Annotated in this window: 52 protein-coding genes (1 of these 52 running past the window's edge); 25 read left to right on the forward strand and 27 right to left on the reverse strand. The window is 34.0% G+C overall.

Going from position 1 to position 56203, the window contains the following annotated elements; all coding sequences use genetic code 11:
- Both J7E44_RS00245 and hisS read left to right on the forward strand, forming a co-directional pair.
- Positions 1 to 304: the 3' portion of an HRDC domain-containing protein gene (locus J7E44_RS00245; protein ID WP_251040434.1), read on the forward strand. The gene continues 152 nt to the left of window position 1, outside the view; 304 of the gene's 456 nt are visible here — the last part of the coding sequence; the start codon falls outside the window, past its left edge; its stop codon occupies positions 302 to 304.
- Between the two features lie 164 nt (positions 305 to 468).
- Entirely contained in the window at positions 469 to 1836 is a 1368-nt protein-coding gene (hisS, locus tag J7E44_RS00250) for a histidine--tRNA ligase (RefSeq protein WP_214824196.1), read from the forward strand.
- A 49-nt stretch (positions 1837 to 1885) separates the two neighbouring features.
- Here the strand turns inward: hisS and J7E44_RS00255 are convergent, their stop codons facing one another.
- Positions 1886 to 2827, reverse strand: a complete 942-nt coding sequence (locus tag J7E44_RS00255) for a ketopantoate reductase family protein (RefSeq protein ID WP_214824199.1) — start codon at positions 2825 to 2827, stop codon at positions 1886 to 1888.
- A gap of 157 nt (positions 2828 to 2984) precedes the next feature.
- Here J7E44_RS00255 and J7E44_RS00260 point away from each other — a divergent pair, with 157 nt between their 5' ends.
- Together J7E44_RS00260 and J7E44_RS00265 are read left to right on the forward strand one after the other, a co-directional pair.
- Complete coding sequence (locus J7E44_RS00260) at positions 2985 to 3647, forward strand: GNAT family N-acetyltransferase (protein ID WP_214824202.1); 663 nt, start codon at positions 2985 to 2987, stop codon at positions 3645 to 3647.
- A gap of 59 nt (positions 3648 to 3706) precedes the next feature.
- Positions 3707 to 4504, forward strand: coding sequence for a class I SAM-dependent methyltransferase (locus J7E44_RS00265; RefSeq protein ID WP_214824205.1), 798 nt, complete (start codon positions 3707 to 3709; stop codon positions 4502 to 4504).
- Positions 4505 to 4553: 49 nt separating this feature from the next.
- Here the strand turns inward: J7E44_RS00265 and J7E44_RS00270 are convergent, their stop codons facing one another.
- The 3 genes from J7E44_RS00270 to J7E44_RS00280 all read right to left on the reverse strand — a co-directional run bounded on the left by J7E44_RS00270 (position 4554) and on the right by J7E44_RS00280 (position 6721).
- Positions 4554 to 4790 carry a YtxH domain-containing protein gene (locus J7E44_RS00270; protein ID WP_214824208.1) on the reverse strand — a complete coding sequence of 79 codons (237 nt, stop codon included), beginning with the start codon at positions 4788 to 4790 and terminating at the stop codon, positions 4554 to 4556.
- Positions 4791 to 4886: 96 nt separating this feature from the next.
- Positions 4887 to 5729: an isoaspartyl peptidase/L-asparaginase gene (locus tag J7E44_RS00275; RefSeq protein WP_214824211.1), complete on the reverse strand. Its 843-nt coding sequence runs from the start codon at positions 5727 to 5729 to the stop codon at positions 4887 to 4889.
- Positions 5730 to 5833: 104 nt separating this feature from the next.
- A complete protein-coding gene (locus J7E44_RS00280; RefSeq protein ID WP_214826164.1) occupies positions 5834 to 6721 on the reverse strand; it encodes a cyanophycinase in 888 nt (295 codons plus the stop codon).
- A 202-nt stretch (positions 6722 to 6923) separates the two neighbouring features.
- Here J7E44_RS00280 and cphA point away from each other — a divergent pair, with 202 nt between their 5' ends.
- Positions 6924 to 9551: a cyanophycin synthetase gene (gene cphA, locus J7E44_RS00285; protein WP_214824215.1), complete on the forward strand. Its 2628-nt coding sequence runs from the start codon at positions 6924 to 6926 to the stop codon at positions 9549 to 9551.
- Positions 9552 to 9595: 44 nt separating this feature from the next.
- On the opposite strand, the gene J7E44_RS00290 is transcribed toward cphA, so the two are convergent.
- The 9 genes from J7E44_RS00290 to J7E44_RS00330 all read right to left on the reverse strand — a co-directional run bounded on the left by J7E44_RS00290 (position 9596) and on the right by J7E44_RS00330 (position 18996).
- Positions 9596 to 10054 (reverse strand): hypothetical protein, encoded by a 459-nt coding sequence (locus tag J7E44_RS00290; protein ID WP_214824219.1) that lies wholly within the window; start codon positions 10052 to 10054, stop codon positions 9596 to 9598.
- A 22-nt stretch (positions 10055 to 10076) separates the two neighbouring features.
- Entirely contained in the window at positions 10077 to 11261 is a 1185-nt protein-coding gene (locus J7E44_RS00295; protein ID WP_214824222.1) for a hypothetical protein, read from the reverse strand.
- Between the two features lie 73 nt (positions 11262 to 11334).
- Positions 11335 to 12168, reverse strand: coding sequence for a type 1 glutamine amidotransferase (locus tag J7E44_RS00300; RefSeq protein WP_214824225.1), 834 nt, complete (start codon positions 12166 to 12168; stop codon positions 11335 to 11337).
- A 31-nt stretch (positions 12169 to 12199) separates the two neighbouring features.
- Positions 12200 to 13318: a carboxylate-amine ligase gene (locus J7E44_RS00305; protein WP_214824227.1), complete on the reverse strand. Its 1119-nt coding sequence runs from the start codon at positions 13316 to 13318 to the stop codon at positions 12200 to 12202.
- A gap of 33 nt (positions 13319 to 13351) precedes the next feature.
- Positions 13352 to 14305, reverse strand: coding sequence for an ATP-grasp domain-containing protein (locus J7E44_RS00310; protein ID WP_214824231.1), 954 nt, complete (start codon positions 14303 to 14305; stop codon positions 13352 to 13354).
- Between the two features lie 50 nt (positions 14306 to 14355).
- Complete coding sequence (locus J7E44_RS00315; protein WP_214824234.1) at positions 14356 to 15069, reverse strand: alpha/beta hydrolase-fold protein; 714 nt, start codon at positions 15067 to 15069, stop codon at positions 14356 to 14358.
- A 32-nt stretch (positions 15070 to 15101) separates the two neighbouring features.
- Positions 15102 to 16313, reverse strand: coding sequence for an ATP-grasp domain-containing protein (locus J7E44_RS00320; RefSeq protein WP_214824237.1), 1212 nt, complete (start codon positions 16311 to 16313; stop codon positions 15102 to 15104).
- A gap of 140 nt (positions 16314 to 16453) precedes the next feature.
- On the reverse strand, positions 16454 to 17869 hold the full coding sequence (locus tag J7E44_RS00325) for a leucyl aminopeptidase family protein (RefSeq protein ID WP_214824239.1): 1416 nt from the start codon (positions 17867 to 17869) through the stop codon (positions 16454 to 16456).
- Positions 17870 to 17874: 5 nt separating this feature from the next.
- A complete protein-coding gene (locus J7E44_RS00330) occupies positions 17875 to 18996 on the reverse strand; it encodes an alpha/beta hydrolase (RefSeq protein WP_214824241.1) in 1122 nt (373 codons plus the stop codon).
- Between the two features lie 214 nt (positions 18997 to 19210).
- Between J7E44_RS00330 and glgB the strand changes: the two genes are divergently transcribed.
- The 8 genes from glgB (at position 19211) to apaG (ending at position 30200) form a co-directional block, all read left to right on the forward strand.
- Positions 19211 to 21160, forward strand: coding sequence for a 1,4-alpha-glucan branching protein GlgB (gene glgB / locus J7E44_RS00335; protein ID WP_214824243.1), 1950 nt, complete (start codon positions 19211 to 19213; stop codon positions 21158 to 21160).
- Position 21161: 1 nt separating this feature from the next.
- The gene (locus J7E44_RS00340; protein ID WP_214824245.1) at positions 21162 to 22568 is read left to right on the forward strand and encodes a glycogen synthase; all 1407 of its coding nucleotides are present in this window, start codon (positions 21162 to 21164) and stop codon (positions 22566 to 22568) included.
- A 37-nt stretch (positions 22569 to 22605) separates the two neighbouring features.
- The gene (locus J7E44_RS00345) at positions 22606 to 23100 is read left to right on the forward strand and encodes an FEKKY domain-containing protein (protein ID WP_214824247.1); all 495 of its coding nucleotides are present in this window, start codon (positions 22606 to 22608) and stop codon (positions 23098 to 23100) included.
- Between the two features lie 15 nt (positions 23101 to 23115).
- A complete protein-coding gene (locus J7E44_RS00350; RefSeq protein WP_214824250.1) occupies positions 23116 to 24384 on the forward strand; it encodes a glucose-1-phosphate adenylyltransferase in 1269 nt (422 codons plus the stop codon).
- Positions 24385 to 24453: 69 nt separating this feature from the next.
- Complete coding sequence (locus tag J7E44_RS00355) at positions 24454 to 25494, forward strand: SRPBCC domain-containing protein (protein ID WP_214824253.1); 1041 nt, start codon at positions 24454 to 24456, stop codon at positions 25492 to 25494.
- A 123-nt stretch (positions 25495 to 25617) separates the two neighbouring features.
- Positions 25618 to 28434: a 2-oxoglutarate dehydrogenase E1 component gene (locus tag J7E44_RS00360; RefSeq protein WP_214824256.1), complete on the forward strand. Its 2817-nt coding sequence runs from the start codon at positions 25618 to 25620 to the stop codon at positions 28432 to 28434.
- A 36-nt stretch (positions 28435 to 28470) separates the two neighbouring features.
- Positions 28471 to 29730, forward strand: a complete 1260-nt coding sequence (gene odhB, locus J7E44_RS00365) for a 2-oxoglutarate dehydrogenase complex dihydrolipoyllysine-residue succinyltransferase (RefSeq protein ID WP_214824259.1) — start codon at positions 28471 to 28473, stop codon at positions 29728 to 29730.
- Between the two features lie 83 nt (positions 29731 to 29813).
- Positions 29814 to 30200, forward strand: coding sequence for a Co2+/Mg2+ efflux facilitator ApaG/CorD (gene apaG / locus J7E44_RS00370; protein ID WP_251040435.1), 387 nt, complete (start codon positions 29814 to 29816; stop codon positions 30198 to 30200).
- On the opposite strand, the gene J7E44_RS00375 is transcribed toward apaG, so the two are convergent.
- From J7E44_RS00375 to J7E44_RS00385, 3 genes are all read right to left on the reverse strand, one after another.
- A complete protein-coding gene (locus tag J7E44_RS00375; protein ID WP_214824273.1) occupies positions 30197 to 30751 on the reverse strand; it encodes a 3'-5' exonuclease in 555 nt (184 codons plus the stop codon). The two genes, apaG and J7E44_RS00375, sit on opposite strands and share 4 nt — an antisense overlap.
- 68 nt (positions 30752 to 30819) lie before the next feature.
- Positions 30820 to 31788 (reverse strand): glycosyltransferase family 2 protein, encoded by a 969-nt coding sequence (locus tag J7E44_RS00380; RefSeq protein ID WP_214824275.1) that lies wholly within the window; start codon positions 31786 to 31788, stop codon positions 30820 to 30822.
- Between the two features lie 5 nt (positions 31789 to 31793).
- The gene (locus tag J7E44_RS00385) at positions 31794 to 32678 is read right to left on the reverse strand and encodes a lysophospholipid acyltransferase family protein (RefSeq protein WP_214824277.1); all 885 of its coding nucleotides are present in this window, start codon (positions 32676 to 32678) and stop codon (positions 31794 to 31796) included.
- A gap of 79 nt (positions 32679 to 32757) precedes the next feature.
- Here J7E44_RS00385 and J7E44_RS00390 point away from each other — a divergent pair, with 79 nt between their 5' ends.
- Positions 32758 to 33330 carry a thioredoxin family protein gene (locus J7E44_RS00390; protein ID WP_214824280.1) on the forward strand — a complete coding sequence of 191 codons (573 nt, stop codon included), beginning with the start codon at positions 32758 to 32760 and terminating at the stop codon, positions 33328 to 33330.
- A gap of 33 nt (positions 33331 to 33363) precedes the next feature.
- Here the strand turns inward: J7E44_RS00390 and J7E44_RS00395 are convergent, their stop codons facing one another.
- The 4 genes from J7E44_RS00395 to J7E44_RS00410 all read right to left on the reverse strand — a co-directional run bounded on the left by J7E44_RS00395 (position 33364) and on the right by J7E44_RS00410 (position 38906).
- A complete protein-coding gene (locus tag J7E44_RS00395) occupies positions 33364 to 34725 on the reverse strand; it encodes an aldehyde dehydrogenase (protein ID WP_214824283.1) in 1362 nt (453 codons plus the stop codon).
- A 43-nt stretch (positions 34726 to 34768) separates the two neighbouring features.
- The gene (locus J7E44_RS00400; RefSeq protein ID WP_214824286.1) at positions 34769 to 36331 is read right to left on the reverse strand and encodes an MFS transporter; all 1563 of its coding nucleotides are present in this window, start codon (positions 36329 to 36331) and stop codon (positions 34769 to 34771) included.
- Between the two features lie 185 nt (positions 36332 to 36516).
- Complete coding sequence (locus J7E44_RS00405) at positions 36517 to 37563, reverse strand: HlyD family secretion protein (protein ID WP_214824289.1); 1047 nt, start codon at positions 37561 to 37563, stop codon at positions 36517 to 36519.
- Between the two features lie 5 nt (positions 37564 to 37568).
- A complete protein-coding gene (locus J7E44_RS00410; protein ID WP_251040436.1) occupies positions 37569 to 38906 on the reverse strand; it encodes a TolC family protein in 1338 nt (445 codons plus the stop codon).
- Between the two features lie 137 nt (positions 38907 to 39043).
- Between J7E44_RS00410 and J7E44_RS00415 the strand changes: the two genes are divergently transcribed.
- On the forward strand, positions 39044 to 39856 hold the full coding sequence (locus J7E44_RS00415) for a helix-turn-helix domain-containing protein (RefSeq protein ID WP_214824291.1): 813 nt from the start codon (positions 39044 to 39046) through the stop codon (positions 39854 to 39856).
- Positions 39857 to 39959: 103 nt separating this feature from the next.
- Here J7E44_RS00415 and rplI read toward each other — a convergent pair whose 3' ends face one another.
- The 6 genes from rplI to J7E44_RS00445 form a co-directional block, all read right to left on the reverse strand.
- Positions 39960 to 40478: a 50S ribosomal protein L9 gene (gene rplI, locus J7E44_RS00420; RefSeq protein ID WP_214824294.1), complete on the reverse strand. Its 519-nt coding sequence runs from the start codon at positions 40476 to 40478 to the stop codon at positions 39960 to 39962.
- A 136-nt stretch (positions 40479 to 40614) separates the two neighbouring features.
- Entirely contained in the window at positions 40615 to 40917 is a 303-nt protein-coding gene (rpsR, locus tag J7E44_RS00425; RefSeq protein WP_007844708.1) for a 30S ribosomal protein S18, read from the reverse strand.
- A 30-nt stretch (positions 40918 to 40947) separates the two neighbouring features.
- Entirely contained in the window at positions 40948 to 41289 is a 342-nt protein-coding gene (gene rpsF, locus J7E44_RS00430; protein WP_172278518.1) for a 30S ribosomal protein S6, read from the reverse strand.
- A gap of 143 nt (positions 41290 to 41432) precedes the next feature.
- Positions 41433 to 42788, reverse strand: a complete 1356-nt coding sequence (locus J7E44_RS00435; protein ID WP_214824298.1) for a chloride channel protein — start codon at positions 42786 to 42788, stop codon at positions 41433 to 41435.
- A 616-nt stretch (positions 42789 to 43404) separates the two neighbouring features.
- Positions 43405 to 44712 carry a dihydrolipoamide acetyltransferase family protein gene (locus J7E44_RS00440; RefSeq protein WP_214824301.1) on the reverse strand — a complete coding sequence of 436 codons (1308 nt, stop codon included), beginning with the start codon at positions 44710 to 44712 and terminating at the stop codon, positions 43405 to 43407.
- 63 nt (positions 44713 to 44775) lie between these two features.
- The gene (locus J7E44_RS00445) at positions 44776 to 45603 is read right to left on the reverse strand and encodes an SAM hydrolase/SAM-dependent halogenase family protein (protein ID WP_214824303.1); all 828 of its coding nucleotides are present in this window, start codon (positions 45601 to 45603) and stop codon (positions 44776 to 44778) included.
- A 380-nt stretch (positions 45604 to 45983) separates the two neighbouring features.
- Here J7E44_RS00445 and J7E44_RS00450 point away from each other — a divergent pair, with 380 nt between their 5' ends.
- From J7E44_RS00450 to J7E44_RS00465, 4 genes are all read left to right on the forward strand, one after another.
- Positions 45984 to 46940: a PhoH family protein gene (locus J7E44_RS00450; protein ID WP_214824307.1), complete on the forward strand. Its 957-nt coding sequence runs from the start codon at positions 45984 to 45986 to the stop codon at positions 46938 to 46940.
- A 182-nt stretch (positions 46941 to 47122) separates the two neighbouring features.
- Positions 47123 to 47620: a hypothetical protein gene (locus J7E44_RS00455; RefSeq protein WP_214824309.1), complete on the forward strand. Its 498-nt coding sequence runs from the start codon at positions 47123 to 47125 to the stop codon at positions 47618 to 47620.
- Positions 47621 to 47831: 211 nt separating this feature from the next.
- On the forward strand, positions 47832 to 48488 hold the full coding sequence (locus tag J7E44_RS00460) for an outer membrane protein (protein ID WP_214824312.1): 657 nt from the start codon (positions 47832 to 47834) through the stop codon (positions 48486 to 48488).
- An 88-nt stretch (positions 48489 to 48576) separates the two neighbouring features.
- Positions 48577 to 49233, forward strand: a complete 657-nt coding sequence (locus tag J7E44_RS00465) for a porin family protein (RefSeq protein WP_214824315.1) — start codon at positions 48577 to 48579, stop codon at positions 49231 to 49233.
- Positions 49234 to 49290: 57 nt separating this feature from the next.
- Here J7E44_RS00465 and ffh read toward each other — a convergent pair whose 3' ends face one another.
- The gene (gene ffh, locus J7E44_RS00470) at positions 49291 to 50652 is read right to left on the reverse strand and encodes a signal recognition particle protein (RefSeq protein WP_214824318.1); all 1362 of its coding nucleotides are present in this window, start codon (positions 50650 to 50652) and stop codon (positions 49291 to 49293) included.
- Between the two features lie 460 nt (positions 50653 to 51112).
- Between ffh and atpB the strand changes: the two genes are divergently transcribed.
- The 6 genes from atpB (at position 51113) to atpG (ending at position 56172) form a co-directional block, all read left to right on the forward strand.
- A complete protein-coding gene (gene atpB / locus J7E44_RS00475) occupies positions 51113 to 52240 on the forward strand; it encodes a F0F1 ATP synthase subunit A (RefSeq protein WP_214824320.1) in 1128 nt (375 codons plus the stop codon).
- 47 nt (positions 52241 to 52287) lie between these two features.
- On the forward strand, positions 52288 to 52506 hold the full coding sequence (locus tag J7E44_RS00480; RefSeq protein WP_007844726.1) for an ATP synthase F0 subunit C: 219 nt from the start codon (positions 52288 to 52290) through the stop codon (positions 52504 to 52506).
- Positions 52507 to 52609: 103 nt separating this feature from the next.
- Complete coding sequence (locus J7E44_RS00485) at positions 52610 to 53104, forward strand: F0F1 ATP synthase subunit B (protein WP_214824322.1); 495 nt, start codon at positions 52610 to 52612, stop codon at positions 53102 to 53104.
- Positions 53105 to 53106: 2 nt separating this feature from the next.
- The gene (gene atpH / locus J7E44_RS00490) at positions 53107 to 53646 is read left to right on the forward strand and encodes an ATP synthase F1 subunit delta (protein WP_214824325.1); all 540 of its coding nucleotides are present in this window, start codon (positions 53107 to 53109) and stop codon (positions 53644 to 53646) included.
- Positions 53647 to 53664: 18 nt separating this feature from the next.
- On the forward strand, positions 53665 to 55242 hold the full coding sequence (gene atpA, locus J7E44_RS00495) for a F0F1 ATP synthase subunit alpha (protein WP_214824326.1): 1578 nt from the start codon (positions 53665 to 53667) through the stop codon (positions 55240 to 55242).
- A 66-nt stretch (positions 55243 to 55308) separates the two neighbouring features.
- Positions 55309 to 56172 carry an ATP synthase F1 subunit gamma gene (gene atpG / locus J7E44_RS00500; protein ID WP_214824328.1) on the forward strand — a complete coding sequence of 288 codons (864 nt, stop codon included), beginning with the start codon at positions 55309 to 55311 and terminating at the stop codon, positions 56170 to 56172.
- Positions 56173 to 56203 lie beyond the last annotated feature (31 nt).

Below are 56203 nucleotides of genomic sequence, written 5' to 3' on the forward strand. Positions count from 1 at the left end.
TTTTGAAGAATCGAAAGTTGTTTTATCCGCTGTTAAAGAACCGAAAATTGTAAAATATGCAGCCGAAAGTGATGTGTTGAATCCAGATGAAGAAAAGATATTAGATGCATTAAAACTGTGGAGATCTGAGAAAGCCAGAGAACAAAATCTCCCGATCTATTTTATAGCCAGTAATAAGGAGTTGGTATCAGTAGCTAAATATAAACCTGCCAAAAAAGCTGAGCTATTGGATATTAAGGGTTTTGGAAAACACAAGATAGAAAACTATGGTGAAGAAATTTTAGAAATCCTGGAAAGTATTTGATTTTTCGATTGATTGTTGAACACAAATGATGAAGTAATATGGAAGAAGCTGAAGAAAATTATTTTCTTCAGCTTCTGTGATGTATTGTCTTATAGTAAAAGTCTTTTCATTTTCTTATTTTTGTATGACTTATCAATTATTACACATCATTTATCAATTATAAAATGAAGCCAAGCTTAGCAAAAGGAACGAGAGATTTTACCGCACAGGAAGTTTCAAGAAGAAAATATATTATCAATATTTTACAGAATAATTTTGAATTATTTGGATTCCAACCATTGGAAACGCCAAGTTTTGAAAATCTTTCGACATTGACGGGAAAATATGGAGAAGAAGGAGACCGTTTGATCTTTAAAATCTTAAATTCCAGCATCAATGAAGCTAAAGAGGAGAAGAAGGCCCAAATGCTCAATGATTTTCAAAGAGCATTAGATAAACCATTCAGTTCAGATAGTCTTACTGATAAAGCGCTTCGTTACGACCTTACGGTGCCTTTCGCAAGATTTGTAGCAATGAACCATGGACAGTTAACTTTCCCTTACAAACGTTATCAGATTCAACCGGTTTGGAGAGCAGACCGTCCGCAGAAAGGAAGATTCAGAGAATTTTATCAGTGTGATGCTGATGTAGTAGGAAGTGAAAGCCTTTTACAGGAAGTAGATTTAATTCAGTTATACTTAAAATCATTTGCAGACCTAAAAGTTTCTGTTACCATTCACGTTAACAATAGAAAAATCCTTTCTGGATTAGCTGAATACGCAGGAATTACGGATAAATTAATTGATTTTACAGTAGCTCTTGATAAATTAGATAAAATAGGAAAAGAAGGCGTTGTAAAAGAGTTATTAGAAAGAGAAATTTCCCAGGACTCTATTGATAAATTAGATTTCTTATTTTCTCAATCTGACGATGCTTTGGAGAATCTGCTTCAGCTTAAAGAAAAATTCGTTGGAAATGAAATAGGATTAAAAGGAGTAGAAGAATTAGAGTTTGTTCTTACGCAGTCTATAAGCCTTGGAGTAGATATTCAGAATCTTGTTTTTGATATTACCTTAGCAAGAGGACTGGATTATTATACAGGTGCTATTTTTGAAGTTAAGGCTGATGAAGCACAGATGGGTTCTATCGGTGGTGGTGGAAGATATGATAATCTTACCGCAGTTTTTGGAGTAAAAAATATTCCGGGTATTGGTATTTCCTTTGGATTAGATAGAATTTATCTGGTCATGGAAGAATTAGGTCTTTTCCCTGCAGAAGCTACATCAAAAGTAGAGTATTTATTTGCCAATTTTGGTGGTGAAGAAACCTTGGAAGCTTTAAAACTGATTATACAGTTAAGAGAAAAAGGTATTTCTGCAGAACTATATCCTGAAAGTGCAAAAATAAATAAACAGTTCACTTATGCAGAAAAGAAAGGCATTAAGAACCTTGTATTTTTAGGTGAAGAAGAAATTAAAAACAGAACAGTAACCTTTAAAAACCTTGAAGCTGGAGAACAGAAAACAGTTTCTCTGGAGGAGTTTTTAGGATAATTACATAGAAAAAAAGAGTCTTCTTAATAGCATAAGAAGACTCTTTTTTTTATTTTCCTTTCACTTTTATTTCATCATATATTTTCTGAGTAAATGGAACTTTTATTCCCAACTCATTTCCATATCTGATAATAGCACCGGCAAATAATTCCAGCTCACTATTTTCTTTCCCGGAATTAATATCCAATTGTAGAGAAGTTGGAGTTTCAGGGGGAAATGTAGAGGCTTTTTCGAAAGTCTTGTCAATGATATTTTCTTCGAGAGAAATCCCCTTTTGATGAGCAATTAGTTCTATTTCTTTCATTATTTCCGTCGCCTCATTTTTTTGTACAGGATCTGTGCAAACCATGCCTATAGATGAATTGTGCTTGGCCGTCACCAATCCAAAACTTGCTATAAAAATAAATTTTGTCCAGATATCGACTAATGGATTGTCTTTAAAATCAAAATCAATTCGACTTTCTTTCATTACATCGATCACCCAATTAATATCTCTAGAAGGGTTTTCTGGATCTTTGCCGAAGATCATTTTTCCTGTTTTTCCTTTATGTTCTACAACGCCTTTTTCTTTGATATGAGAAGCTACATAAATACATGAAGGTAGAATAACATGATCAGGAATGATTTTTCTTATTCTGTCATAGATATCTGCACCATTCATCATAGGTAACAGGATTGTGTCTTCATTGATGACTTCTTTTAATTCGGTGCAAACCCTTTCTAGATCATACTCTTTAACACAAATCAAAACAAGATCAGGCTGAACTACATCACTAATGTTTTCATAAACCGCATTAGGATGTGTTTTATCATTACGATGTTCAGCAGAAATAAGTGTTAATCCCTGTTCTTTTACTTTTTGGTAGGTTTCACCTCTTGCAATAAATGATATGATATATTGATGAAAAGTTTCATTGTTTTGACTGATCTTAAAACCAAAATAACCACCTACACCACCAAGACCTATTACTACGATATGCTTCTTATTCATGAAATTATTTTTATTTATTTTAAAACTTGTTTTTTTAGTATTACACTATGTTAAAGATGGTGATTTATTTTTATATTCGAAATGTATTTAAAGCATAATTATTGAGAAAAACGATCACTCAAAACAATATTTATATCAGAATTTTATTCACCTTATTATGAAAAACAATGCTTCTATTGACATTATAGAAAAATGGCTGCAAGGGTGGTCATTATCCAGACAACTTCCTCAGCCTGTCAAGTACAAATCTGGATTTACAGTAGATGTTAACACTCCTATGCAGAAAAAGCGATATGTATTTTCTGAGCCCAATGATGACTTTCTCCAATTGGCAGAATTAGTTGATGAGCCTTGGGTTTTCCTGAAAGTATCTTCAGCTTTCGAAACATTTAAAGATAAAATACCTTCCAAATGGCAAATGCAGGGCGATCAATATATGATGTCATGTTTTCATCCAATGACTGTTTTACATTATGATCTTCCCGCAGACTATCGACTTGAATATGATCAGTATAATTCCACCTACGTGATTAAGATTATTACTAAAGATGGGGGAGAACAAGCAGCAATAGGCAGGGTAGCTATTGTTGATGATTTGGGTGTTTATGATCAGATCATTACTGATCAAAACCATAGAAGAAAGGGTCTTGCTTCTTTTTTAATGAAAGAATTAGAGAAAATTGCACTATCAAAAGGAGCATATAATAACTTTTTGGTGGCAACAGTGGAAGGTAAATCTTTGTACGAATCTTTAGGCTGGGAACTATATAGCCTATATACTTCAATTGTTATTCCTTCCCAAGAGTATCAGGATGAATAATTACTGAATTATGAGTAATATTGTATTAAGCAAAAATTAATACCACTCACTAATTAATCATGGAAAATTACTTAGAAATAAACAAAAACTCATGGAATGCTAAAGTAGAACCTCATCTGAAATCAGATTTTTATTTTGTTGATGAATTTTTAAAAGGAAGAAGTTCTCTTAATTCTATTGAATTAGATCTTTTAGAAGATGTTAAAGGAAAAAGTATTCTACATCTACAGTGTCATTTTGGACAGGATTCCATATCTTTTTCCAGATTAGGCGCAAAGGTTATTGGAATAGATCTATCTGATAAGGCTATTAATACAGCCAAAGATCTGGCTAAGCAATCTGGAACAGATACCGAATTTATATGCTCAGATGTTTATGATCTTCCTAATGTTTTAGATGAAAAATTTGATATTGTATTTACCAGCTATGGAACGATAGGGTGGCTTCCAGATTTAGATAAGTGGGCTCACGTAGTCAGTCACTTTTTGAAGCCGAATGGGAAATTTGTAATGGTAGAATTTCATCCTGTAGTCTGGATGTTTGATGATGATTTCAAAGAAGTAACCTATAATTACTTTAATGAAAAACCCATTATTGAAACTTATGAAGGGACTTATGCTGATCCTTCAGCATCTATCGTTCAGGAGTATGTAATGTGGAATCATTCATTGGCTGAAGTTATGCAGAATTTAATTAAAAATAAATTGGAGATAAACGATTTCAGAGAATTTGATTGGTCACCTTATCCGTGTTTTAAACATGTTGAAGAATTTGAAAAAGGAAAGTGGCGGATATCAAAGTTTGGAAATAAAATTCCAATCGTATTTGCTTTAATGGCACAAAAAAAGTCATCGTAATATACTACTACGATGACTTTTCTATATATGAATGTTAAAAAAACTTGTCTTAACTTAAAGAATCCTCAGCTTTTGTTTTCGCTTCGTCCACTTTATTCTGAACTTGAGAAGCTACATCACTTGCTTTAGTTTTAATATCATTTCCCCACTTGTTAAGGTTGTCCTTAGCAGTGTTGATTTTATCTTTTACAGCTTGTTGTTCTTCTGGAGTTGATTTTTTATATTTCCAGTAAGCTAAAGCACCTAAACCTAATAAAGCTAATAATCCGTTTGTCTTATTTCCCATGATTTCTATTTTTTTTAATTAATATTAAAATTTGTTGCTTAGTATCATGTAAATTGCGTGCCAAAAAACTGAAAGTAATGATAAAATAATGTTAAATTAATTGAAGATTTCAAAATTTTGACCATCATAACTTGCGAAGACCATGGTAGGATAAGAATCTTGGTGATAGATATTTCCATTTTTATCAATAGCAATCGCACCTGCAAATCCGTCAATCGTTTTTAATTCTTCAAAAGTTTTCTGAAAGGCATTTTCTAAAGTCATTCCATCTGTAACCCTTGTTACAATTTTTGTTGCCGTAGCATTGCTTACGATATCTTCTCCAACACCTGTACAACTTACAGCGCATACTGAATTGGCATAATTGCCGGCAACAGTTGCTGAATCGGAAATTCTTCCTGGAATTTCAAAACCTTTTCCTCCTGTTGAGGTGGCAACAGCCAGTTTACCATTCTGATCGATCGCAACACAGCCAACAGTTCCTTTTCCTCCATTATTAAGTTTAGCTTCGTATTCTTTTCTCCTTTGGGGAATTTCTGTTGAAAAATTTTCAAAACCGTGCTCTGAAGCATATTTTTTAGCACCTCTTCCTCCTAATACACGATCATCTTCTTTCATTAAATCTTTAGCCACAAAAATAGGATTCTTTACATCCTGAATATTGATGACACCACTTAATTTCTGAGTTTCACCATCCATGATAGCAGCGCTCATACGGATTATCCCATCACTTTGAATCTGAGAGCCTATTCCGGCATTAAAAAGTTCATCGTCTTCTAAAAGAGAAACGGCATAAGCCACAGTATCAAAGGCAGAATGAGTCTGTAAAAACTCAAAAGCCTTTTGGGCTATATTTTTTAATGAATTTTGTTTGGCAACTTTTACTTCATGGCTTTGATCGCTTTCAGAGAAAAATCCACCGTGGATAATTATTTTCATATATATTTTGTTGATAAGGAATATTTATACTGGATTAAGTCAACAACAAAGATGCTTACAAATTTAATTAAACTTGTAAATCTCTGTTTTCTACTTTTTACTAATTATTTGTCTTGTGGAATTGGATTAAACTGTGAATTCTCTATAGTCAGGGTCTTTGTAGTAAGATCATAATGATCATTCATCGACATTACATGCACCGTTAAGTTATCGATAGAGATCGGTTCTCCCAAATTGATATTGGTAAGGTTGGTATCTTTGATAAATCTACCATCTACGATAATAACAAGCCCAGAACCTACCGCCGTCATTACATCATTATGTATGAAAAGGCCTGTATCTTCTCCCAAACCAATTCCCAATGTTCTTGGATTATTGACAACAGCCTGAAAAAGTCTTCCGATTCTTCCTCTTTGTACAAAGTGGGTATCAATAATTACATTATCAATAAGTCCTAAACCTTGTGTCGTTTTTATTTCTCCTTTTAATAAAGCTTCAGAACTACTTCCTTGGTAAATCATGTTTTCAGAAGCTGCAGCAGCTCCCGCAGAAGTTCCGGAATAAATGAAATCCTGTTCCTGATATTTTAATAAAATAGTATCGTGGAATCTTGTTCCACCAAGAATAGAGGTAAGCCTAAGCTGGTCTCCACCCGTAAACATAACAACATCAGCTGCATTAGCTCTCGCTACCATAGCATCAGAATTGGCTTCTTCACGGTTGTGGATATCAAGAATGTTAACATTTTTTGCACCTAAAAACTCAAAAGCCTTCTTATATTCGGTTCCTACAATTTGTGGGATTTGTGAAGCAGTAGTCACTACTTCTATAATAGAGTTTTCTTTTAGCTTAGATTCATTAATGATCTTTCTTAAAATACCTCTTTCAAAAAAATTAAGGTTCTTTTCTATATTCTGATCATAATCGGTTTCTGCAAAACTTCCTTTATTTACAGCGCCTCCGATAACAATTAATTTTCCAACGGGTTTCATCATAGTATGCAAATTTAAAAAATTATTAATATTTGACGAAATATCAAATACATATAAATTGATTTTTAGGTTTTTAAGATTGTTAATGATAACTAATTTTTTTTTAAGAAATCTTTAAATGGCCTATGGTTTTGTTTATGCTTTTACATTATCTTTGATTTTAGAAGATGTTATTATTAATCAAGAAAAATGCAAATTGACTATGAAAATTGAGAAGATACAGGCCTTACGTGGTCCAAATATTTGGAGTATCAGAAGAAAGAAGCTGATACAGATGAGGTTGGATCTTGAAGAGATGGAGAATTTTCCTACCAATAAAATAGATGGATTCAGGGAGCGGATAGAAAAAATGATGCCGTCCTTAATTACCCATCGATGTTCGGAAGGAGTACATGGTGGTTTTTTTCATAGAGTAGAAACAGGAACCTGGATGGGACATGTAATAGAGCATATTGCTCTGGAAATCCAAACCTTAGCAGGTATGGATACAGGTTTCGGAAGAACCCGGGAAACTAAATCTCCGGGAATTTACAATGTTGTTTTTGATTATATTGAAGAGAATGCCGGGATTTATGCTGCCGAAGAAGCCGTGAAAATTGCCGAAGCTTTAATTGAAGGCAAAGAATATGATATCAACGAATGTATTCATACACTAAAAGAAATCAGGGAACGTGTTCGTTTAGGTCCATCTACAGGAAGTATTGTAGAGGAAGCCGTTTCAAGAAAGATCCCTTGGATTAGATTAGGAACTAATTCTTTAGTTCAACTGGGATATGGTGTTAATCAGCAAAGATTTCAGGCAACGATTACTGGAAAAACGAGCTCAATTGCGGTAGATATTGCATGTAATAAGGAACTGACAAAGAAAATGCTCCATGATGCAGCTATCCCGGTTCCGATTGGAGATTTGGTGATTGATGAAGAGGGTTTAGACAGGGTCATTAAAAAGATAGGGTATCCCGTTGTTCTTAAGCCTTTAGATGGAAACCATGGAAAGGGATCTTCCATTAATGTTAATGATTGGGAGAGTGCCAAAGTCGGTTTAGAACATGCTCAAAAATATTCTAAGAAGACGATTGTAGAAAAATATATCACCGGATATGATTTCAGGGTTCTTGTTATAGATAATAAAATGGTTGCTGCAGCAAGAAGGGTTCCAGCCCATGTTGTTGGTGACGGAGAATTGAATATTGAAAAGCTTATTGAAAAAGAAAATAAAGATCCTAGAAGAGGATATGGACATGAAAATGTATTAACGGAAATACAAATTGATAAAGATACTTTAGAGCTTTTGGAAAAACTCCATTATACATTGGAGACTGTTCCTCAAAAAGGAGAAATTGTATTTCTAAAATCTACAGCGAACCTTTCAACAGGGGGAACTTCGATTGACGTAACGGATATGGTACATCCCGAAAACATTACAATGGCCGAAAGAATCTCTAAAATCATTGGTTTAGATGTTTGTGGTATTGATATAATGGCCGAAAATTTAACGCAGCCTCTTAAAGAAAGTGGTGGAGCGATTATTGAGGTCAATGCTGCTCCTGGATTCAGAATGCACCTGGCACCAAGTGAGGGTCTTCCAAGAAATGTTGCAGCTCCGGTTGTAGATATGCTTTATCCTCAAGGGAAACCATTTACCATTCCTATTATTGCAGTAACTGGAACCAATGGTAAAACAACAACAACAAGATTGATCTCCCATATTGTTAAGAATAATGGTTATAGAGTAGGCTTTACTACATCTGATGGTATTTATATTCAGAACACAATGCTTACGAAAGGAGATACAACAGGTCCACTTTCAGCTGAATTTGTTTTAAAAGATCCAACTGTAGAGTTTGCAGTGTTAGAAACTGCCAGAGGTGGTATTCTACGTTCTGGCCTAGGATTTTCCCAATGTGATATTGGAGTACTGACAAATATTAAGGAAGATCACCTGGGAATGAATGACATTCATAACTTAAAAGATCTTACTAAAGTAAAGAGAGTAGTTCTTGATAGCGTAAAGAAAAATGGTTGGAGTGTCATGAATGCTGATGATGAATATTCCATGCGAATCGTTAATGACTTAGACAGTAATATTGCAATTTTCAGTCTGGATGAAAATAATCCATACATTAAAAAATTCGCTAAAGAAGGCAAAATTACCTGTGTCTATGAGGAAGGGTTTGTAACTATAAAAAAAGGTGACTGGAAGATAAGAATTGGAAGAGCAAAAGACTTTCCAATTACTATGGAAGGGAAAGCTAAATTTATGATCGCTAATGTTTTAGCAGCGAGTTTAGCCTGTTATCTGTATGGTTTTGGAATAGAGGATATTTCAAATTCTCTAAGAACTTTTATTCCGAGTGCACAGCTTACTCCAGGAAGATTAAATATTTTTAAGTTTAAAAACTTTAAGGTGTTGATCGACTTTGCACATAACCCTGATGGATATGAAGCAATAGAGGATTATCTTAAAAATGTTGAATCTACAAAGAAGATCGGAATTATTTCGGGAGTTGGAGATAGGAGAGATGAAGATATCAAACTATGTGGAAAGATTGCCGGAAGGATGTTTGACTATATTATTATAAGAAATGAAAAACATCTTCGCGGAAGGAAAGAAGAAGAAATTAACGGATTAATTATAGATGGAATTCATGAAGCAGGCAGAGATGTAAGCTATGAGATCATTCCCAAGGAAATTGAAGCATTAAAACATGCTATGGGAATGGCTGAAGAAGGGACGTTTATTACCGCTTTAAGCGATGTAATTTCAAATGCCATAGAATTGGTTCAGGAATATCAAGCCAAGGAATTTTTGGAAGATGATAAAATTTAATCTAATCTAATAATAAAAAAACCTCCGAAATTTCGGAGGTTTTTTTATGCATTAAGCCAGGGCTTTCCAATTTTCTGCATTTTTATGAGATAAAAATATAAAGGAATTAATTCTAATCTAAGTGTAAAACTTATGTTTGGATTTACAAAAGGGATAATAACCATCATAATGATACAAACAGCAATACCTGTTATAGCATCAATGACAGCAGCTTTTGGAGCCCATTCCAGCTCAAACCAAAGTCCAAAAGCCACAATTCCTTTAAAAATTAAAAGAATACAAACAATAAACCCTGCAATGGTATAAGGATGGGTGGAGTCTATTCCATAAATAGACAATGAAACATTAGTTAGAAAAAAACCGGAAATTAATATTAAAGAAGCAACTGATCCACCAATTAAAAATAACCAGATGAAAATCTTAATCCAGACCGGTAACAGATCTCTTCTCCGTACGAAATTACTGTTTACATCAAACTCTTCAAAAGCTGATTCTTGCTCCATAATATATTAGTTTTAATAAATTTTATTCTTCTCCAAAGAAAACATTAGAGCTTCCAATCCATATGGCATCCTTTTTATTAAAGTCAACATTCACCATAGCAGCTTTTGTCATCCTTCCAAGATTTTCTAAGAGGATAGGGCGTTCATCATTTTCCCGCCAAATATACAATAAACGTATTTCAGCTTTCGAAAATTCTCCGTTGATATCTTCAAAGATTGGTTCGTACTGAACTTTCCTTTGTAAAATATAATTTTCCTTATCTTCAATAGCATTTATAATTTCTATTGTAGGATTCAAATTCACTCCACTTCCTGCAAATGAAAATAGGGGTTTTAAAACATAATTTTCAAGATTTTCATTTTCAGGGAATTCATATAGGAAATAGCTTTTGGGTACGAATTGATGTTTTAATAAAGGTAAAAGATATTTGGAGATTTTAAAGAACCAATTTGGATGGGTGATCCATTTTACATCTACTTCTTCACGGAAATCGAATTCGGTTTTAAGGTTAGGAATATGGTCTAATTCATCGAAAATAACACGATTGTAAATTCTTTTTATTTGAACTAACTTTTCATTATCTTCATAATACAACTTTTTACCGTCCTTTTTTATTTTGGTAAGACAAACTGTTTTTATTCCCAATAGTTTCTCTGTTAAAGCAAAATCAATCGCTGTTTTTTGCTTCTCAGGAAAAATTTCAAGAAGAATTACATTTTCAGGATTTTCATCACCAACAATTAATTCTCTTAAATAATCTGCGAACTGACCAGGAGACATTGCGTTTTTAATTTCAGAAAGAAAAGGATATACTTCACAAAATGTATTTTCAAAAGTTTTTTGAAAAGCATAAAGAGATGGAAATGCCTGCAGTTCTATCAGTTGTGGCTCTATTTCGCCATTTTCATTTTTGCAAACTCCAAAATCAATGGTGAAAAAATGAGGATGATCCGTATCGTTTGGAACTTTGCAATTTTCAGGAACAGCCTTTTGTAGTATTTCAGGAGATAAAGCCTTTATCTGATCTATAATACTTTCGCTGGCACCAATAAGCTTACTTTCAAATTCCTTCGTAAGGAAAAAAGGACTCTCCGAAATTCTAAATCCCGGTAGAACACCACTCTTTTCTGCTAAGCTATTTTTAAGCTGTTCATACTTTTCCAGTGAAAAATCCTGATTGAATTGTTTTCGGTATTTTGGGATCATATTCTTTTTCTTTGTGATTTTAAAAAATCGAGCAATTTTGCTCGATTTATAGTGTTGTAATTGTTTATTATTTTTAAGCCACTGCTCCTGCTGCTTTCAAAATATTCTTTTTAGCAAACTGTAAAAATGTAGGAAGAATTTGTGCTCTTGTCAAAACTATTTTATCTTCATCATCAATCCTGTCCAAGGTCTCAAGGTACTTTTCCATTCCAAAGTTTTCAATCATAGCTTCTTTGTTTTTTTCATCTTTTAGATTTTCAATCATGCTTGCAGGATCTGCTTCTGGATGAAACTGTGTTCCAAAGATCTCTTCTGAGAAACGAATAGCCATAATGGCTCTCTCTAAATTAATATGAGGGCGGAATTTCTCAATAGCCACTATTTTCATTCCTAATTCTTCAAAACGTTCGTGATCAGGCTCAATAAACTGGTAAGCTCTTGAATCTACACCATAAAAAGGATTTAAAAGATTTTTGAATAAAAATTCCTTTTCACCATCTTCTGTTTTATGAATAGGCATTACCCCAAAAGAATAGGATTTTCTAGGGCAGATGTTTCCTAAATTCCAATGAATACTTGCTATTTGAAATGAATGACAGATTAAAAACACATACTTTTTATCTTCCTTATGATTATTATGATCATATACGGAATCTAAAAAATCCGCATATTTTGTTTCCCATTCCAGCCCTTCTCTATGAGGGTTTCCTGGCCCCCCTGAAGAAATAAAAATGTCAAAATCTTCTATATTTGGAATTTCATCTTCGTGTCTTACATTGAACACCTGAATGTTTACATTTTCTTCAGAATTCTTTTTAAAGGTTTCTGAGATTTCTTTAATATTTCTAAACCCTTGATTTACATGGTTGTTATTCATGTCCAACAACGCGATTCTAATATCTTTCATACATCATATTTTTGCAAAGTTACCAAAAATATCATGAAATAGTTTCGCCGTGGGTAATACCATATTCGGTTTCAGAAATCATATAATCTACTACTTTGGTAAGGTCGCCTGTTTCCTTAAAAATTTGAAGTTGTCGGTCTGCTCCGGTTCCGTTTTCTAAAATTTTCCAGGCGTATTCAACTTCCTGGCGACAACCTAGATCATCTACCACATCATCAATGAACTCAAGAAGTTCTTTCAATAAATGGGGATAAGGTACAGATTCTTCTTTACCAAAGTCGATCAAATGAGCATCGATTCCACTTTTGGAAGCCCGCCATTTATTTTCATTTAATAATAATCTTCTATAGCTTCTGAAGCTTAGGTTTTGCTGATGAAGTTTATAAATCTTTGCTACTAAACTTTGCATGATTGCTGCCAAGCAAACGGTCTCGTCAATTCTTAATGGCATGTCACATATTCTAAACTCAATAGTAGGATAGAATGGATGTACACGAAGGTCCCACCAGATCTTTTTTGCATTATCAATAGTTCCTGTTTTTACTAAAAGATCTACATAACTGTCAAATTCAGCCAATGAATTGAAGTAACTAGGAATTCCAGTTCTTGGAAATTTTACAAAAATCTCCTGTCTGTAGGACTTAAAGCCTGTATTTCTTCCTATCCAAAAAGGTGAATTGGTGGACAATGCATAAACATGAGGAAGAAAATAACGCATTACATTTTGAATTCTTACCCCTTCTTCGCGATTGGGAATTCCAATATGAACATGCAACCCAAAAATAAGATTTTCACGTGCTACATCACCCATATCATCAACAATCTTTACGTAACGTTCTCCCTGAGTAATGGGATTGTCCGACCAGTGAGAAAAAGGATGTGTTCCTCCTCCTGATACACGAAGTCCCTGCTCATGGGCTATATTGATAAGGTGTCTTCTTAAGTTAGTAAGTTCTGTTCTTGCTTCCTGAATATTCTGACAGATGCCTGTTTCCATTTCAATCATGGATTCATGCATTTCGTGCTTTAAGTTCTCACTTAAAACAGCTTTTCCACCTTCAATAATTTTAGAAACATGAGAAATTAGATCTCTGCTGTCAACATCAATAATTTGATATTCTTCTTCGATTCCTATAGTAAACTGATGCATTTCCTTGTGTTTTTTATATTCTCTCCCACTGAATTATTTTATTGAGTCTTTTACAAAAGTTCCCCATGAAATGTTGGGTTTTCCAGGAACATATTCTTTAGCCTTTTCAATGGCAAATTTTGCAGCATGCTCTACAATCCAGGCGAAATTTTCTTCCCCAACAGAGTTTCTGTCTGCATCTGGTGCAGGATTACAGAAGTCGATGGCATACGGAATACCATCTTTTACAGCGAATTCTACCGTATTAAAATCATAGCCTAATGCCTCGTTCATTGTAATCGTATAATCATGAATGGTTGTTAATAGTTTTTCCAACTCTTCACCATCCGTCTGATGACTGGTAGCATATCTTAAATGAGGTTCATTTCTAGGTTCATAAGGCATAATATGAACATATTTCTTTCCTAAGCAATAAACTCTGTAATAATCATCGAAAATAATTTCTTCCTGAACCATCATAACAAGCTGTTCTGTTTCACCTAGTTTATTCCATAGATCTTCTGGATTTTCTACTCTGTAAACGTTTCTCCAGCCTCCGCCGTCGTGAGGTTTCATATAGGCAGGAAAACCTACATAATCAAAGATGTATTCCCAGTCGTGAGGGAATTTTAAATTTCTGAATGACGTTTCTGAAGTATTAGCCGGTCTTTCATGGGATGGTAATAAAACAGTTTTAGGAAGTGGAATTCCCAGTTTTGACATCAAAGCATTATTGAAAAACTTTTCATCAGCACTCCACCAGAATGGATTATTGATAACATACGTTCCATTCAATGCTGCATTTTTGAGATAAGCTCTGTAGAAAGGGACATCATGAGAAATTCTGTCTATAATAACAGCATAACCATAATCAACACCCTGTGCCAGCTTATCGATATGTACAGGTTCTGCTATAATTTCTCCACCTCCTAATTCATTGACCTTTTCAATAAATGCCCAAGGAAATGTGTTTTCCATACCGAATAGAATTCCCACCTTTTTTGCCATAATTGTTGTTTTTAGTGTTTTTATTAATAAGGGATTATTTAAAATTTATTCTAAGAGAAAAATGCGCTGATAAATGTTGGAAAGACCATTCTCCAAAGAGGCCAGTCATGATTGATCCATTTTCTTTCATCATACCAGTAATCAATTCCTTTTGATTTTAAGATTTCTGCCATCTCCACATTTTTATCTTTACAGATGTCCTGATCAGAGGTACTCAATACAATATGCATGTGTTTGTATTTCCAGGCTTCATCGTTTTTTATAAATTCTCTGGGACAATTATAATATACCAGATCATCAGAATATCCATCCATAAAATTTCGAATGCTGAATGCTCCTGAAAGACAGAATAGGTGTGATACTACGTCAGGGAATCTAAAGGCAAAGTTTGCAGCATGATAACCTCCAAAGCTTGCTCCCGCAATGGCAACCCTATGTGTTTTATGTAATTTCTGAATATAAGGAACGAACTCCTGAATTAGAAATTGTACATATCTTTCATAATTTTTTATTCTTTGTTGTGGAGATATGGAATCGTCATAAAAACTCCAGCTATCAATTGTCTGAACATTATAAAGCTTTACTTTTCCTTGTTCTACAAACCAATTGATACTTCCATTAAGATGAAAATCGTGATTCTGAGTATATAAACCCTGAGAAGTGGGAAACATAATAATAGGATGTCCGTAATGTCCGGTGACCTCCACTTTAATATTCATTCCCAATATATTTGAATAATAATCAGTATGTTCTATGTGTGGCATTTTAGAATAATTAATTTAAAATTGATGTATAATTAGCTCGTAGGCTTGCCTTTTGGAGGTAAAATGTTTAATAAACCTGTATTTATTTTCTCAGCAGCGGCGTCTAATCTTTCCTGTACAATATCAGCATTATCTGACTTATAAACAATTCCGACATGATAGTCTATGGGAAGGTATTTTACAATTTCTTCACATTCAAAATCACTATAATCAGGTTGTTGGGTTTTGATTAAAGCAATAATCAACCCGGCATAATGTTCTGTAGGTTTTGTAATATCATAACGCTTCGATCTTAGAAGAGCATCTTCAATTTTTGCCCATTCTCTCCAGATATTAATATTACTGGAAGCTTCTACAAGATCAGGAATATGGGCACCCCCAACTCTGGATGAAGTTTCTAAAAAGTACCATTTCCCATCATCTTTACTTCGTATGAACTCTGTATGGGTCGCGCCATTAAGTAGTCCAAAATTTAAAAGTACTTTGGCATTAACTTCTTCAAGAGATTTGAATTCATCGGAATCTTTTCCAAGTGTCTTAGTCCTGAAAACACCACCTTCATGAGAAACCTGCATTGGCGGAGCCAGATATTTTGATGCAGAAGTGAATACTATTTCTTTATTAAAGGTTAAACTGTCAACATGATAAACATCACCAGGTTTAAAGCTTTCCAATAAAAAGAGATGGCGTTCTTCACCTAGAGAATCTAAAGCCTCCCAAAGCTGATCTTTAGTCGTTATTTTTTTTATTCCTGAAGCTGAAGCCTCCGAACGTGGTTTCAAAACCCACGGAGCAGGTACTTTTCCAATAAATGTGTTAATTTCATCATTATTAAAAACTGGCGTGAATTCAGGAACATTAATGTCTGAATCTTTTGCTTTCTGCCTCATGGCCAGTTTATCTCTAAAATAACGATGTGTGGTTTGCCCCATCCCTGGAATACGGAAAGTTTCTCTGATCAATGCTGCTTTTTCTACATCATAATCATCAAGTGCTACTACCGCATCAATTTTCCTGGTTTGCATAAGATGTGAGAATCCCTGAACCAAATGATCCAGATTCCATACAGATGGTTTTAATTCAGGCATATAATACACCTCATCAATAGCGTGCCAAGGCCAGTTCTTTTCTTTAATGTTTTCAGATGTAATCAAGATTATTTTATTACCGAGCCGCTTCATTTCGTCCATGAAATCATAGCCCTTGTAATAGCACGAAATACATACTATAGTTTTCTCCTCCATACAGTGTTTTTGAAGTTTTAATAAATTATCAAAAATAAAAGCAAAATTTTATTGATTAATTAATATCAATAGTTGATCATTGCTGAGATTTTGAAAATCCTAAATCAATTATACAGAGAAATTTTGTAATAAACTAATTTTTAATGATAATTTTCGATTAAATCGGCCAGCAATTGCACTCCAAAGCCTGTTGACGCTTTTTCTTTAGCATATCCAACGCTTCCGAAAGCCACTCCGGCAATATCTAAATGAGCCCATTTCGAATGACCTTCAATAAATTGTTCCAGGAACTTTGCGGCAACAATACAATCACCAATAGGTTTCATAGAAATGTTTTTTAAATCCGCTACATCAGATTGGATATCATCTTTCCAAATATCCCATAAAGGGAGATTCCATAGCCTCTGGTTCGTTCTATCACCGGTTTTTATTAATGTATTTTTTAATTCTTCATTATTTGAAAATAAAGCACCACAAGTATCACCAAACATTCTTACAGAACTTCCTGTTAATGTTGCCAGATCAATAAGAAGGTCTGTTTTATAGTTTTTTGAAAGATAAGAAAGCGAATCAGCAAGAATCATTCTTCCCTCTGCATCTGTATTTAATACTTCAATTGTTTTTCCATTGTAAGCTGTAATTACGTCACTCGGAAGAAAGGCTTTTTCAGAAATTGAATTGTCGGTGATTGGTAAAATAACAACAAGATTAATAGGAAGCTGCATTTCTGAAGCATAAATTAAAGCTCCTAAAACAGCAGTGGCTCCACCCATATCAGATTTCATATAATGCATGTTCTCATGATTCTTTAAAGAGATCCCTCCAGTATCAAAGACCACACATTTTCCCACTAAGCCAATAGTTTTAGCGTTTTTTACAGTTGTTTTGTATTCTAAAATGGTAAAGGCTGCATCATAAGCACTTCCTTGATTTACTGAAAGATAGGCTCCAAGACCTAATTCTTCGCATTTTTTCCTGTTGAAAACAGTATATTTTAGCTGATGTTTTTTAGCTAAGTTTTTAAGATAAAGACTTAAAATATCTGGATTTTTAAGATTTGCAGGTTTGTTTAACCACTCCTGACAGGCCGTTTGGCCATTAGCTAATGCTATTGCTTTTTGGGTAATTACATCAAGTTTTTTCTGACTTAGATTTTCAAAATGAATCTCGAATGCCGGATTCCAGAACGGATGATTTTTATCGAAAGGATAGTTGTATGTTCCTATTAATAATCCCTTTATAAATTCTTCGAACTGTTTTTGATCAACAAAATTTCCTAACACTAACGTGGAAACAGCTTTTAAACTTTTTTTCTGGGTTTGGGAGAATTTTACGGCAACCTGCTGGACTTCAAAATTCTGAATCGATTCTTTTCCTAAGCCGATAAAATAGATTATACTTTCTTCAGTGGTATTAACAAATACTTCGTTTTTCTTTCCAGTGAAAAAAGTGGAAATATTTTTATTGAAATTTTTGCTTGTTTTTGTCCATTCTTCCTCTGTGAATAATTGAAAGACCTGGCTGTAGCTTTTATTTTTTTTGTTGATTAATTTCATAATTTTTACTGTTTAATGCTTTTTTGTTGTGGGGTTACTTCTACAGGGTTTTCTATGTTATCATAAAATAGCCATTCAATAGCCCTTGGAAATTCCTGAGACCAATAGAATTCACTATGTGTACCTTCAGGGTTGATATTGGTTTTGAATTCAAAATCAAAGAAATTTTTTTTCTCCCATTTTCTTAAATATTCTTCAAAGACATGGATTCGTTTTACCATTTTGGCTCCTTCCTGTCCACCACCATATAAATAAATTTTTGTTTTAAAAGGCACTCTGAAATTCATCATTGGGAAATTATTATTTGGTTCTACCCAAAGCGATGGTGAGAAAATTAAGAGCTTAGAATATACTTCTGGATAAAGAAATCCACTGTAGATACTGATCAAGGCGCCTAAAGAACTACCACCGATTCCTGTATTTTCCCTGTCTTTTTTAGTCCGGTACTGTTCATCAACAAATGGTTTTAAAGTATCTGTGATAAATCGGATGTATTTTTTGCCCTCAGACCCGTGGGCAACATGATCATTATCAAATATATATTCTTTTATTCTTTCTTCACTTCCATGTTCAATTGCGATGATTATCACATCTCCACGGCCATATTCAGCAAGAATAGAGAGTTTTTTGTCGATTTCCCAGTTTCCATACTCACTTCCTTCATTGAAGAGATTTTGGGCATCCTGAAGATATAATACGGGATAGCTTTTATTCGAAATATAATAATCGTAAGGTAGTAGTGCCCACACTTTACGGTGTCTGCCAAGTTGTGGGATATAAAATTCTTCCGAAATGATTTCTACAATAGGGAAGAACTCATCTTTAAAAGGACCCCAGTTGAGTCTCCACTTTTCTACAGTATCTGAAACTTCACCTGATGCTTTTTTGACTTTACGATTTGGAGTAATATTTCCGTATTTATCAAGTTCCACATTCTCCCAGCCTCCTTTTGTAAACTTATATTCTATATCAGAAGGCAGTATCTCATCAGCAATATCAATATAATAGTTGTTGGGATCCGTAAGTTCAAGTTTGTATCGACTGTCTTTTGGATTCCAATTATTAAAACTCCCTGTTACATATACAGTTCTTTCATCACTCTCATCAGTGTAAAGTTTAAACTTCATCATGTGTCTTTAAAAAATAATACGGCTAAATTTATAAAAAAACTTTAGATATATCTAGTCTGAAATTTTAGATAAAAACAAATATATAAATCAGTAAATTTTATATATTTGATAGACACGCGGATGAAATAACTTATATAACAATTATTTGAATTATAGTTAATTGTTTCTAGCTGTATTTTTCGTAGTTTCAAAGAATGTAAATTAAACACTAATGAACTCTGTTAAAACATATACACTTTTTACGGATCATGATGTTTATCTTTTTAAAGAAGGTAAACATTATAAGCTCTATGATAAATTTGGAGCGCATTCCGTAGAAAAGGACGGAGTACAGGGAGTTTATTTTTCGGTTTGGGCACCGAATTCAAAAAAAGTTTCTGTGATTGGAAATTTTAACAAGTGGAACCATAAGGAACATATTTTATATCCTCGCTGGGATGGATCGGGCATTTGGGAAGGATTTATCGAAGGGCTCACCTGGGGAACTTTATATAAGTACGCTATAGAGACAACCTATGGGGAGATTCTGGAGAAAAGTGATCCTTATGCATTAAGCTGGGAGCAAAATTTACAGGCTGCATCATTAATATCTACGACATGGTATGAATGGCAGGATAAGGATTGGATGAACAGCCGGTGGAAAGTGAACAGTTTAGACGCTCCAATCTCAGTATATGAGATGCATCTAGGTTCTTGGGTAAGAGAAGAAGATAATCCGGAAAAGTTTTTAAATTATCGGGACATAGCTAAAAAGCTAGTACCTTATCTCAAAGAAATGGGTTTTACTCATGTTGAATTTATGCCCATAATGGAATTTCCTTACGATCCGAGTTGGGGTTATCAGATTACGGGTTTTTATGCGGCAACATCCCGGTTTGGCTCTCCTCAGGATTTAATGTATCTGATTGATGAGCTTCATCAGAATGAGATAGGTGTTATTTTAGACTGGGTACCCTCTCATTTTCCTGGAGATGCTAACGGTTTGCATCGTTTTGACGGTTCTTTTTTATATGAACATGAAGATCCAAGGAAAGGGTTTCATCCTGACTGGAAATCTTATATTTTTAATTATGGAAGGAATGAAGTTAAGTCATTTTTAATTTCAAATGCCATGTTTTGGCTGGAAAGATATCATGCTGATGGATTGCGGGTGGATGCAGTGACTTCGATGCTTCATTTGGATTATTCCCGAAATGAAGGGGAATGGGAACCCAATAAATATGGTGGAAATGTAAATCTTGAAGCAAAATTATTTCTTCAGGAATTTAATACTGCTGTGTATAAAGAATTCGGAGATACTATTATAACCATTGCTGAAGAAAGTTCAGACTTTCCTTTACTTACAAAACCTGTACATGATGGGGGAGTAGGTTTTGGAATGAAATGGATGATGGGCTGGATGCATGATACATTGGATTATTTCAAACTAGATCCTATAAACAGAAAAAACAATCATCATAAACTGACCTTTGCTTCTATGTATATGTATAATGAAAATTATATGATGCCTTTATCTCACGATGAAGTTGTACACGGAAAGGCGAGTCTTATTTATAAAATGCCGGGTGATGAATGGCAGAAGTTTGCTAATCTTCGTACATTGTTTGTGTATATGTATACACATCCGGGAGCAAAATTGCTTTTTATGGGTGATGAATTTGGACAAACCAGTGAATGGAATTTTAAACAGAGTTTGGATTGGCATTTACTACAATACCCTGTACACAAAGGATTGCAAACCCTGATAAAGGATCTTAATCATGTTTACAGATATGAATCTGCCTTTTATGAAAATCAATTTAATTCTAAAGGGTTTGAATGGGTAGAAGCAAATGATCAGGATAACTCTGTCTATATATATTTAAGAAAAGGAAAAAGGAGAGATGATATTTTCATGGTCGTTCTCAATCTTACGCCACGTATTTTAGATTATAAGATTGGAGTAAATGAAGGAACGCACTGGGAAGTTATTTTTAATTCTGATGATGCAAGGTATCATGGTGGAGGGATTAATCCTGAAGTTCTGAAAGAAGAATATGAAGAATGGATGAGCAGGCCAAAATCAATAACTTTAAAATTACCCCCATTAGCAGGGTTAATTTTAAAACAGAGAAAAGATAAAAAGTATAAATTACATAGAATTAAATTACATAAAAAGTAAAATGATAGTTTATCATCTTAGCACGGAATGTTATCCGATAGCAAAAGTAGGAGGTCTGGCAGATGTTGTCGGGGCTTTACCAAAATATCAGAATAAAATAAAAGGGGTTGATGCCAAAGTTGTCATGCCTTGGTATAACAAATCTTTTGTGTATGATCATGAGTTTGACATAGTTTTTGATGGTTTCATTCATCAAGGCCCGAATATGCTTCAGGTTCAGGTAATGAAGGAGAAAACTGATGTTTTAGGTTTTGAACTTTATATGGTTAAAATTCCAGGACTTTTAGATCGTGATAATCCATATGGATATCAGGATGAGAGTTTTCAGTTTCTGGCTTTTCAACATGGTGTTTTACATTGGCTGAGTGCAATGGAAATTCGTCCTGACGTTTTACATTGTCATGATTATCATACGGGACTAGTTCCTTTTATGATTGAATACTGTGCTGAATTTAAGTTTTTAAAAGGAGTGAAAACCATTGGAACGATTCATAATGGAGAATATCAGGGAATGATGAGTTGGAGTATGGCACATTATATGCCATCTTTTGATAGTTATAAATGGGGGCTTTTAGACTGGAACGGACTGATTAATCCTCTTGCGAGTATGATTAAATGTTCAAGCGCTTTTACTACTGTTTCAGAAGGTTATCTGGAAGAACTGTTTATAAGTTTCCGGGGACTTGAAAGTTTGGTTCGTGAAGAATTCCGAAAAGCTTATGGGATTATCAATGGTATTGATACAGAGGTTTGGGATCCTGAAATAGATCCCATGTTGGATTATAATTTTAGTGTTAAAAATGCTGTTGAGCAGAAAAAGAAAAGTAAGGCAAAACTTTGTAAAGAATATGGACTGAAACCAGAGCTTCCGTTGTTTGCCTTTATAGGAAGGTTTGCAACTGAAAAGGGAGCTGATCTGTTGCCAGACGTTGTTTCGAGAAGTATAAGACAGAGCTATGGCGCTTTAAATATTATGATCCTAGGCTCTGGTAATAAGTATATCGAAGGAAAACTGCAAGAATATGAGCACTTGTACAGTAATTTTGCTCTTGATCTTGGTTATAAAGAATACCTTTCTCATAAGATATATGCCTCGGCGGACTTTTTACTAATGCCATCAAGGGTGGAACCTTGTGGGTTGAATCAAATGTATTCTATGAGATATGGAACGGTTCCGATTGTAAGATATACAGGAGGACTAAAAGATACAGTACAAGATATTTCTACGGGTGGTGCCGGATTGAATTTTGTTTATCCGGGAGTGGATGATGTAATCCATGCGATGAACAGGGGAGTAAATATATATAATCAGAAAGGTGCCATGAAGAATCTTATTACTGCGAATATGCAATTCGATTTTGCATGGGAGAAGTCAGCGGAGAAATATGTAGCATTATATAATAAATAAAATGTTTAGAGCAAGCTTTTTTCTTTTAATACTATGTATGATTTTATCTTGTAAAAAGGAAGAAACAAATAATAAATATTTTACTATTTTAGGCTATGGCCTTCCCAATATGTTAAACATCGAAGGAAGAAATGGAATAGCTGAAAAATGGAAAATTAAATATGTTGATGTAGCAGGTTGTGAGGTTGACCAAAAGCTGATGGATAGTGTTAATACTGAAAATAAAAAAACATTTGCCAAACTGGAAAATAGATATGGTAAAGACTGGAAGGTCAGGTATGATAAAAATGTTGAGGATTTTATGATCAATAAAGTAGATGTGATGGGTATCTTAATTACCAATAAATTATTTAGAAGTAAGCTTAGAGATTATAATATAGAAATTGATAATGTAGATAAAGAGGTAAAAGAATTGAATGATCAGGGTTTGTATGAAGTTGTTGTTGTTAACAATAATCTAAAATATGAGAATAAAGAGTGTTTTAGAGTGAAAGTAGATATTAAGAAAAGAACAGTAAACCTAATAAATTAAAACGCAAGATATTTTATGAATCGCAATGTTATTTCCATTGTTTTGGGAGGAGGTAGAGGGACGAGACTTTTTCCATTAACCTATTCAAGGTCAAAACCAGCTGTCCCAATTGCCGGAAAATACAGATTAGTGGATATTCCCATTTCCAATTGCTTGAATTCGGGATTGAATAAGATTTTGGTTTTAACACAGTTTAATTCCGCTTCTTTAAATTCTCATATTAAGAATTCTTTCCATTTTGATATCTTCAGCAAAGGCTTTGTAGATATTCTGGCTGCAGAACAGAATGTTGAAAATGAAAGTTGGTATCAGGGAACAGCAGATGCTGTGCGTCAGTCTATGAAGCATCTTGAAAAATATGATTATGATTATATTTTAATTCTTTCAGGGGATCAGCTTTATCAGATGGATTTCAGGCAAATGTTGGATTATCATATCGAAAAAGGAGGCGATGTTACTATTGCTACAATTCCAGTAAATGCTAAAGATGCAACAGGTTTTGGTATTTTAAAATCAGATGAAGAAGGGAATATTACTTCTTTTACTGAAAAACCGGGATTTGATATTTTAGGGGATTGGAAATCTGAAGTTTCAGAAAAGAATAAACATGAAGGAAAGGAGTATCTGGCATCAATGGGAATCTACATATTTACAAAGAGTATTCTTAAAAAGATGTTTGAAGATGGAGCAGGAGATGATTTTGGAAAAGATATCATTCCAAATTCAATCGGAAAATATACAACTCTGAGCTATCAATATGAAGGCTATTGGACAGATATAGGAACAATTGAGTCATTTTATGAAGCTAACTTGGATCTATGTCAGGATTTCCCACAATTTAATTTATTTTCTTCATCACCTATTTACACGAGGGCGAGAATGCTTCCACCATCTAAAATTAATGGTTCTTATGTAAGTAAGGCTGTTTTCGGGGATGGATGTATTATCATGGCTGATAAAATTGAAAACTCAGTAATTGGAAACAGAACAAGGATAGATAAAGGAAGTACGATTGTAAATTCTTATGTAATGGGTTCTGATTTCTATCAAAATACCACAGAAATTGTAATCAATGACCGGGAAGGCCGTCCTAATATGGGAATTGGAAAATACTGCTATATAGAGAAAGCAATTTTAGATAAAAACTGCTATATCGGAGATAATGTAAGGATAATAGGTGGGAAACATCTTCACGATGGGGATTATGAAACCCATTCCGTACAAGATGGAATTGTAGTAGTGAAGAAGGGGGCTGTTTTGCTTCCTGGGACACATATTGGATAATTTTTATAAACATACAACTAGAGTGATCAATATATTGGTCACTTTTTTTATTTGTCTTACTTTTGTGCGATGCGTTTTTTTAAAATAATTAGTGTAATTGTTGTTTTGCTGGTAGGTGCTTATGCGCTTTCTATGTACTATTTTGTGGAGGACAGTAAAAACTTTAAGATAGAAAAGGAAATAGATTATCCCGTGGATAAGGTGTTTCATCAATTCAATAATTTACAGAATTTCACCAGGTGGAATAATTTTTTCACAAACTCTCAATCTATTGACATTGATTATTATACTCCATATGAAGGAATGGGAAGTGCTATCAGCTATGTCGATCCTAAAAATGACAGAGATGGGGAGATGTTTATCAGATATGAAAATCCTAATCAAACTTTAAGATATCAGCTTTTCGAAGATAAAAATGAAAATCCAACTCTTGTAGATGTGAAATTCAAAGCTGTTTCAGCTGAAAAAACGAAAATTACCTGGTACGTTCATACGCCTAAATTATCAGTTTTAAGAAGAGTTGAAAACTTCTGGACTGAAGATCGGTTTGCTGAGAATATCGATAAAAGTATGGCCAGTCTGAAAAATGTTTTAGGAAATAAAGTTGAAAAAGATAATCAAATGGCTGCAATTAAATATGACAGTCTGATGGTTGAAAATGAAGAAGAGAAACTATTATTGGGAATTAATGTAAGTACTTCCAATAAAAAAGATGCATTGTATAAAAACATAGTTATGAATTATAATAAAGTTTATAATTATGTAAGTATGGATTTGGGTAAAAAAGAAGATGAATTTGGATTTCCGATTTTACTTACCGATGCAGATAATTACAAGGATAAGGAAGTTTCTTATTTCCTGGGAATTCCTTTATCCAAAAAAATGGGAATTACAGATAATAACTTTAGTTTCAGATCTGTAAGTCCTACTCAAAATTATATCATTTACTACAAAGGATCTTATGCAGGAAGAGTAAAAGCTATTCAGCAATTAATCCAGAAAGCAAAGAAAGATGAAATGCGTTTTGGTGATATTCGTCAGGTTTTTATCGAACGCCCAATAGAGGATCAGGATGTAAACGTGAAGCTTTCCCTATCCGTCTACAAGTAAATTATTGAAAATTATGTCTTTTATGGTTTTTTTAAGAATCTGAGACTGTCCTAAGTCGGTTTTTTTTATTAAATTTGAGGATTAATTATACAAACAAATTTAAATAATAGATAAACTGTAATAATGGACAGATTTTCATTCCTAAACGCAGCTCATTCTCAGTTAATTGAGGATTTATACCAACAGTACTTAAAATTTCCGGATTCTTTAGAGCCATCATGGAAAGCCTTCTTTCAAGGCTTCGATTTTGCCTTGGAGAACTACGGTGATGAAGATAACATCCAATATATTCAAGCTCCAGCGAATGCTGCCCCGGCAGCACAGCAAATATCTCAGGCGGTATCAAACGGAGAAGTTCCTGAGCACATCAAGAAAGAATTTAAGGTAGTAAACCTTATTGAAGCTTACAGAACAAGAGGTCATTTGTTTACAAAAACAAACCCGGTAAGAGAAAGAAGACATTACACACCTACTTTAGACATTGAAAATTTCGGTCTGAGCAAGGAGGATTTAAATACGAAATTTAACTGTGCTGTTGAAACAGGGATGAAAGAACCTGCAACACTACAGGATATTATCAAGCATCTGGAAAGAATTTATTGTGATTCTATAGGTGTTGAATATACTTACATCAACAACGTTGAAGAGAAAGATTTCATCAAAAAATGGTTACAGGTAAACGAAAACCATCCAAGTCTTTCAGCTAATGAAAAAACTGAGATTTTATTGAAGTTGAATCAGGCTGTAGCTTTTGAAAACTATCTTCATACAAAATTTGTTGGTCAGAAGAGATTCTCTCTGGAAGGAGGTGAAACATTGATTCCGGCTTTGGACCAATTGATCTCAAGATCTTCTCAGTTAGGAGTTGATGAGGTTGTTTTAGGAATGGCTCACAGAGGAAGATTAAATGTATTATCCAATATTTTTGGAAAATCTTACAAACAGATTTTCTCTGAATTCGAAGGAAAAGAATTTGAAGAAGATGTATTCTCTGGTGATGTTAAATATCACTTAGGATCTTCTAAAAAAATCAAAACAGCTTCAGGAGAAGAGGTTTCTATTAATTTAACGCCTAATCCATCACACTTAGAAACAGTGGCCGCCTTAGTAGAAGGGATCTGCCGTGCTAAAGTAGATGATAGATATGAGGGAGATTATTCTAAAATTTTACCAATTGTTATCCATGGAGATGGAGCTGTTGCAGGACAAGGAATTGTCTATGAAGTAGCACAGATGATGACTCTGGAAGGATATAAAACAGGTGGTACTGTACATATCGTTGTGAATAACCAGGTTTCATTTACAACAAACTATGCTGATGCAAGATCATCTACTTATTGTACAGATATTGCAAAAGTTACTGAATCTCCGGTAATGCACGTGAATGCTGACGATGCTGAAGCAGTAGTACATGCTATTCATTTTGCTGCTGATTTCAGAGCAAAGTTTGGAAAAGACGTTTATATCGATTTATTAGGGTACAGAAAATATGGTCATAACGAAGGAGATGAACCAAGATTTACGCAGCCTAATTTGTATAAATTGATTTCTAAGCACCCTAATCCAAGAGAAATCTATAAAGATAAATTAATCCAGGACAGTATCGTTTCTAATGATATCCTTAAGAAAATGGAAACTGATTTCAAAGAACTTTTAGATAAGGACTTTGATGCTTCTAAGGAGATCGAGAAAAACGCAATGGATATCTTTATGTCTGATGACTGGACGAACTATCCAATTGCAAAAAGAGGAGCTATGCAGTCTCCTGTTGATACAAAATATGATTTAGCGAAGCTGAAAGAATTGGCTATTAAAATGTCTACGCTTCCAGCTGATAAGAAATTTATAAGTAAAATTACAAGACTTTTCGAAAACCGTGTTAAAGCGATTGAAGGAAACTCTTTAGACTGGGCTTTAGGAGAGTGGTTAGCATATGCAACACTACTTACTGAAGGTCATAATATCAGAATCTCAGGAGAAGATGTAGAAAGAGGAACTTTCTCTCATAGACATGCAGTAGTAAAAACTGAAGACACTGAAGAAGAATATGTACCATTAAAGCAGGTTTCTGAAAACAGATTTGATATTTACAACTCTCACTTATCAGAATACGGAGTTTTAGGTTTTGACTACGGATATGCAATGGTTTCTCCAAATACGCTAACGGTTTGGGAAGCACAGTTTGGAGATTTCGTAAACGGAGCTCAGATTATTGTTGACCAATATTTGGCAGCAGCAGAAGAGAAATGGAAAGTTCAAAATGGTTTGGTAATGTTATTGCCTCACGGTTCTGAAGGACAGGGTGCAGAACACTCTTCAGCAAGATTGGAGAGATTCTTAACACTTTGTGCAAATGAAAACATGGTGGTGGCTAATATCACTTCGCCAGCTAACTATTTCCACTTACTAAGAAGACAATTAAAATGGACTTACAGAAAGCCATTAATTGTAATGAGTCCTAAGTCATTATTGAGACATCCTAAAGTAGTTTCTCCACTAGAAGATTTTGCAAACGGAGCTTTCCAACCTATCTTGGATGATCCTACTGCAGATCCTAAAAAAGTAGAAAAAGTAGTTCTTTGTTCTGGTAAATTCTATTTCGAATTGCTAGCTAAGAAAGAAGAACTTAATGCTGAAAACATCGCTTTAGTGAGATTTGAGCAAATATATCCATTACAAACTGATGCTATTGAACAAATTTTCAGTAAGTACGAAAATAGAAAAGAATTAGTCTGGGCTCAGGAAGAACCTGAAAATATGGGGGCTTGGTCTTATATCTTAAGAAACTTCAGAGATACAGGAATTCAGGTAATTGCTCCTGTTCCAAGTGGTGCTCCGGCTCCAGGAAGTCACAAGATGTTTGAGAAAAATCAAAATGCAGTGATCAACAGAGTTTTTAATACCAATGATGCACCAACAAAAAGACCTGTTACAGCTTAATTAAATAATAATCAATTAAAAAATAAAAAATACGATATGTCAGTTTTAGAAATGAAAGTTCCTTCACCGGGCGAATCAATAACAGAAGTTGAAATCGCGACTTGGCTTGTGAAAGATGGTGATTATGTAGAAAAAGATCAACCAATCGCTGAGGTAGACTCAGATAAAGCAACTCTAGAACTTCCTGCTGAGCAAAGTGGTATTATTACTTTAAAAGCAGAAGAAGGTGAAGTTGTACAAGTAGGTCAGGTAGTTTGTTTAATTGATGTAGATGCTGCTAAGCCGGAAGGTACAGCTGCTCCTGCTCCTGCTGCAGAAGCTCCGAAAAAAGAGGAAGCTCCTAAAGCTGCGCCAGTTCAGCAAGAAGCTCCAAAACCAGCTGCACAACCTGTAGCTGCTGCTCAAACGTATGCGACAGGAACTCCATCTCCGGCTGCTAAGAAAATCCTTGATGAAAAAGGAATAGATGCAGGTCAGGTTTCGGGATCTGGAAGAGACGGAAGAGTGACTAAAACTGATGCTGAATTAGCTGCTGTTCCTGCAATGGGAAGTGTATCTTCTACAAATGGATCAAGATCTACAACGACAACTAAACTTTCAGTTTTAAGAAGAAAAATTGCTTCAAGATTAGTTTCTGTGAAGAATGAAACAGCGATGTTAACTACCTTTAATGAGGTTGACATGTCTGAAATCTTCAGAATCAGAAAACAATATAAAGATGAATTCGCTCAAAAACATGGAATCGGACTTGGTTTTATGTCTTTCTTTACAAAAGCGGTAACAAGAGCATTGCAAATGTATCCTGATGTAAATGCATCTATCGATGGAGATTTCAAAATAAACTATGACTTCTGTGATATTTCAATTGCAGTATCTGGTCCTAAAGGATTAATGGTTCCTGTATTGAGAAATGCTGAAGATATGACTTTCAGAAGTATAGAAGCTAATATCAAAGATCTGGCTACTAAAGTAAGAGATGGTAAAATCAGTGTTGATGAAATGACTGGTGGTACATTTACTATTACAAATGGTGGTACTTTCGGATCTATGATGTCTACACCAATTATTAACCCTCCTCAATCTGCGATCTTAGGAATGCACAACATTATCCAAAGACCAGTTGCTGTAGATGGACAAGTAGTAATCCGTCCAATGATGTACGTTGCTATGTCTTATGACCACAGAATTATTGATGGAAAAGAATCTGTAGGATTCCTTGTAGCAGTAAAAGAAGGTATCGATAATCCTGTTGAAATATTAATGGGTGGTAACGAAAGAAAAGCATTAGAATTATAAATTTTAAGAAAATTATAATATAAGTTACAATCTCGCCTTAAAAAAGGCGAGATTTTTGTATTTATTTAATCAAATATAAAGTGATGTTCTCAAAAATAACTTCCAATATCAAAGTTTCAGTTGTTCCTGAATATGATAGTAAAAACAGTTACCCCTCTGAAAACCGTTATGTTTTTAAGTATAATATTACAATAGAAAATGATGGTGGTTTTCCTATAAAAGTTCTGAAAAGAAAGTGGTTGATCTTCGACGTAGGCTTTGGATATACAGAAATTATAGGAGATGGGGTCATAGGATTAACTCCTGAGATCTCTACAGGTGAAAATTTCGGTTATTTCTCTAATGTGATGTTACGTTCAGGAGTCGGAAATATGAGCGGAAAATACCTCGTTAAAAACATGGATACCCAGGAAAGCTTTGAAATAGATATTCCAAAATTTAATCTATTGTCAGAGGTCTTGAGTAATTAGAGCTGTTTAATCTTAGTTCTCAAGTAATCATGAATTTCTTCATTGCTGCTAAGAAATAGCTTTTCAAAAGCCAGTAAAGAGATTTTAGCACAGGCTTCTGCATCGTCTCCGGCTCTGTGGTGATTGAAACTGATCTGATGGTATTCAGACAGGTGTTTTAATCCATATTTAGGAAGGTAATTCCATGATTTTTTTGCCAGTTGAATACTGCATAAATAATTGAGCTTTGGTGTAAACATTCCGTAATGGTTAAGACACCCTCTTAATATTCCTGCATCAAAGCTTGCATTGTGAGCAATCATCAATGTTCCGTACATCATTTCTTCAACCTCATACCAGATCTCATCAAAAGTAGGTGAGTCCTTTACATCTTCAGGGACGATACCATGAACTGCTACATTAAATTTACTAAAATAGGGAAAGCTAGGTGGCTTTATGAGCCAGGTTTTAGTTTCCACAATTTGAGAATTTTGTACGATACAGACTCCAAGTTCACAAGCCGAGCTTCTATCATTAGTTGCAGTTTCGAAATCAATTGCACAAAAATCCATTTTGAAATATAAGTTGTGAGTTAAGAGCTATAAGTTATGAATTTAAATTTAATATGAATTATTCCTAATTAAAGAAAATGTTTGAAAATAAGCCATTTACTTTGATAAAATGTGCTTATTTGTCGGTTTTGACGTAATTTCCATGTTTGTGGAAGTTGTGCATAGAAACCAAAATGAGCTCTTACAACTGCCCAGAGATGAGGGAATCCATTTTTAAAACCAAAATAAATACCTGCAATACCATCTAAACAAAGTCGAAAGAAGATAAGCCAGATAAGCTGAGGGAAAGGTAGATTCTTGAGCATCATCGAAAGGTTATTTCTTATATTTAAATAAGTTTTCTGAGCGCTTTGTTTATTCAGAGTACCTCCTCCTACGTGATAAACTGTAGATTGGCCTGTATAATATATTTTCTTTCCGGTATTAATTAACCTCCAACATAGATCGATCTCTTCCTGATGAGCAAAGAACCTGTCATCGAAACCTTTTTGCTCCCAGAAATCTTTTGAACGGATAAAAAAGCAACATCCAGAAGCCCAGAAAATTTCTGTTTCATCATTGTACTGGCCTTTGTCTTCCTCTACATCATCAAAGATCCTTCCCCTGCAGTAAGGATATCCAAGATTATCAATTAACCCACCTCCTGCACCGGCGAATTCAAAATATTTTTTGTTAGTGTAGGATAGAACTTTAGGTTGGATAGCCGAAATTTCTAGGTCTTTTTCAAATATATTCAAGACTGGATCTATCCAGTTTTCCGTTACTTCAACATCCGAATTGAGTAGGCAGTAATATTCAGCTTGAATATTCTTTAAACCTACATTGTATCCACCTGCAAAACCATAGTTTTTATCATTTTTAATGATTTTTACTATTGGGAATCGACTCTGCAAATACGCTATTGAATCATCTGTAGAAAGGTTATCGATTACATAGATGTCTGCATTGGAAGAAAAACGAACAACGCTTGGTAGAAATTTTTCAAGCCAGTTTTTACCATTCCAATTTAATATAACAACTGCTAATTTTTTTGACATCTAACCTATATTTTTTCTGAATCAAAGTTTTTAATAGAATCTTTATACTTCCATTTTCTATGTGACCAAAGATAATTATCAGGACGCTTATGTAGGGTGTTTTCTAATAATTTATGGAACTTTTTTACTACTTCATGTTCAGTGAATTTTTCTCCATCCGGGTAAATTCTATGATAATTAACCTGATAAAATCCACGTTTTACTTTTTTCACCTCACAATAGATGAAGGCCAGATCCATTCTTGTGGCTAGTTTATCATAACCAACAAAAACCGGTGTTTTCTGATCAAGAAATTCTAACCCATAATTTACATGTGAAACATGTGGAGTCTGATCAGCAACAAACATATAAATTGAGCTTCCATCATTTTTATTTCTGAAAATATTGAGAATAACTTCATTGGCTTCCAACGCTTCATTGCCAAATTTGTTTCGAACCTTTTTCATTTGTTTTTCCCAAAATTCACTGTTTACTTTCCGGTATACAGGATGGCAATGATCTTGGGGGACAATTTTTGCTAATGCATTTATCCACTCCCAGTTAAAGACATGCCCGGCTAATAAAATAATATTCTTTCCTTCATTCTTAATTTCATGAAATACATCCTGATTGATATGCTGCATTCTTACCCTAGATTCTGTTTCCGAAATACTAAAAGATTTTACAGTTTCTACCAGGTAATCAGAAAAATTGAGATAAAACTTTTTTCTGATATCTGCGATCTCTTTTTTTGATTTCTTAGGGAATGAGTTCGTTAAGTTTTGAGTGATCACCTTCTTTCTATATCCGACGATATAATAGTTCAAAAAGAAAATAATATCCGAAAAAATATATAATATTTTTAGCGGGAGCTTAGAGATCAGGTATAATATCTTGATGAGGAAATTCATAAAACATGCAAATTTAGTAATAATAAAAATATGGTTCTATTTTTGCTTGTAATAAGTATTATTTTTTTACTTTTATGTTATGAAAAAATTGTCAATAACAGCTTTCCTGATTGTAAGTACTTTTGTTTTTTCTCAGGAAACAAAAATAACTCCTGATGCCAAAAATTCAAGAGATAAGGCGTTGTTGGTAAAGACTGATCACGCAGAACTGGATGCTAAGAAAAAAGCAGCTGAGGAAAAAGCTAAACTACCTAAGCCTTATGACCCAAAAGCTGATGCACAAAAAGATATAGATAAACTTGTTGCACAGGCAAAAAAGGAGAATAAAAATATTATGATCCAGGCGGGTGGAAACTGGTGTATCTGGTGTTTGCGTTTTAATCAGTTTGTACAAACTACTCCTGAGTTGAAACAATTAGTAGATAAGAACTATTTATACTATCACCTTAATTTTTCTCCGGATAATAAAAATGAGAAAGTTTTTGCTCAATATGGGAATCCTGGAGATAAGTTTGGCTATCCGGTGTTTATTATTTTAGATAAAAATGGTAAAATGGTTCATGTTCAACAGAGTGATGTTCTGGAGCAGGATAAAGGCTATAGCTTAGAAAAAGTGAAAGAGTTCTTTAATCAGTGGACTCCAAAATCATAAAATAAAACCGAGAATTTTCTCGGTTTTTTATTTTTATAAAAGCTTTTTAATCCAGCTTAGCTTTTTATCAGAATAGGGTGGATATTTTATATTGGGTTCACCCCAGGTTACTTTTTCCAATATTGATTTTTGATGTGAAAAGGTTTCAAAACCATACCGTCCGTGGTAATTCCCAATACCTGAATTTCCAACTCCACCAAAAGGTAAATTGTCATTGCTTAAGTGCATCACTACATCATTTATACAACCTCCACCAAATGATAATTTTTGCGTGAAAGCCTCTTTCTCTTCTAAATTGTCAGTAAATAAATAGGCGGCAAGTGGTTTCTCCAGATCGGTAATACTAAGCAGAATTTGATTAAAATTGGTAAAAGAAATGACAGGTAAAATTGGTCCAAAAATCTCTTCCTGCATAACATTATCTTCCCAATTGACAGCGGTTAAAATAGTAGGTTCTATATAGAGATTTTCCTCATTGTAATTGCCGCCAAAGTAAATTTTTTCTTTATTGATAAGCTGTATAAGACGGTGGAAATTTTTCTGGTTGATAATTCTTGTGTATTGATCGGAATTGGGTTCATACTTAAATTCTTTAATGTATTTTCTCAGCATTTCCAGAAACTGTTCCTGAACAGATTCCTCTACCAAAAGATAGTCGGGTGCTACACAGGTCTGCCCGGCATTTAGAAATTTTCCCCATACAATCCTTTTGGCCGCAACTTCCAGATTAGCATCTTTAGTAACTATAGCAGGTGATTTTCCTCCCAACTCTAAGGTTACTGGAGTTAAATGTTCCGCAGCCGCTTTGTAGATAATTTTGCCAACCTTGGTACTTCCTGTAAAAAATATTTTATCGAATTTTAGACGTAAAAGGTCTGTTGTTTCATCAATTCCGCCTTTATAAACATAGATGTATTCTGAAGGAAAGTTTTCATTGATGATTTTAGACATTACATTCATTGTATTTCTGGCGATTTCACTGGGTTTTAAAATACAGCAGTTTCCTGCTGCCAAAGCTGCAACTAAAGGAGAAAGTGATAATTGATACGGATAGTTCCATGCCCCGATTACAAGAATACATCCCAGGGGTTCCTGATGAATTTTACTTTTTCCTATCTGATTAGCGAGGTTTGTGGAGACTTTTTTAGGTTTTGAAAGTGTTTTCAGATTTTTTAAATAATAATCAATGTCTTTTAAAACAAAAGAAATTTCTGTTGTAAAAGTGTCAAATCTTGATTTTCCAAAATCGCTCTCAATTGCACGATATAAAAGCTCTTCATTTTGAATAATAAGTTCTTTTAACTTTTCAAGATACATTTTTCTAAATTTTATATTTTTAGTTTTATGTGTATTGAAAAATGTTTTTTGACCCGCTATTATTTCCTGAATTTTCATACCTCAAATTTTAGGAAACAATGCAAATTTATTGCCTAAAATATTACATGATATTTCTGATAGCAATTTTAACGGGGTGATATAATAATAGGAGCAAGGCTGTAATAAATGCCAGCCAGAATAATCCAGTGAATATTTCCATATTAGACAGTAAAATAGCCTGAGAGATGATTTTAACTTTAAATGCTCCTGCTGTCAGAGATAATGACTCATTGATTGGTAATTTAGAGATGTTAGTTCCAAAGATCTGATTCCATTGGGAATAAAAAACAGGATTTGTATCAGTTAGGTTATAACTTAAGCTGTCAGAGTGTTTTAAAGTTAAAAACAGCATTAAATTTTGCATCAAAGCATATCCTATAGCTGTTGTCCAGAATCGGGTAGTAGTCCCCATAGCAGTGCCATTAGCAACAAAATCTTCTGGAAGACCGGCTATTAAAAAAAAGACAAGCGGAGTAAATAATAAACCTTGCGCAATTCCCTGTAAAAATAAAGGTGGGCAAATAGTGGAGAGCGTAGTATCAGGATAAAAAGTGTAGGTAAACCAAGCACAATCAATCGCTAACAAGAGAAATCCAATGAAAAATACGATTCTTGAAGAAATGCCTTTCATCAGGCAGATTCCTGATAAAAATACACCTATAAGAGTTCCTGCAACATTCCAGTATTGAACATCAACAATATAATCCCAGGGCCATTTCCAAACAGTAGCCATGATGCTGTAGACATTATTTAATCCGGAACGTATCAGGTAAAAAACAAAAAATAAGATCATCCCGGCAATTACATTTTTAGAGTTTAATACTTCAAAATGGAAAATCGGCCTTTTAGAGTTTCTCTGTTTTAGGATAAATAGTCCTCCGGATATTAAAAAAGTGAACAAACATAAAATAATGGTCTCAGATTCAAACCACATCAATCGTTTTCCGTAGATAATGGCGTAAGCTCCAGATTGCAGACAGGTCCATAGTAAAAACCAACTTGTAATATCTAGCTGGTATAAAGGTTTTTTAGGGAAAAATCTGTTTCTGTTAAACAAAGCGATACCAATGATCAAAACAAAAATGTGAAAGTAGACAATCATTAAAATCATGTGCTTGAAATCATAATCCTGGATACTTGATTTTAATAAAGAGGTGGTCACTGTTCCACCGGTCAGCATGATGGTATACATGAAAAGATAAGCGATCACTTTGGCATGTTTGGTTTTCAATTCTGCTATGATCAGGGGCAAAAATATAGCACCTTCCAGAAGTCCGAAAATTCCTTCCAGAAATCTGATAACAAGAATTACATGATAGTCGTTGGTTATTGATAAAATATAAAGGATAATTACAGAGATCGAAGACATCAGTAAAATATAATATTTAACGCTAAAGTAGGCCATGAATCGCTGTAAAACTAAAAGGGTAACCACAAATGTCCCGTACATCAAAATCAATAAGTATTGGATGTCATCCGGATCTACATCCATAAAAGAGGATGTGAAGGCACTATTAGAATGTAGAATAGATAATAACATCAGGTGGGGAAAAAGCGCCAGAATAAGAAGCGGCAATTTCAGCCATTGTGGTACCCATTTATAATAAACTGAATTATGTTGCATTTTTTATAGTATAAAAACGGAAAGGCAAAAGCGCATGAAAAGTAAAAGGTAAAATGGTAAAAGTGCTTGAAGAAAAAACTCGCAAATTCACGCTTTCGCAGTTTTACCTTTCCGTTAAATATTTATAGTTGTTTAGATGTTTGGCAGCAGGAACTAGATGAATAATTATTCTCAAATCCGCGGTTTTACAGTTTTCTGGCACTTACCAAAACATTCATTCCAGAAAGTAGTTTTTCATTGTCATGGTTATGATCAAGAATAATTTTCACAGGAAATCTCTGTTCTATTTTCACAAAATTTCCGGTAGCATTATCAGGCTTAACCAAAGAAAACTGAGAACCTGATGCAGGAGATATGGAGGATATTTTTCCTTTAAATTTAATATCAGGAAAAGCATCTGCTTCAATGACTACTTCTTGTTTTTGATCAATTAGTCCTAACTGAGTTTCTTTAAAATTGGCAATGATCCATTTTTCCTTACTTACGATTTGAACCAAAGCCTGTCCTTCTTTAATTAATTGCCCTTCCTGGATTGTTTTTTTGCCAACCCATCCATCATAAGGTGCTGTTACCACGGTGTACGATAGGAATAGTTTAGCATTATTAAGACTCGCTGAGCTTTGTTGAATCTGGCTTTTTGCTGGAGCAACTTTTGTTTCCTGTTCATTTGCACCGGCTCGTACGGCATTTTTTTGCTGTTCTAATGCCATGAGATTAGCTTTTGCCTGATCATAAGAAGCTTTTATATTCTCAAACTGTTGTTCAGTTGCTGCGTCTTCTGCTACCAGATTTTTATATCTTTTAAAATCCTGTTCAGTTCTCCAGATATCAATTTTCGCGGAAGCTATTTTAGCATCAATAATCTTGGTGTCACTTTCTTTAGTATTTACACCACTCTGGATGGTTGTAATATTTTCTGAATTAGCATGAAGATTGGCTTCAGCAATTTTTACCTGGTTGATGAATTCACGATTATCAATTATGATTAAAGTATCTCCTTTATGTACAAACTGATTTTCATTGAATCGTACGGTTTTAATAAAACCCGAAACCTTACTTGAAACAGGAGTGATGTATTGTTCAATCTGCGCATCATTTGTCGTAACATTTTTTCTTGAAAAAAGATAAAAACTTACCATTCCCGTAATTCCGCTTATGATGAGAATCCAGGCTAATAAAGTAATCGTTTTGTTGATCCTTTCTTCTTTTTTAGTCAATTGCTTCTTATTCATAATTTTTATAAGTTTCCGATGGTATATTGAAGTTGGTAATATTTTAATTGTCTGTTGATCTTCACAGAAATAAGATTAGATTGGGTTTCCAGATAAGTATTATCTGCATCAATAAGTTCTGTAATCAAGCTTAATTTGTTGGCATATTTTGTTTTGACTATACGATAGTTTTCTTTAGCCTGATTAATAGCTTCTTCCGCTATTTTTACTTTTTGATCGGTCTCTTCGAATTTTTTATAAGCTTCATAAACAGAATGTTTCAACCCCTCTTCCTTTTCTTCGATCTGTAATTTCGCCAGATCTATGTTTTCCTTTGCTTCCTGCATTTTGTATTTGTTCTTATAAAGGCTTTCAATAGGATAGATGAGATTGACTCCAATCATGCCTAAACGATAAGCATATGGCTCTGGTGGAAAGAACATCATATTGGGATATTTAATGAAATATTCTCCTCCTGCCGTGATCTTTGGTAGATAATTTGCCTTTACGATTTTTTGATCCAGTTCTTTTAAAGAAAGATTTTTCTTTGTAATTTCTATGTTTTCATTTTTAACCAATGCTGTTGCCGTTAATTCGTTGATATAAGGGATTTCCGCATGATCAGAAACAAGATCATCAGTATTGGTATGTATTTCCTGATTGTCCGGAATAAAAAGAATTGTTTTTAATTGATGTTCGGCTATTTGGATATCATTATCAAGCTCTGTCCAGCTCATTTTGTGATTGGAAAGTTGCAGAGAAGTTCTCAATACTTCATTAAAAGTAACAACCCCGTTAGCCTTTAAAGCTTTTACCTGTTTGATGTTTACAGAATCTTCCTTCATTTTTTCATTAATAAGATCCTGTTGTTCCTTTAAATGATGGATTTGCAAAAAGGCAGTGATGATTTCCATTTTAAGTTCTCTTTCATCGAGCTGGGTTTTCAATGTTGAAATTTCAGTGTCAATAGATGCTTTTTTCTCTGTATTTTTAATTCTTCCACCCATATAAACGGGAATAGATGCTGAAAGGGTGAAATCATACATTCCATTGATGACATCATATTTAGTAGCTTTTCGAAACACACCATTTTCATGTTGAAAAAGGTTGGATACCTGATTGTAACTAGTGTGAAACTCAATATCCGGGAGTTTTTCCATTCTGAGATCTTTCTCTTTGGTTTCAGACATAGTTTGTTTAAGATGGCTGATCAGAATATTTTTATTATTCTTTAAGCCCAATTCTATAGCTTGTTGAAGACTGAGGTTTTGGTAATTGATCACTTGTGAGTGTAAGAAACTGCTTATCAGTAATAAGCACAACGCAATCCAGTGATATCTGCGCGTGCTAAATATCATTTTCATAAATTAATTAAAGGTTTTTTGCTAAATTGATTTTGATACTGCAAAGGTACGAGCTGTCTGCCTGGACACTATTTGTTAAAGCAGAAAAAGATTTGCTCATTTACGCCAAATAAAAATATTCTCATTACCTTTATCCTATGAATAATAGTCATTTTAAAGCGGTAGAAGAAGAGGATGCAGAATTTTATGTTTTTCACGTTCTTACTGGAAATATAAAAACAGATATTCATAATCACAGTTCTGCACAATTAGTGTATGCAGAAGGGGGTATTGTGCATATTTTTACGGAACTTAAACATTGGTATCTTCCGGCACGATGCTTTATGTGGATTCCTGCTGGAATTCCACATTATATTTTTACATCCAGTCCAAAAGTCGATTTATACAATTTTTATTTTAAAAAAGATAGCGAAGAAAATGGCTTCTTTGATGAAATCAATATCTATTCTGTCAGCCATTTACTTCGGGAGATGATTTTATATACAAAAGACTGGGATGGGAAAATCACAAAAAATGATGGTTCAAAATATTATTTCCTCAAAGCATTAAAAGGAATTTTACCGGAAAAAAGAGATAAGAAGTTGGCATTCCCGGTTCAGCATCCTTTTCCTAAAGATGAAATGTTATTGAGGGTAGCAAAATATATTCACGCCAATCTTGAAAAGAATCTTACCATTGAATCTACAGCCAAAGAATTTGGAATGAGTACCAGAACATTATCCAGAAAGTTTAAAGAGATTCTAGGGATGAATTATGTCCGTTTTCTACGTGCGTTACGAATTACCCGTTCATTGGAATTGATGCTTGAAGGAAAATATAATATGTACGAGATTGCAATGATGGTTGGGTATAACAGTCTGTCTTCTTTCAGTACTATCTTCAAGAAAGTAATAGGAATACCGCCCACAGAATATCAACAGAAGTTGAAAGGAGAAGGGGGTAGGAATTAGAAAGGGAAGGATTTAACGGTAGATTAAAAGCTAGATAAAAATGAAAACAAAAAAACCACTTCAAAGGAAGTGGTTTATATATTTCGGGAAATCCCGTTTATTCTTAAGCTTCTTCTGATTCAGTTTCAGCTGCAGGTTTAGGAGCTTCTACTTTTTTAGGAGCAGCTACAACAGGAGCGTCAGAAACAACATCAAATTCGAAGTTGTATTCAACATTTCTGTGTAATCTGATGATAGCAGTTACTTTACCAGTTCTCTTGATTGTATTTCCAGGGATTTTGATGTATTTCTTTTCTACTTCAACACCAGCTTTAGCAAGAGCTGCAGAAAGGTCAGCATTGTTGATAGATCCGAATAATTTATCACCAGATCCAACTTTAGCAGGAATAGTGATAGAAGTTTTCTTCAATTGATCTACTACAGCGTTAGCAGCAGCAACTAATTTAGCTTCTTCTTCTTTTCTAGCTTCTAAAGTAGCTTCTAAAGTCGCTTTATTTTTTGGTGTAGCTAAAAGAGCAATTCCTTGAGGAAGTAAAAAGTTTCTAGCATAACCTGGTTTTACATTTACTGTATCAAACTCAAGTCCTAAGTTTTCTACGTCTTTTTTTAAGATAATTTCCATTGTTGTTGTCCGTTTTAGAGTTCCGAGTTCCGGGGTTTATATTCCGGGTTTCTCTTTCCTTCGTTAGAATTTATAAATTAATTCAGCAACAAAAGAAGAAGGCGAACCTTCTTCTCTTATTTATTTTTTTGTTGTCTTATTTTAATAAGTCAGCTACGTAAGGCATTAAAGCCAAATGTCTTGCTCTTTTGATAGCAGCAGAAACTTTTCTTTGGTATTTTAAAGAAGTTCCAGTGTATCTTCTTGGTAAAATTTTACCTTGTTCGTTTACGAACTGTAATAAGAAATCAGCATCTTTATAATCTACATGCTTAATTCCAAATTTTTTGAATCTACAATATTTCTTTTCAGATTTTGTATTGATATCAAGTGGAGTAAGGAATTTTACTTCTGATTCTCCTCCAGCTGAGGCTTGTTTAGCCATTTCATCTATTGCCATGTCTTGTCTTTTTTAATAATGGGTTAATAATTAAGCTTTAGCTACTTTTACTTTAGTTCTTCTTGTTACAGCATAGTCAATAGCATGCTTGTCAAGCTTCGTAGTAAGGTAACGGATTACTCTTTCGTCACGTTTGAAAGCTAATTCTAAATCAGCAACGATAGTACCTTCTCCTTTAAACTCGATTAAAGTGTAGAATCCGTTCTTTTTTAATTGGATCGGATAAGCTAATTTTTTTAATCCCCAGTTCTCTTTAGCAACGATTTCGCAGTTTTTCTCTTTTAAAAGAGTTTCAAATTTTTTTACTGCTTCCTCCACCTGTGCGTCAGATAGAACGGGAGTTAAAATGAAAACAGTTTCGTAATTGTTCATAATGTTAAATGAATTTGTTAATTATTTCGAGGTGCAAAATTAGTGAAAGTATTTTAAGTATGCAATAGATCGTGAATATTTGTTAGAACTGAATTAATAATTAAAAGTTATGAATTATCAATTATATTCCTTATGCCTTCTTCTTATTCCTTCTTATTTCTTATTTCAGTTAAGAAATTTACTTTTAATACATCGTATAACGAGTGACGGCTAACTAAAATAGAAAGAATAGAGGAAACCATTCCTGCCAGCATTAAATGAAAAATCAATGAGTGCCTGTCGGTCATTTCAAGAACAATAATGGCCGAGGTAAAGGGAGCCCTTGTAATTCCGGTAAGAAAAGCGACCATTCCAGCTAGGATAACGACGTTTGTTTCATTTTGGGTGAGATGGATGACTCCGGAAATGACCGAGCCAATACTTGCACCAGCTGAAAGGGCAGGAGCGAAAATCCCACCGGCACCACCAGAAGTAAATGATAGAGCAGGCCCCAGCATTCTTAAGATGGGAACATACCAGTCTTCATGTTTATTTTTGGTGAAAAGAACCCGTTCCATGATCTCTTTCCCAGAACCTAAAATCTCTCGGTTTATGAAATAGGCAATGGATGCGATGATAAGTGCACAAGCTACGAGAAAAAATACGTTTGCTCCATCTGTTTTAAGGTTTTTCTTTTTCCAGTCATTCATTTTGAGCATCATAACAGAAAGCTGGCTTGCCAAAATACCTGATACACCTGCTACAAGAACAATGGGAAACATAACCATAAGAGAAACATCATGTGTTTTAGGATAACCCAGGTATAAATAGGAACCGGCTAAGGTTTGAGCGGTTAGGCCAGCAATGATCACAGCAGTGAAAAGAGCTGTTTTAAAGTAGTTGATGTGGGTCTTTGATAATTCTTCCACAGCAAATACAATTCCGCCAAGAGGAGTGTTAAAAGCGGCTGCGAGTCCGGCTGCTGCGCCAGTCATTATCATATTCTTTTTGGATATTTTCGGCCACCATTCAGGAAGATATTCATTGACTTTCCTAAAGATAGAACCTGCAATTTGAATAGTAGGTCCTTCACGTCCAACTGCACCACCGCCAATTACTAATATAACTGAGGAAATAATTTTAAAAAAGATAATTTTAAGACTAAGCAGACTTCTTATTTTTGTATGTTCCTTTGGATTGGCTAATTCTACAGCCGCCATTACCTGTGGAATTCCACTTCCTTTAGCATTGGGCGCAAATTCTTTAACAAGCCACCATGACAAGACAAAACAGATTGGAGCAATAATGAAGATCATCCATGAATGCCAATTAAAAATTATATTTAAAAGTCCTTCACCCCATGCAAATATTTTAGCGTACATCACGGCAAAAAATCCTGTGATCACTGAGCCAACCCAAAATGGAATAGCCTGAAGCAGGTTGTACTTCAATTGTTCGTTTCGGATATTGTCAAAAGACTTCTTGAGACCTCTGCGGACGATGGTAAGAATGGAACGCATAAGACTAATTGGTAATGTTTAAAGAGGGTACGTTGATTTGAGAAGAGGAATGCCAGTAATTTTTTAACCTTGATATTGGCAAAGAAAAGCATTTGTTTTTATAATCTAATTTCATCATTTAAAGTTTGTTTTAAATGTAATACTAATTCGTTTAACTTCCAATAAGTAGAAGAATAGGTCCATAAATCTTTTAAATGATTATATTAGTTCTGAAATTAATAAAATAAAGATATGTTTGAAGTTTTTAAGAAAAATCCAAATGCATTAGCAATCTTGGTTTGCATATTTTTTGTTATTTCTCATATCTTATTTTTAATAATCAATGGATTTTTGACTAATGAGTTTTTTGATACTTATCACTATCTCGTCTTACTCAATCTGTTTGTTATTCTTTTGGGTGTCATTTTTTCAAAGGCTGGGATAACCAGGATATTACTTCTTGTTTTTTTCTTCTCTGTGTTGATTTTTCTAATTCTTTACGGGGTATTTGCCGTTTGGGTAATTTCGTTGGCAGGTGCTAAGAATTAGGGTATAATGATTTTTACACGTAAAAAAAACCTCCGATAAATCGAAGGTTAATATTTTATAATAAGCAATATGAATTATTGCCTATTACTTATACTTCTGTATTCAGATCCCAGTTTTGAAGGTAGTCATGAACATGTTTCAGGAACATTCCACCTAAAGAACCGTCTACCACTCTGTGGTCATAAGAGTGAGACATGAACATTAACTGACGAATAGCAATCACATCACCATCTTTAGTTTCTAATACTGCAGGTTTTTTAACAATTGCTCCAATTGCTAAAATAGCAACCTGAGGCTGAGGAATAATAGGAGTTCCCATTAAATTTCCAAAGCTTCCTACATTAGATATTGTATAAGTAGCTCCCTGAGTGTCTTCCGGTCTTAATTTCTTATTTCTTGCTCTGAAAGCTAAATCATTGATCGCTTTTGCCAAACCAGAAAGAGAAAGTTGATCTGCATTTTTAATTACAGGAACAATAAGGTTTCCATCAGGAAGTGCCGTAGCCATACCAATATTGATGTTTTTCTTTTTAATGATATTATCTCCATTTACAGAAACATTGATCATTGGATAGTCCTGGATTGCTTTTACAATTGCTTTAACAAAAATAGGCATGAAAGTAAGTTTTTCACCTTCGCGCTTTTCGAATAGATCCTTATGTTTATTTCTCCATTTTACAACGTTGGTAACGTCTGTTTCAATGAAAGAAGTAACATGCGGCGCAATATGTTTTGCTTTTACCATGTTCTCAGCAATGATTTTTCTCATTCTGTCCATTGGAATGATCTCATCACCTACTGAAACTGAGATTGGAGTAACAACAGGAGTTGTAGCAACTGGCTGTGGTGCTGAAATAGCTTGCTGAACTGGTGCTGCCTGAGGCTGGCTACCTCTGTTACTTACATATGATAATATATCTTCTTTGGTAATTCTTCCTTCTAAACCACTTCCTTTAATGGATTTTAGTTCAGATTCTGAAATATTTTCTTGTTGTGCAATTGATTTTACAAGTGGAGATAAGTAAAGGTCTCCTGAAAATTCAACATTAGAATTCCCCGTTTTCAACGGTTCTTCAATTGTTTTTAAAACTTGTGTATCCGGAGCAGAAGCTGGAGTTTCAGTTTTAACTTCTTCAGCTGTATTTCCGCCTTCTCCTTCAATTTCTAAAATAGCAATGGCCTCACCAACTTTAGCAACTTCATCCTTTTGCTTTAAGATTTTTATAATTTTTCCCGAAACTGGTGTCGGAACGTCTGAATCTACCTTATCTGTTGCAATTTCTACTACGGAATCATCCTCCTTCACATGATCACCCTCATTGAATAACCAAGTGATAATTGTAGCTTCCATAACACCTTCTCCCATGGAAGGAAGCAATAATTTGTACTCTGCCATTTTTATTTTTTAGATTTTGACAAATATATAAAAAAAATCGGTTTTTTTACGGAATATATAATTTTACAGAAATTCTATGTAAATATTACCGCCAACATTTAATCCAAACAAACTTTTTGCACCATTTTTTTTGCTTCCTTTATAAATGGTAAGCTCCAACAGTTGACTGTCATTAAAAATAGCTGCTGACTGTCCGTGAAATTCAGTCTCCCTTTCCCAATCTGAAACAACCTCAGTGTGACTTGAAAATACTTTTGAAAGACTTAAATTCCTGAATTTGATCGTAAAGTTCTCATGTCCTTTACCTGCTGCTTCAAAAAAATCCTTGCTGATATTTGATATTATATTTCCGAAATTATCAATGTACATGACCTCGCCAATAATCATTTTTTCAGCCTCGTTATAGACCGGTTTTGGAAATAAAAGTTCTTTTACATTTTTTATTTTTCTACCGATCACTTCTGGAAGGCCCCCGTTAGCCAAATGTACTGCTGCCGGCACAAAAATATCTGTAGAAGTAAAATTAATAACATCATCAAACCTGTTATTTAAAGTAATCTCATAAATAGCCTCAGGTTTAATATCAAAAAATACAAGACTTAATAGGCCATTGTCGGCTGCTAAAAAGTAAGAACCATCTGCCTTGTATAAAATATTTCTTCGTGATTTGTGATAAAAGCTGTCTACAGATACGATATGAATGGTTCCTTTAGGAAAATGTTTATAAGCATTTCTTACGATATATGAAGTCTGTATAAGATTGTATGCCTGAATTTCGTGGGTAATATCAATAATGTTAACCTCAGGATTTAGAGAAAGAATCTTGCCTTTCACAGCTGAAACCCTGTAATCTAAATTTCCGAAATCCGAAGTAAGCGTGATAATTGACATTTTTGTAGTTGTGGAATAATACTAGTCTTGCAAATTTATTTAAAATAAAGGAAAATCGGGTGTTTACAACTCATAAAAAATAATAAAAAGAGTAACTGCAAGGCGATTTGATTATATAGCTGCCATCTAAAACAGGGCTGATCTCTAAAATTAGATGAATCCCAGATACAATATGAAAACTGTTATTTTGATACTTGGAAATATAACGACAAACTTAAATTTGTATTTATTTTCAATAAATTTAGAATGAAAATGTATTTTATTTAATTAAGGGTTAAGCAATTGTGTCTTAAAGCCCTTGAGATGAAAATTGTTAGTAACAAAATTAATACAAGTTTGAAAAAAAACTCTAAATTTAGATCTAATAAAAAAATGCTTACATGTTTGAATTAACATATGATTTGGAAGATATCGATGTGAAAATCTTCTATGGAGTTAATAACCAATATTTCAATTTATTAAAATCCAGCTTTCCAACCCTTAAAATTACTGGTAGAGATCATTATATCTTGGCAAAAGGAAATCAGGAAGCTTTAGATATATTTAGACAAAAACTTGATGATATTGTTAAATTTATTTCAAAAAATAATTCTATTGAACTTAAGGATGTTGAAAACCTTCTTAATATTAAGGACGAGAACGAAAAACATTTGATCTTTGATCAGGATATTATCGTAAAAGGAGTTAATGGTAAAGTAATAAAAGCTAAAACCACTAATCTTAAAAAACTTGTAAAAGAGACAGAGAAAAAAGATATGGTTTTTGCTATAGGACCTGCCGGGACTGGTAAAACATATACCAGTGTCGCTTTAGCAGCGAGGGCTTTAAGAGATAAAGAAGTTAAAAGAATTATTCTTACCAGACCCGCAGTAGAAGCAGGGGAGAGTTTAGGTTTTTTACCAGGAGATCTGAAAGAAAAGCTTGATCCATATTTACAGCCATTATATGATGCTCTTAGAGATATGATTCCTCATGAGAAACTGGAAGGTTTTATGGAGAAAAAAGTAATTGAAGTGGCTCCATTAGCTTTTATGAGAGGTAGAACGCTGGACGACGCCTTCGTTATTTTGGATGAAGCACAAAATACAACACATGCTCAAATGAAGATGTTTCTTACCAGAATGGGAATGAATGCTAAATTCATTATTACGGGAGATCCAACTCAGATAGATTTACCAAGAAACCAACAATCTGGACTAAAAGAAGCCATGCGAATTCTTCATGGAGTCAATGAAATAGGTTTTGTACATCTTACTGAAGAAGATGTGGTAAGACATCCAGTTGTGAGAAAAATTATTCTTGCTTACAATGAAGAGGATAAAAGGTTAAGAGATTAAAAGAATGATGGTTTTCCAAATAAAGAATAGTTCAGTCAATCGAAAAAGTCAAGAAAAAAGAAGCTTATAATATTATAATTTGAACCACTTATTAAGTAAGTGGTTTTTTTATCCGTGTTTTTACTGGTTTTGAAATTAAAAATAAATGTTAATTTTGCAGTATCAATCAAAACTATTTAAAAATGAAAAAACTATTATTATTGGGCGCTTTTGCGCTACTAGGGAGTGCTGTTCATGCACAAGAAGGTTTTAAACTAGGGGGGCATATTGGGATTCCTGTAGCTGATGCCAGTGATGTTTCATCATTTACTTTAGGTGTGGACGCATCTTATATGTGGAATATTGCAAAAGGTTTCGACCTGGGTGTTGCTTCTGGATACTCTCATTTCTTTGGGAAAGACAACTTTGATGATTTTGGATTTATTCCAGTGGCTGTTTCTGGAAAGTATAAGTTTTCAGGGGCTCCTATTTTTGTAGGATTAGATCTTGGATATGCAATTTCTTTAAAAGATGGTATCGATGGCGGATTTTATGCTCAGCCAAAATTTGGTTATCAAATGTCTAAAGGAGAATTGTATATAGGGTACCAAAGCATTAGTAACAGACGTGATTATGGCTGGTATAGAACAAGCTGGACTATAGGAGCTGTAAATATTGGTTACAATTTCTACCTTAGATAAATTTTAAGAAATATTAAGGTTTCTTAACTCCAATTGCATAATTGGAGTTTTTTTATTCAAAATATTGTGAAAAACTTAAAAGTCCCTCTCAGCTGCATTTTATTATTATAAAGCATTGATTTTTGTGAGTGATATTAATCATATTAACAAATTTTAATATTAAGGTACCCCGCTGTAAATTTGCTCTAAGAAAGTATTAAAATTTTTTAAAATGAAAAAATTATTATTAGCGAGTGCTATTGCACTTTTCGGTTTATCTAATGCTCAGATTGCAAAAGGAACTGCATATTTATCAGGATCTGTTGGTTATTCTCAAGAAGAAAGCGACAATGGTAACTACAAAAAAGAAAACTTCAATGTATTACCTACAGTTGGATATTTTGTTGGAACAAACTTAGCAGTTGGAGTTGGAGTTGGATACCAGACTGAAAAAACTACTCAAACAACGACTTTAGCATTGCCAGGTGCTGTAAATGTAACTGAAAGCATTGTTAAAAAACCAGCTTTTGTTGTTGCTCCTTTCGTAAGAAAATATTGGACTTTATCTGATAAATTATATATTTTCGGACAATTAGCAGTACCAATGCAGTTTGGGAAAACTGAAACTGAAAACAATTCAGTAACTACTTCAGGTTCTACTACAGTTACAAACTCAACTTCTACTGAAGCTAAATACACTAAAATTGGTGTTACTGTGAAGCCAGGTTTAGATTATTTCTTAAACAAAAACTGGTCTATCGAAGCTACAATCGGAGAGTTTGGTTACAGCAATTATAAGCCAAAAGACGGTGATGCTACTAACAACTATAACTTCGGATTGAACTTATCTTCCGTAACTTTCGGAGTTAAATATGTTTTTGCTAAGTAATTAACAAAGTACATTAAATATAAAAAGACTTAAGCTTGCTTAGGTCTTTTTGTTATAAATAAAACTAAAATTTTAAAATCAATCGAACATGAAAAAAATCTTATTAGCATCAGCATTGGCTTTTTTTGCGAGTATGAATGCGCAGACTAAATTTGGAGTAAAAGCTGGTTATGCTTTATCAAAATTAAATTCTAATGACAATGATATTGAATTTGAGGAGATTGAAGGAGGCTTAAAATCAAAATCTGGATTTTATATTGGAGCTTTAGTTGAGCATAAATTTAATAATAAATTTGCTGTTCAAGGAGAAGTACAATATGCAAATTTAGGAGGAAAGGCAAAAGTGTCACTGCCTGGTGGGGTTACAGTAACTGAAAATTTAAATTTTAATAGAATTGTAATTCCTGTATCAGCAAGATATTATGCAACTCCGGAATTAGGAATTTATGCAGGTCCTTATGTGAGTTTTAAAACCAATACGACGGCAAAAATTAAAGTAAGTGGAGCAATGGCCAACCCTCAGGGAATCAACGAGGGTGAAGAATATCTTGAAAGAGCTTTCAATGATAATTTAAAATCTACAGATTTTGGACTTTTCTTCGGTGCTGATTACAATGTATACAAAGGATTATTTGTAGATGCACGTTATAGTTTCGGACTTACAAATATGATCAAAAATCCTGTACAGGATGAAAAATTGAAGATGAATTTCTTCCAGATCGGATTGGGATATAAATTCAAATAAAATAAAAACTCTCAGAATTTCTGAGAGTTTTTTTATGTCTTATTATTTTTATATTCACTATTTCCCCATCATACCACCCATTCCCGGCATGTTTGGCATTTTGCTCATCATCTGCATCATCTGCTTTCCTTGAGGGCCTTGCATCATCTTCATCATTTTACCCATTTGATCAAATTGCTTCATCAATTGGTTTACATCCTCAATCTTTCTTCCCGCACCTCTGGCAATTCTTTGTTTTCTCTGTGTATTAATAATAGAAGGTCTTCTTCTTTCATCCGGAGTCATAGAGTAGATGATCGCCTCAATATGTTTGAATGCATCGTCGCTGATCTCAACATCTTTAATTGCCTTTCCAACTCCTGGAATCATCCCCATTAAATCTTTCATATTACCCATCTTCTTGATCTGGTTAATTTGCTTCAAGAAGTCATCAAAGCCAAATTCATTTTTAGCAATTTTTTTATGAAGTTTTTTAGCTTCTTCTTCATCAAATTGCTCCTGAGCTCTTTCAACTAGGGAAACAACATCTCCCATTCCTAAGATTCTGTCAGCCATCCTTTCCGGGTAGAAAAGATCTAAAGCCTCCATTTTCTCTCCTGTAGAAATAAATTTGATTGGTTTTTCAACCACAGAACGGATCGTTAAAGCAGCACCCCCTCTTGTATCACCATCTAATTTGGTAAGGACAACACCATCAAAATTCAGAGCCTCATTAAATGCTTTTGCTGTATTTACAGCATCCTGACCGGTCATGGAGTCAACAACAAATAATGTTTCCTGAGGCTTGATGAAATAATGAACAGACTTGATCTCATTCATCATCTGCTCATCAATAGCCAAACGTCCTGCTGTATCCACGATTACAACATCGTGGCCGTTTGCTTTTGCAAAATTGATCGCATTTTCAGCAATTGTAGAAGGGTTTGTAGAACCTTCTTCTGTGAAAACAGGAACTCCGATCTGCCCCCCTAAAACTTTAAGCTGATCGATCGCAGCCGGACGATAAACGTCACATGCTACCAATAAAGGTTTTTTATTCTTTTTAGTATTTAAATAATTAGCTAGTTTCCCGGAAAACGTAGTTTTACCAGAACCCTGAAGACCCGCAATAAGAATTACTGAAGGTTTCCCAGAAAGATTAATGCCTTCCTGAGATCCACCCATCAAGTCGACTAATTCGTCATGAACAATTTTAGTCATCAACTGCCCCGGGGTAAGAGAAGTAAGGACATTCTCTCCTAAAGCTTTATCCTGAACTCTTTTAGTAAGATCTTTTGCTACTTTATAATTAACATCGGCATCTACCAATGCTCTACGAATTTCTTTTACGGTTTCCGCGACATTGATTTCTGTAATTTTTCCACGTCCGGAAAGATTATGAAGCGCTTTGTCTAATTTATCCTGTAAACTATTAAACATATTGATTGTAAATTATAGTCTGCAAAAATAAGGAATTTTTAATAATATATATTATATAGAGGACAGAGATTTATTTTGCTTAATAAATTATAATTATATTTTTGCAAAATGAATATTTGGAATAGCCTCATTATTGTACTTTTAATAATAGTCCTTAACAGTATAGTCTACATACTGTTTAAAAGATATTTGTATGGTAAACCGGATGCAGGAATGAAATTTCTTGTGGTTAACCTTTCCAAAGATGTTATATGGCTTATTATTTCTTTACTAATAATTGATAAAACAAAAGCCGATTTTTTGTTTATTGTGATTTGCTTTATCATCGCTTCTTTCCTTATATATTTATCTATAATAAAACTGATTAACAAATCTTGACTTTTTTGATGATAAAAATCAATTTTTAATATTGGTAAAGTTTAATAAAATCGATATATTTGCACACGATTAAAAAAGAGATATGAACAGAAAAATTTCTTCATTATTTTTCGCATTTTTATTTGTGTTTATTAGTGGTTTAGCTAATGCACAACATGAATCTGAAGGTGAGAAGGCAGCTGAAAAAGTAGAGCATACAGAAGCAGAAAAGGGCTTTAATGCTACCAAAATGATCATGGAACACATTGGTGATTCTAACGAATGGCATTTATGGACTACCAAAGATGATAATGGAGAAGAGCATCATGTTTCTGTTCCATTGCCAATAATTATTAAGGATAATGAAGGATGGCATACTTTCCTTTCAAGCAATATTGCTCATGGTCATGAACACGATGGGTATACATTAGAAGAAGGACAGGTTGTTTCTACTAAAGGAATTCAAAAAGCAACTTTGTTTGCTTTAATAAGTGGAAAACAAAAATCAAGCGATGTTTATTTCGATCTGTCAATTACAAAGAATGCCGCATCAATGTTCTTGTCAGTGATCTTTATGTTGGTTGTATTTATCAGCATGGCGAGAAATTATAAAAAATCTCAGCTTCCAAAAGGTTTTGGGAAAATAATGGAGCCTGTAATCGTATTTATCAGAGATGAAGTAGCGATACCAAATATTGGATCAGTGAAATATAAAAGATATATGCCTTACCTATTAACCGCATTTTTCTTTATCTGGTTTAATAACCTTTTTGGATTAGTTCCATTCTTTCCAGGTGGATCGAACCTTACAGGTAACATCGCAATTACTGCAGTTTTAGCTGTTATTACTTTATTAATTACTTTGTTCAGTGCTAATAAAGACTATTGGAAGCATATTTTTATGCCACCAGTTCCTCTATTATTGTACCCAATTATGGTTCCAATTGAAATCATCGGGATCTTTACAAAGCCTTTCGCTTTAATGATGCGACTTTTTGCTAACATTACTGCAGGTCACATTATGATCTTAGCGATTATATCTTTGATCTTTATTTTTAAATCTCCATTCTTAGGATTTGCATCTGTACCATTAGCATTATTCGTTTCTGTATTGGAACTATTAGTTGCTGCGTTACAAGCTTATATATTCACAGTATTGTCAGCATTGTTTATTGGTATCGCTGTTGCAGAGCACGAACACGAGCATGGACATGAAGAACACGCTCACTAAAAGAGCTTTTAATTTTAAAATAATTTTTAACTAAATATTTATTTATTATGGATTTATCAACTGGAGCAGGATTAATTTACGTAGGAATTGGTTTAGCAGTATTAGGAGTAGGTCTTGGTATTGGTAAAATCGGAGGTCACGCAATGGATGCTATCGCTAGACAACCAGAACAAGCTGGTAAGATTCAAGGAGCAATGCTTATTGCTGCTGGTCTTATTGAAGGTGCTGGTCTTATCGCGATCATCTTTGGTGCTTTCATCAAGTAATTATCCTCAAAGAAATATTCTTAGCAGTGAAGCGGTTGGCTGCTGCTAAGAATTTTAAAAAGATATCCATAAAATTATCACATTAAAAAAAGAATTTACAGATATGGGAATTATTGAACCTGGAATTGGACTTTTGTTTTGGATGACGCTTACTTTTGTTATCCTGTTGTTTCTTTTAGCAAAATTCGCTTGGAAACCAATTGTTAATGCAGTAAACGACAGAGAAACTTCTATTGTTGATGCATTAAATCAAGCTAAATTGGCTAAAAAAGAAATGGAAGATCTTAAAGCTGATAACGAAAGAATCATTCGTGAAGCTAAAATTGAAAGAGATGCTATCCTTAAAGAAGCAAGAGAAATTAAAGATAGAATTGTAGGAGAAGCTAAAGATGTTGCTAAATCTGAAGGCGATAAATTGATCGCAGCGGCCAAACAGACTATTGAAACTGAGAAAAATGCTGCTATGGCAGATATCAAAACTCAAATTGGTGCTTTATCTGTAAATATCGCTGAGTCTATCCTTAAACAAAAATTAGACAACAACGAAGCTCAAAACGAGTTGGTTCAAAATTATTTAAACAAATCTAATCTTAACTAATAATGCTTACATCTAAAGTAGCTAAAAGATATGCACAAGGTTTGCTGGATTTCACAAATGAATCCGGACAAACAGCTACTGTGTTTTCTGAAATGAAAGATGTAGTGAAGTTAATGTCTGAATCCGTGGATTTAAACAAATTCTTCCTTACCCCTTACATTGATGCTAAAAAGAAAACAGAAGTAGCAAATGAGATTTTTAAAGGTTTATCACTTTCTTCTCAGAATTTAATCAGATTGGTTATTAAACAAGGACGTGAAAATCAACTTAAGAATATCGCTCAGGAATTTATCAACAAAGTGGAAGATATCAATGGTGTATTAAGAATAACGCTTACTACGGCTACTGAGCTTTCAAAAGAGAATATAGATCAAATTTTGAAATCTACCAATTTGGTTAGTAATACTTCAAATTTCGATTTGAAAGTAAATGTGAATCCTAAAATTTTAGGAGGTTATATTTTAAGAGTGGGAGACCAGCAGATCGATGCATCTGTGAAAAACAAACTGAATCAGGTTAAAAAAGATTTTCAATTAAATTAAGATAAAAACAACCATACAATGGCAGAAATAAATCCGGCAGAAGTATCTGCGATCTTAAAACAGCAATTGGCCAACTTCGATACTCAATCAAACGTTGAGGAAGTAGGTACAGTTTTAACCATCGGTGATGGAATTGCTCGTGTATACGGGTTAGAAAACGTACAATACGGAGAGTTGGTTAAATTTTCTAGTGATGTAGAAGGTATTGTACTTAACCTTGAAGAAGACAACGTAGGTGTTGCTCTTTTGGGAGAAAGTAAATTAGTTAGAGAAGGAGATACAGTAAGAAGAACAAAAAGAATTTCTTCTATTAAAGTAGGAGAAGGAATGTTAGGAAGAGTAGTAGATACTCTTGGTAACCCTATCGATGGTAAAGGTCCTATTACTGGGGATTTATATGAAATGCCATTGGAAAGAAAAGCTCCTGGAGTTATCTTTAGACAACCGGTAACTGAACCGTTACAGACAGGTATCGTTGCTATCGACTCTATGATTCCTGTAGGAAGAGGACAAAGAGAGCTTATCATTGGTGACAGACAAACAGGTAAAACTACTGTTGCTATTGATACGATCATCAACCAAAAAGAATTTTTTGATGCAGGAAAGCCTGTATATTGTATATATGTTGCAATCGGACAGAAAGCTTCTACAGTAGCTCAAATCGTTAAAACGCTTTCTGATAAAGGAGCTTTAGAGTATACGGTTATTGTTGCAGCTAATGCATCAGATCCGGTTCCAATGCAGGTGTACTCTGCTATGGCAGGTGCTTCTATCGGAGAGTTCTTCAGAGACACTGGTAGACCAGCTCTTATTGTTTATGATGATTTATCTAAACAAGCTGTTGCTTACCGTGAGCTTTCTCTACTATTAAGAAGACCACCGGGACGTGAGGCTTACCCTGGAGACGTTTTCTATCTTCACTCAAGATTATTGGAAAGAGCTGCAAAAGTAATTGCTGATGATACTATCGCAAGCCAAATGAATGACTTACCTGAGTCTTTAAGACCTTTAGTAAAGGGTGGTGGTTCATTAACTGCACTTCCAATTATTGAAACTCAAGCTGGTGACGTTTCTGCATATATTCCTACTAACGTAATTTCGATTACAGATGGACAGATCTTCTTGGAATCTGATTTATTCAACTCCGGAGTTCGTCCTGCAATTAACGTAGGTATCTCTGTATCGAGAGTAGGAGGTAATGCACAGATCAAATCAATGAAAAAAGTTTCTGGTACATTAAAACTTGACCAGGCTCAATATAAAGAACTTGAAGCATTTGCTAAATTCGGTTCTGACCTTGATGCTTCTACTTTAGCAGTAATCTCTAAAGGAGAAAGAAACGTGGAACTTCTTAAGCAACCAGTTAACTCTCCACTTCCTGTAGATAGCCAGGTAGCTATGATCTATGCAGGTACTGAGAACTTGTTGAGAAACGTTCCTATCAGAAAAGTAAAAGAATTCCAAATTGAATATATCGCTTTCCTAAGATCTAAGCACCCTGAAACTATGGCTGCTATTAAAGCTGGGAAAATCGATAATGAAATTACAGACGTTCTTAAGCAAGCTGCTAACGATTTAGCTTCAAAATATAATTAAAAAATTCAATGTTTAAGGTTTGAAGCAAGTCTTTGAACCTTAAACTTTATACATTGAAAACATAAAATGGCAAACTTAAAAGAAATACGAGGAAGAATCAGTTCAATTTCATCTACGATGCAGATTACACGTGCTATGAAAATGGTTTCAGCAGCGAAACTTAAAAAAGCGCAAGATGCAATCGTAATGTTAAGACCTTATTCTGAAAAATTACAAGAAATCATCCAGAATGTAAATTCTAGTTCAGATCCTGATCAGGTTTCTATTTATGCTCAGAAAAGAGAAGTTAAAAGAGTTCTTTTTATTGCTGTTACTTCAAATAGAGGTCTTGCGGGAGCTTTTAACTCATCTATTGTAAAAGAGCTTAATATTCAGTTTCAGAATAACGCTCAATATGAGATCGAAGTTCTTACAATTGGTAAAAAAGCATATGATGCTGTAAGAAGAAGCCGTACTGTATATTCAAATGAAAGCGCTGTTTTTGATAATTTGAACTTTGATGCTGTTTCCAACCTTACTGAAGGAGTAATGAATAGCTTCAAGGAAGGGAAGTTTGACGAAGTTTATTTAATTTATAATAAATTTGTTAATGCTGCAACTCAGGAAGTTACTAAAGAACAGCTTCTTCCGATTTTGATGCCCGAAACTACAGAACCTCAGGTAGAAACAGATTATATTTTTGAACCTAATAAAAATGAGATTTTGGATAATTTGATTCCAAAGTCAATTAAAACACAGGTTTTCAAAGCTGTTTTAGATTCAGTAGCATCTGAACATGGAGCGAGAATGACTGCAATGCATAAAGCAACAGATAATGCTCAATCTTTAAAGAATGATTTAGTAATCTTCTATAACAAAGCAAGACAAGCTGCTATTACAAACGAGATCTTGGAAATCGTTTCCGGAGCAGAAGCTTTGAAAAATTCTTAAAATATTATTAAAATAACAAAAAAAAGCATCG

Origin of the sequence: Chryseobacterium sp. ISL-6, from assembly GCF_018613715.1 — a bacterium.
Taxonomy (GTDB): Bacteria; Bacteroidota; Bacteroidia; order Flavobacteriales; family Weeksellaceae; genus Chryseobacterium; species Chryseobacterium paludis.

Coding starts and splice junctions, on each gene's coding strand:
- J7E44_RS00295 (WP_214824222.1), bottom strand. CDS start 11,261: ATGATCCCAAAATACCGAAAACAATTCAATCAGGATTTTTCACTGGAA.
- ffh (WP_214824318.1), bottom strand. CDS start 50,652: ATGTTTAATAGTTTACAGGATAAATTAGACAAAGCGCTTCATAATCTT.
- J7E44_RS00305 (WP_214824227.1), bottom strand. CDS start 13,318: ATGCATCAGTTTACTATAGGAATCGAAGAAGAATATCAAATTATTGAT.
- J7E44_RS00480 (WP_007844726.1), top strand. CDS start 52,288: ATGGATTTATCAACTGGAGCAGGATTAATTTACGTAGGAATTGGTTTA.
- J7E44_RS00280 (WP_214826164.1), bottom strand. CDS start 6,721: ATGAAACCCGTTGGAAAATTAATTGTTATCGGAGGCGCTGTAAATAAA.
- J7E44_RS00405 (WP_214824289.1), bottom strand. CDS start 37,563: ATGAATAAGAAGCAATTGACTAAAAAAGAAGAAAGGATCAACAAAACG.
- J7E44_RS00355 (WP_214824253.1), top strand. CDS start 24,454: ATGCGTTTTTTTAAAATAATTAGTGTAATTGTTGTTTTGCTGGTAGGT.
- J7E44_RS00410 (WP_251040436.1), bottom strand. CDS start 38,906: ATGAAAATGATATTTAGCACGCGCAGATATCACTGGATTGCGTTGTGC.
- J7E44_RS00415 (WP_214824291.1), top strand. CDS start 39,044: ATGAATAATAGTCATTTTAAAGCGGTAGAAGAAGAGGATGCAGAATTT.
- J7E44_RS00485 (WP_214824322.1), top strand. CDS start 52,610: ATGGGAATTATTGAACCTGGAATTGGACTTTTGTTTTGGATGACGCTT.
- J7E44_RS00455 (WP_214824309.1), top strand. CDS start 47,123: ATGAAAAAACTATTATTATTGGGCGCTTTTGCGCTACTAGGGAGTGCT.
- J7E44_RS00310 (WP_214824231.1), bottom strand. CDS start 14,305: ATGGCAAAAAAGGTGGGAATTCTATTCGGTATGGAAAACACATTTCCT.
- J7E44_RS00380 (WP_214824275.1), bottom strand. CDS start 31,788: ATGTCAAAAAAATTAGCAGTTGTTATATTAAATTGGAATGGTAAAAAC.
- J7E44_RS00390 (WP_214824280.1), top strand. CDS start 32,758: ATGAAAAAATTGTCAATAACAGCTTTCCTGATTGTAAGTACTTTTGTT.
- atpG (WP_214824328.1), top strand. CDS start 55,309: ATGGCAAACTTAAAAGAAATACGAGGAAGAATCAGTTCAATTTCATCT.
- J7E44_RS00465 (WP_214824315.1), top strand. CDS start 48,577: ATGAAAAAAATCTTATTAGCATCAGCATTGGCTTTTTTTGCGAGTATG.
- glgB (WP_214824243.1), top strand. CDS start 19,211: ATGAACTCTGTTAAAACATATACACTTTTTACGGATCATGATGTTTAT.
- J7E44_RS00270 (WP_214824208.1), bottom strand. CDS start 4,790: ATGGGAAATAAGACAAACGGATTATTAGCTTTATTAGGTTTAGGTGCT.
- J7E44_RS00350 (WP_214824250.1), top strand. CDS start 23,116: ATGAATCGCAATGTTATTTCCATTGTTTTGGGAGGAGGTAGAGGGACG.
- J7E44_RS00345 (WP_214824247.1), top strand. CDS start 22,606: ATGATTTTATCTTGTAAAAAGGAAGAAACAAATAATAAATATTTTACT.
- J7E44_RS00385 (WP_214824277.1), bottom strand. CDS start 32,678: ATGAATTTCCTCATCAAGATATTATACCTGATCTCTAAGCTCCCGCTA.
- atpB (WP_214824320.1), top strand. CDS start 51,113: ATGAACAGAAAAATTTCTTCATTATTTTTCGCATTTTTATTTGTGTTT.
- apaG (WP_251040435.1), top strand. CDS start 29,814: ATGTTCTCAAAAATAACTTCCAATATCAAAGTTTCAGTTGTTCCTGAA.
- J7E44_RS00320 (WP_214824237.1), bottom strand. CDS start 16,313: ATGGAGGAGAAAACTATAGTATGTATTTCGTGCTATTACAAGGGCTAT.
- odhB (WP_214824259.1), top strand. CDS start 28,471: ATGTCAGTTTTAGAAATGAAAGTTCCTTCACCGGGCGAATCAATAACA.
- J7E44_RS00450 (WP_214824307.1), top strand. CDS start 45,984: ATGTTTGAATTAACATATGATTTGGAAGATATCGATGTGAAAATCTTC.
- hisS (WP_214824196.1), top strand. CDS start 469: ATGAAGCCAAGCTTAGCAAAAGGAACGAGAGATTTTACCGCACAGGAA.
- J7E44_RS00275 (WP_214824211.1), bottom strand. CDS start 5,729: ATGAAAATAATTATCCACGGTGGATTTTTCTCTGAAAGCGATCAAAGC.
- rpsF (WP_172278518.1), bottom strand. CDS start 41,289: ATGAACAATTACGAAACTGTTTTCATTTTAACTCCCGTTCTATCTGAC.
- J7E44_RS00315 (WP_214824234.1), bottom strand. CDS start 15,069: ATGCCACACATAGAACATACTGATTATTATTCAAATATATTGGGAATG.
- rplI (WP_214824294.1), bottom strand. CDS start 40,478: ATGGAAATTATCTTAAAAAAAGACGTAGAAAACTTAGGACTTGAGTTT.
- atpH (WP_214824325.1), top strand. CDS start 53,107: ATGCTTACATCTAAAGTAGCTAAAAGATATGCACAAGGTTTGCTGGAT.
- J7E44_RS00325 (WP_214824239.1), bottom strand. CDS start 17,869: ATGAAATTAATCAACAAAAAAAATAAAAGCTACAGCCAGGTCTTTCAA.
- J7E44_RS00460 (WP_214824312.1), top strand. CDS start 47,832: ATGAAAAAATTATTATTAGCGAGTGCTATTGCACTTTTCGGTTTATCT.
- J7E44_RS00395 (WP_214824283.1), bottom strand. CDS start 34,725: ATGAAAATTCAGGAAATAATAGCGGGTCAAAAAACATTTTTCAATACA.
- cphA (WP_214824215.1), top strand. CDS start 6,924: ATGAAAATTGAGAAGATACAGGCCTTACGTGGTCCAAATATTTGGAGT.
- J7E44_RS00435 (WP_214824298.1), bottom strand. CDS start 42,788: ATGCGTTCCATTCTTACCATCGTCCGCAGAGGTCTCAAGAAGTCTTTT.
- J7E44_RS00375 (WP_214824273.1), bottom strand. CDS start 30,751: ATGGATTTTTGTGCAATTGATTTCGAAACTGCAACTAATGATAGAAGC.
- J7E44_RS00255 (WP_214824199.1), bottom strand. CDS start 2,827: ATGAATAAGAAGCATATCGTAGTAATAGGTCTTGGTGGTGTAGGTGGT.
- J7E44_RS00340 (WP_214824245.1), top strand. CDS start 21,162: ATGATAGTTTATCATCTTAGCACGGAATGTTATCCGATAGCAAAAGTA.
- J7E44_RS00440 (WP_214824301.1), bottom strand. CDS start 44,712: ATGGCAGAGTACAAATTATTGCTTCCTTCCATGGGAGAAGGTGTTATG.
- J7E44_RS00265 (WP_214824205.1), top strand. CDS start 3,707: ATGGAAAATTACTTAGAAATAAACAAAAACTCATGGAATGCTAAAGTA.
- rpsR (WP_007844708.1), bottom strand. CDS start 40,917: ATGGCAATAGATGAAATGGCTAAACAAGCCTCAGCTGGAGGAGAATCA.
- J7E44_RS00300 (WP_214824225.1), bottom strand. CDS start 12,168: ATGAAAGATATTAGAATCGCGTTGTTGGACATGAATAACAACCATGTA.
- J7E44_RS00400 (WP_214824286.1), bottom strand. CDS start 36,331: ATGCAACATAATTCAGTTTATTATAAATGGGTACCACAATGGCTGAAA.
- atpA (WP_214824326.1), top strand. CDS start 53,665: ATGGCAGAAATAAATCCGGCAGAAGTATCTGCGATCTTAAAACAGCAA.
- J7E44_RS00445 (WP_214824303.1), bottom strand. CDS start 45,603: ATGTCAATTATCACGCTTACTTCGGATTTCGGAAATTTAGATTACAGG.
- J7E44_RS00260 (WP_214824202.1), top strand. CDS start 2,985: ATGAAAAACAATGCTTCTATTGACATTATAGAAAAATGGCTGCAAGGG.
- J7E44_RS00330 (WP_214824241.1), bottom strand. CDS start 18,996: ATGAAGTTTAAACTTTACACTGATGAGAGTGATGAAAGAACTGTATAT.
- J7E44_RS00360 (WP_214824256.1), top strand. CDS start 25,618: ATGGACAGATTTTCATTCCTAAACGCAGCTCATTCTCAGTTAATTGAG.
- J7E44_RS00290 (WP_214824219.1), bottom strand. CDS start 10,054: ATGGAGCAAGAATCAGCTTTTGAAGAGTTTGATGTAAACAGTAATTTC.